At 55.2% G+C, this 57,671-nt stretch carries 47 protein-coding genes and 5 pseudogenes (1 of these 52 only partly in view); 29 read left to right on the forward strand and 23 right to left on the reverse strand.

The window, feature by feature from the left end:
• Both argE and ACZ1HE_RS22220 read left to right on the forward strand, forming a co-directional pair.
• Positions 1-999 carry the 3' portion of an acetylornithine deacetylase gene (argE, locus tag ACZ1HE_RS22215; protein WP_472624713.1) on the forward strand. It extends 150 nt beyond the left edge of the window, so the window shows 999 of its 1,149 coding nt (coding positions 151-1,149); the start codon falls outside the window, past its left edge; the stop codon is at positions 997-999.
• Between the two features lie 6 nt (positions 1,000-1,005).
• The gene (locus ACZ1HE_RS22220) at positions 1,006-1,299 is read left to right on the forward strand and encodes a CBU_0592 family membrane protein (RefSeq protein WP_472624715.1); all 294 of its coding nucleotides are present in this window, start codon (positions 1,006-1,008) and stop codon (positions 1,297-1,299) included.
• On the opposite strand, the gene ACZ1HE_RS22225 is transcribed toward ACZ1HE_RS22220, so the two are convergent.
• The 5 genes from ACZ1HE_RS22225 to ACZ1HE_RS22245 form a co-directional block, all read right to left on the reverse strand.
• On the reverse strand, positions 1,281-1,643 hold the full coding sequence (locus ACZ1HE_RS22225) for a cupin domain-containing protein (protein ID WP_472624717.1): 363 nt from the start codon (positions 1,641-1,643) through the stop codon (positions 1,281-1,283). The two genes, ACZ1HE_RS22220 and ACZ1HE_RS22225, sit on opposite strands and share 19 nt — an antisense overlap.
• 168 nt (positions 1,644-1,811) lie before the next feature.
• Entirely contained in the window at positions 1,812-2,849 is a 1,038-nt protein-coding gene (locus ACZ1HE_RS22230) for an extracellular solute-binding protein (RefSeq protein WP_472624719.1), read from the reverse strand.
• Positions 2,850-2,870: 21 nt separating this feature from the next.
• Positions 2,871-3,680 (reverse strand): ABC transporter permease, encoded by an 810-nt coding sequence (locus ACZ1HE_RS22235; protein ID WP_472624721.1) that lies wholly within the window; start codon positions 3,678-3,680, stop codon positions 2,871-2,873.
• A 2-nt stretch (positions 3,681-3,682) separates the two neighbouring features.
• Positions 3,683-4,612, reverse strand: coding sequence for an ABC transporter permease (locus ACZ1HE_RS22240; RefSeq protein ID WP_472624723.1), 930 nt, complete (start codon positions 4,610-4,612; stop codon positions 3,683-3,685).
• Positions 4,612-5,721: an ABC transporter ATP-binding protein gene (locus tag ACZ1HE_RS22245; RefSeq protein WP_472624725.1), complete on the reverse strand. Its 1,110-nt coding sequence runs from the start codon at positions 5,719-5,721 to the stop codon at positions 4,612-4,614. Before ACZ1HE_RS22245 ends, ACZ1HE_RS22240 begins: the two co-directional genes overlap by 1 nt.
• A gap of 130 nt (positions 5,722-5,851) precedes the next feature.
• Here ACZ1HE_RS22245 and ACZ1HE_RS22250 point away from each other — a divergent pair.
• The 4 genes and pseudogenes from ACZ1HE_RS22250 to ACZ1HE_RS22265 all read left to right on the forward strand — a co-directional run.
• A pseudogene (locus ACZ1HE_RS22250) lies at positions 5,852-6,310 on the forward strand (IS5 family transposase); the annotation flags it as partial.
• A gap of 326 nt (positions 6,311-6,636) precedes the next feature.
• Positions 6,637-6,990, forward strand: coding sequence for a TolB-like translocation protein (locus tag ACZ1HE_RS22255; protein WP_472624727.1), 354 nt, complete (start codon positions 6,637-6,639; stop codon positions 6,988-6,990).
• A gap of 28 nt (positions 6,991-7,018) precedes the next feature.
• On the forward strand, positions 7,019-8,308 hold the full coding sequence (locus ACZ1HE_RS22260; RefSeq protein ID WP_472624729.1) for a TolB family protein: 1,290 nt from the start codon (positions 7,019-7,021) through the stop codon (positions 8,306-8,308).
• Positions 8,309-8,364: 56 nt separating this feature from the next.
• Positions 8,365-8,802 carry a hypothetical protein gene (locus tag ACZ1HE_RS22265; RefSeq protein WP_472624731.1) on the forward strand — a complete coding sequence of 146 codons (438 nt, stop codon included), beginning with the start codon at positions 8,365-8,367 and terminating at the stop codon, positions 8,800-8,802.
• 160 nt (positions 8,803-8,962) lie between these two features.
• Here the strand turns inward: ACZ1HE_RS22265 and ACZ1HE_RS22270 are convergent, their stop codons facing one another.
• The 5 genes from ACZ1HE_RS22270 to pobA all read right to left on the reverse strand — a co-directional run bounded on the left by ACZ1HE_RS22270 (position 8,963) and on the right by pobA (position 12,876).
• Entirely contained in the window at positions 8,963-9,805 is an 843-nt protein-coding gene (locus tag ACZ1HE_RS22270; RefSeq protein ID WP_472624733.1) for a 3-oxoadipate:acetyl-CoA acetyltransferase, read from the reverse strand.
• Positions 9,806-9,870: 65 nt separating this feature from the next.
• Positions 9,871-10,491 carry a protocatechuate 3,4-dioxygenase subunit alpha gene (gene pcaG / locus ACZ1HE_RS22275; protein ID WP_472624735.1) on the reverse strand — a complete coding sequence of 207 codons (621 nt, stop codon included), beginning with the start codon at positions 10,489-10,491 and terminating at the stop codon, positions 9,871-9,873.
• A complete protein-coding gene (gene pcaH / locus ACZ1HE_RS22280; RefSeq protein ID WP_472624737.1) occupies positions 10,491-11,219 on the reverse strand; it encodes a protocatechuate 3,4-dioxygenase subunit beta in 729 nt (242 codons plus the stop codon). Before pcaH ends, pcaG begins: the two co-directional genes overlap by 1 nt.
• A 46-nt stretch (positions 11,220-11,265) precedes the next feature.
• Positions 11,266-11,643 (reverse strand): 4-carboxymuconolactone decarboxylase, encoded by a 378-nt coding sequence (gene pcaC / locus ACZ1HE_RS22285; protein ID WP_472624739.1) that lies wholly within the window; start codon positions 11,641-11,643, stop codon positions 11,266-11,268.
• Between the two features lie 63 nt (positions 11,644-11,706).
• Positions 11,707-12,876 (reverse strand): 4-hydroxybenzoate 3-monooxygenase, encoded by a 1,170-nt coding sequence (gene pobA / locus ACZ1HE_RS22290; protein WP_472624741.1) that lies wholly within the window; start codon positions 12,874-12,876, stop codon positions 11,707-11,709.
• 350 nt (positions 12,877-13,226) lie between these two features.
• Here pobA and ACZ1HE_RS22295 point away from each other — a divergent pair, with 350 nt between their 5' ends.
• The 14 genes and pseudogenes from ACZ1HE_RS22295 (at position 13,227) to ACZ1HE_RS22360 (ending at position 28,890) form a co-directional block, all read left to right on the forward strand.
• Positions 13,227-13,679 carry an Lrp/AsnC family transcriptional regulator gene (locus ACZ1HE_RS22295; RefSeq protein ID WP_472624743.1) on the forward strand — a complete coding sequence of 151 codons (453 nt, stop codon included), beginning with the start codon at positions 13,227-13,229 and terminating at the stop codon, positions 13,677-13,679.
• A 285-nt stretch (positions 13,680-13,964) separates the two neighbouring features.
• Positions 13,965-14,975, forward strand: coding sequence for a TRAP transporter substrate-binding protein DctP (dctP, locus tag ACZ1HE_RS22300; protein WP_472624745.1), 1,011 nt, complete (start codon positions 13,965-13,967; stop codon positions 14,973-14,975).
• Between the two features lie 7 nt (positions 14,976-14,982).
• Positions 14,983-15,525, forward strand: coding sequence for a TRAP transporter small permease (locus ACZ1HE_RS22305; protein ID WP_472624747.1), 543 nt, complete (start codon positions 14,983-14,985; stop codon positions 15,523-15,525).
• Entirely contained in the window at positions 15,525-16,817 is a 1,293-nt protein-coding gene (locus tag ACZ1HE_RS22310) for a TRAP transporter large permease (protein WP_472624749.1), read from the forward strand. The genes ACZ1HE_RS22305 and ACZ1HE_RS22310 overlap by 1 nt, the downstream gene beginning before the upstream one ends.
• Before the next feature lie 17 nt (positions 16,818-16,834).
• Positions 16,835-17,239: an OsmC family protein gene (locus ACZ1HE_RS22315; protein ID WP_472624751.1), complete on the forward strand. Its 405-nt coding sequence runs from the start codon at positions 16,835-16,837 to the stop codon at positions 17,237-17,239.
• A 240-nt stretch (positions 17,240-17,479) separates the two neighbouring features.
• Positions 17,480-18,917, forward strand: a pseudogene (locus ACZ1HE_RS22320) (aminotransferase class V-fold PLP-dependent enzyme).
• A 103-nt stretch (positions 18,918-19,020) separates the two neighbouring features.
• Entirely contained in the window at positions 19,021-20,733 is a 1,713-nt protein-coding gene (locus ACZ1HE_RS22325) for a tetratricopeptide repeat protein (protein WP_472624753.1), read from the forward strand.
• 130 nt (positions 20,734-20,863) lie between these two features.
• Positions 20,864-21,699, forward strand: a pseudogene (locus ACZ1HE_RS22330) (arsenate reductase/protein-tyrosine-phosphatase family protein).
• Positions 21,696-22,693, forward strand: a pseudogene (locus ACZ1HE_RS22335) (ArsJ-associated glyceraldehyde-3-phosphate dehydrogenase). The pseudogenes ACZ1HE_RS22330 and ACZ1HE_RS22335 overlap by 4 nt, the downstream one beginning before the upstream one ends.
• On the forward strand, positions 22,690-23,955 hold the full coding sequence (arsJ, locus tag ACZ1HE_RS22340; protein ID WP_472624755.1) for an organoarsenical effux MFS transporter ArsJ: 1,266 nt from the start codon (positions 22,690-22,692) through the stop codon (positions 23,953-23,955). Before ACZ1HE_RS22335 ends, arsJ begins: the two are co-directional and overlap by 4 nt.
• Positions 23,952-24,968: an ACR3 family arsenite efflux transporter gene (gene arsB, locus ACZ1HE_RS22345; RefSeq protein ID WP_472624757.1), complete on the forward strand. Its 1,017-nt coding sequence runs from the start codon at positions 23,952-23,954 to the stop codon at positions 24,966-24,968. The genes arsJ and arsB overlap by 4 nt, the downstream gene beginning before the upstream one ends.
• A 204-nt stretch (positions 24,969-25,172) precedes the next feature.
• Positions 25,173-27,008 carry a dihydroxy-acid dehydratase gene (gene ilvD, locus ACZ1HE_RS22350; RefSeq protein WP_472624759.1) on the forward strand — a complete coding sequence of 612 codons (1,836 nt, stop codon included), beginning with the start codon at positions 25,173-25,175 and terminating at the stop codon, positions 27,006-27,008.
• Between the two features lie 98 nt (positions 27,009-27,106).
• Positions 27,107-28,174: a hypothetical protein gene (locus ACZ1HE_RS22355; protein WP_472624761.1), complete on the forward strand. Its 1,068-nt coding sequence runs from the start codon at positions 27,107-27,109 to the stop codon at positions 28,172-28,174.
• A gap of 104 nt (positions 28,175-28,278) precedes the next feature.
• Positions 28,279-28,890, forward strand: coding sequence for a GntR family transcriptional regulator (locus tag ACZ1HE_RS22360; protein ID WP_472624763.1), 612 nt, complete (start codon positions 28,279-28,281; stop codon positions 28,888-28,890).
• On the opposite strand, the gene ACZ1HE_RS22365 is transcribed toward ACZ1HE_RS22360, so the two are convergent.
• The 11 genes from ACZ1HE_RS22365 to ACZ1HE_RS22415 all read right to left on the reverse strand — a co-directional run bounded on the left by ACZ1HE_RS22365 (position 28,887) and on the right by ACZ1HE_RS22415 (position 44,647).
• Positions 28,887-29,372 carry a methyltransferase domain-containing protein gene (locus tag ACZ1HE_RS22365; protein ID WP_472624765.1) on the reverse strand — a complete coding sequence of 162 codons (486 nt, stop codon included), beginning with the start codon at positions 29,370-29,372 and terminating at the stop codon, positions 28,887-28,889. The genes ACZ1HE_RS22360 and ACZ1HE_RS22365 overlap by 4 nt on opposite strands.
• Positions 29,356-29,652: a hypothetical protein gene (locus tag ACZ1HE_RS22370; protein ID WP_472624767.1), complete on the reverse strand. Its 297-nt coding sequence runs from the start codon at positions 29,650-29,652 to the stop codon at positions 29,356-29,358. The genes ACZ1HE_RS22365 and ACZ1HE_RS22370 overlap by 17 nt, the downstream gene beginning before the upstream one ends.
• Positions 29,649-30,278, reverse strand: coding sequence for a pimeloyl-ACP methyl esterase BioG family protein (locus ACZ1HE_RS22375; RefSeq protein WP_472624769.1), 630 nt, complete (start codon positions 30,276-30,278; stop codon positions 29,649-29,651). The genes ACZ1HE_RS22370 and ACZ1HE_RS22375 overlap by 4 nt, the downstream gene beginning before the upstream one ends.
• Positions 30,278-31,561: an adenosylmethionine--8-amino-7-oxononanoate transaminase gene (bioA, locus tag ACZ1HE_RS22380; protein ID WP_472624771.1), complete on the reverse strand. Its 1,284-nt coding sequence runs from the start codon at positions 31,559-31,561 to the stop codon at positions 30,278-30,280. Before bioA ends, ACZ1HE_RS22375 begins: the two co-directional genes overlap by 1 nt.
• A complete protein-coding gene (bioD, locus tag ACZ1HE_RS22385) occupies positions 31,558-32,187 on the reverse strand; it encodes a dethiobiotin synthase (RefSeq protein ID WP_472624773.1) in 630 nt (209 codons plus the stop codon). The genes bioA and bioD overlap by 4 nt, the downstream gene beginning before the upstream one ends.
• The gene (locus ACZ1HE_RS22390) at positions 32,184-33,323 is read right to left on the reverse strand and encodes an 8-amino-7-oxononanoate synthase (RefSeq protein ID WP_472624775.1); all 1,140 of its coding nucleotides are present in this window, start codon (positions 33,321-33,323) and stop codon (positions 32,184-32,186) included. The genes bioD and ACZ1HE_RS22390 overlap by 4 nt, the downstream gene beginning before the upstream one ends.
• Positions 33,320-34,294, reverse strand: coding sequence for a biotin synthase BioB (bioB, locus tag ACZ1HE_RS22395; protein WP_472625068.1), 975 nt, complete (start codon positions 34,292-34,294; stop codon positions 33,320-33,322). Before bioB ends, ACZ1HE_RS22390 begins: the two co-directional genes overlap by 4 nt.
• A gap of 397 nt (positions 34,295-34,691) precedes the next feature.
• Positions 34,692-38,003, reverse strand: coding sequence for a cadherin-like domain-containing protein (locus ACZ1HE_RS22400; RefSeq protein ID WP_472624777.1), 3,312 nt, complete (start codon positions 38,001-38,003; stop codon positions 34,692-34,694).
• A 5-nt stretch (positions 38,004-38,008) separates the two neighbouring features.
• Entirely contained in the window at positions 38,009-38,683 is a 675-nt protein-coding gene (locus ACZ1HE_RS22405) for a hypothetical protein (RefSeq protein WP_472624779.1), read from the reverse strand.
• Between the two features lie 43 nt (positions 38,684-38,726).
• A complete protein-coding gene (locus ACZ1HE_RS22410) occupies positions 38,727-39,281 on the reverse strand; it encodes a hypothetical protein (RefSeq protein ID WP_472624781.1) in 555 nt (184 codons plus the stop codon).
• Positions 39,278-44,647 (reverse strand): hypothetical protein, encoded by a 5,370-nt coding sequence (locus ACZ1HE_RS22415; RefSeq protein WP_472624783.1) that lies wholly within the window; start codon positions 44,645-44,647, stop codon positions 39,278-39,280. The genes ACZ1HE_RS22410 and ACZ1HE_RS22415 overlap by 4 nt, the downstream gene beginning before the upstream one ends.
• Positions 44,648-47,107: 2,460 nt before the next feature.
• Between ACZ1HE_RS22415 and ACZ1HE_RS22420 the strand changes: the two genes are divergently transcribed.
• Complete coding sequence (locus tag ACZ1HE_RS22420; RefSeq protein ID WP_472624785.1) at positions 47,108-47,260, forward strand: hypothetical protein; 153 nt, start codon at positions 47,108-47,110, stop codon at positions 47,258-47,260.
• Positions 47,261-47,338: 78 nt separating this feature from the next.
• On the opposite strand, the gene ACZ1HE_RS22425 is transcribed toward ACZ1HE_RS22420, so the two are convergent.
• Both ACZ1HE_RS22425 and ACZ1HE_RS22430 read right to left on the reverse strand, forming a co-directional pair.
• Complete coding sequence (locus ACZ1HE_RS22425) at positions 47,339-49,489, reverse strand: hypothetical protein (RefSeq protein WP_472624787.1); 2,151 nt, start codon at positions 49,487-49,489, stop codon at positions 47,339-47,341.
• Positions 49,490-49,749: 260 nt separating this feature from the next.
• Positions 49,750-50,445: a hypothetical protein gene (locus ACZ1HE_RS22430; protein WP_472624789.1), complete on the reverse strand. Its 696-nt coding sequence runs from the start codon at positions 50,443-50,445 to the stop codon at positions 49,750-49,752.
• 259 nt (positions 50,446-50,704) lie between these two features.
• Between ACZ1HE_RS22430 and ACZ1HE_RS22435 the strand changes: the two are divergent.
• The 8 genes and pseudogenes from ACZ1HE_RS22435 (at position 50,705) to ACZ1HE_RS22470 (ending at position 57,667) form a co-directional block, all read left to right on the forward strand.
• A pseudogene (locus tag ACZ1HE_RS22435) lies at positions 50,705-52,439 on the forward strand (ABC transporter substrate-binding protein).
• Between the two features lie 111 nt (positions 52,440-52,550).
• Complete coding sequence (locus ACZ1HE_RS22440) at positions 52,551-53,615, forward strand: ABC transporter ATP-binding protein (RefSeq protein ID WP_472624791.1); 1,065 nt, start codon at positions 52,551-52,553, stop codon at positions 53,613-53,615.
• Positions 53,615-54,688, forward strand: coding sequence for an ABC transporter ATP-binding protein (locus ACZ1HE_RS22445; RefSeq protein WP_472624793.1), 1,074 nt, complete (start codon positions 53,615-53,617; stop codon positions 54,686-54,688). The genes ACZ1HE_RS22440 and ACZ1HE_RS22445 overlap by 1 nt, the downstream gene beginning before the upstream one ends.
• Positions 54,685-55,548 carry a carbohydrate ABC transporter permease gene (locus ACZ1HE_RS22450; protein ID WP_472624795.1) on the forward strand — a complete coding sequence of 288 codons (864 nt, stop codon included), beginning with the start codon at positions 54,685-54,687 and terminating at the stop codon, positions 55,546-55,548. Before ACZ1HE_RS22445 ends, ACZ1HE_RS22450 begins: the two co-directional genes overlap by 4 nt.
• The gene (locus ACZ1HE_RS22455) at positions 55,545-56,342 is read left to right on the forward strand and encodes a carbohydrate ABC transporter permease (protein ID WP_472624797.1); all 798 of its coding nucleotides are present in this window, start codon (positions 55,545-55,547) and stop codon (positions 56,340-56,342) included. Before ACZ1HE_RS22450 ends, ACZ1HE_RS22455 begins: the two co-directional genes overlap by 4 nt.
• A complete protein-coding gene (locus tag ACZ1HE_RS22460) occupies positions 56,342-56,743 on the forward strand; it encodes a DUF2160 domain-containing protein (RefSeq protein WP_472624799.1) in 402 nt (133 codons plus the stop codon). Before ACZ1HE_RS22455 ends, ACZ1HE_RS22460 begins: the two co-directional genes overlap by 1 nt.
• Positions 56,744-56,823: 80 nt before the next feature.
• A complete protein-coding gene (locus ACZ1HE_RS22465) occupies positions 56,824-57,216 on the forward strand; it encodes a BlaI/MecI/CopY family transcriptional regulator (protein WP_472624801.1) in 393 nt (130 codons plus the stop codon).
• Positions 57,203-57,667, forward strand: coding sequence for a hypothetical protein (locus tag ACZ1HE_RS22470; protein ID WP_472624803.1), 465 nt, complete (start codon positions 57,203-57,205; stop codon positions 57,665-57,667). Before ACZ1HE_RS22465 ends, ACZ1HE_RS22470 begins: the two co-directional genes overlap by 14 nt.
• Positions 57,668-57,671 lie beyond the last annotated feature (4 nt).

Raw genomic sequence — 57,671 nt, forward strand, 5'->3', positions numbered from 1 at the left:
ACCGGGCTCTATGCCGAGAAAGGGCCATCCGGGGATGGGGTGCTTTTGTCTGCACATACCGATGTCGTGCCGGTCGACGGGCAAGACTGGAGCAAGGACCCGTTCCGCCTGACCCGCGAAGACGATCGGCTTTATGGGCGGGGTACAACGGATATGAAGGGTTATGTCGCCTCGATCCTGTCGCTGGCGGATCGGGCAGCAAAGGCTGATTTGCGCGAACCTCTGAAAATCGCGTTGTCCTATGACGAAGAGGTCGGCTGTGTCGGTATCCAGCGGATGCTGGATCGGCTTGCACCGATGTTGGGCCAGCCGCGCGCCTGTTTCGTGGGCGAGCCTACGGACATGCAGGTCGCCGTGGGGCACAAAGGCAAGGCGGCGTTGCGGGCGATCTGTCATGGTCAAGCCGGGCATTCGGCGCTGGCGCCCAAATTCGTCAACGCGCTGTATCTGGCCACCGATTTTGTCGGAGAACTGCGCGCGTTGCAGAACGAATATGCCATGCATGGTAGTCGTGATCTGGCCTATTCCGTGCCTTACACCACCTTTCACGTGGGCGTTCTATCGGGTGGCACTGCGTTGAACATCGTGCCGGACCGGGCCGAGATGACGTTTGAATACCGCCACCTGGCCGCAGACCGGGGGGCAGATATTCTGGCGCAGATCGAGACCGCAGCAGAGCGTGTTGGCGCCTCTCACCGCGCGCAGTTTGACGGTGCGCGGGTCGAGGTCGAGCAATACAACGCCTATCCCGGTCTGGACACGCCCCAAACGGATGCCGTGATCGGCTACGCCCAGAAACTGGCGCAAAGCAACGAGACGACCAAAGTTGCCTTTGGCACCGAGGCTGGCTTCTTTAGCGAGCTTGGCATTCCCACTGTCGTCTGCGGTCCCGGCTCGATGGAGGGGCAGGGGCACAAGCCGGATGAGTATCTGGAGATGAGCCAGCTCAATGCCTGCGATGCGATGATGGATCGCATCCTTGACGATCTGCGCGCGTAATCTGCGATGGAACTGCTGCAGGAGTTCTCGCTGGTTGACGGGATCGGGCTGGTTGGATCGGTGATCATCGTGGTGGCGTACTACCTGGCCACCCGAAACATTCTGCCCGCCGACAAGATCGCCTTTAACGCCTGCAACATCGTGGGCGGGACTTTTCATGATCTCTTTGATCTATCGACCCAATCTTGGCGCCATCGTGATCGAGGTCATGTTCCTGCTGATCGCGGTTTTGGCAATCTTGCGCAATCTGCGGGGCGCGACCTAGGCCGCGCCCAACCGGGTCATTCCGCAATCATATAAAACTTGCGCAGGGTCTGGGTGATCTCCCAGACGCAGGGCGTGCCTTTGGGTATGAAGAACGTGTCGCCCGCGACGAATTCCTGCGCTGTGCCGTCCGAGCCGGTCAGGGTCAGCGCGCCCGAAATCACGGTCATCATCTCGTCCACCGGATAGGCCTTGATCTCTTCCCGGCAAGGCGCGCATTCCCATACACCGACTGAGATTTTCTGATCCCGGCTTTCGAAAAAGCTGCTGATGGTTTCGGACTTATCATCGGTGGTGAAATCGCTGTCTGCCACGAGGTTAGACGGCACAAAGCCGTTATCGGGATGGCCGTTGGCCAGCAGACGGATGGGTTGGGTCATAATGCCCTCCTTTGGTGGGTTGGCGGTATGGGCGGGACGGGTGAAAGTACAGCCCGATCTTCGGCGCAGTTTAGCATTTTTTCGACGATCATAGCCAATGGCGGGCCATGGACGTGACAACTCCGGGCGGTCAGCCCGCCCGGAGTTCAAACCACACAACCAAGGTGCTTACTTCTTCACGTTGGTCCAGATCTGGTCATAGACCGCCTGCACCTCTTCCGAGCAAACCTCGATAAAGACGCCCGGGCCGACCTTGTCGTGGGGGTTCTTTTCGGGCTGAGTGGCCAGTTCGGGGTCCAGGAATTCTTCGACCCCATTCACACCCGCATTGTAGCGCGCATAGTTGGTGACAGCTGCGATGTTTTCAGGCTCCAGCAGGAAGTCCATAAACTTCAACGCGCTGTCGCGGTTGGGGGCGTCTTTGAGCAGAACGACGTTGTCCATCCACGCGATATAGCCCTGGGTCGGATAGGCGTATTCAACATTTGCACCTTCTTCTCGCGCCTTGGCTGAGAACCCGTCATAGATCTGGCCGACAGCTGCGTCGCCCGACACCAGAACCTCTTTGGCGGTGTCCGAGTTGAACGAGGCCCAATGCGCCTTGGCTTCGATCAGCATCGCGTTCAGCGCCTTGAGCTGCTCGCGGTCGCTGGAACATTGGGGAATGCCCATGTGCAGCGCGGCCATCGCCATCACTTCGCCCTGACTGTCCAGCATGTTGATACGACCCTGAAGTTCGGCTGGCGGGTTGAACAGGATGTCGGTGGTTTGAATATCGCCAGAATACACATCGCGGTTCACGGCAAAACTGGTGGAGCCCCACTGATAGGGGATCGAATGTTTGCGGCCCGGGTCAAAGCTGGGGTCGGCCCAATCGGGGGCAATGTTACCTTTGTTCTTCAGCTCGCCATCGGCGATGGTGTCCAGCATCCCTTCGCCTGCCATGATCGAAACCATGTAGTCGCCGGGAACGGACACGTCATAGGTGCCGATCCCGCCCGCTTTCAGCGAGGCCAGCATCGCTTCGTTGGAATCAAACGTGTCCATAGTCACATTGATGCCGGTCTCGGCTGTAAACTTCTCCAGCAATTCTTGCGGGATGTATTCGAACCAGTGGTAAACGACGAGGTTGCCCTCGGCAGCGGCAGCATTGGCCCCAATGATCAGAGCCATGGCAGCGGCGCTGTTCTTCATGAAGGTTTTCATCTCTCTCTCCATCTGTTGGTTTTACTTGGTGTTGTCTTTTTTGCTGACGAAATAACTGATCGTGACCATCACCACCGACACGCCCAACAACATGGTCGAGATTGCCATAATATTGGGTTTGATCCCCTGTTTGACCGAACCAAAGATCGCTGTGGGCAAGGTTTCAACACCTGCTCCTTTGACAAAATTGGTGATGATGAAATCGTCCAGGCTGACGATAAACGCCAATAGAAAACCTGAGATGATACCAGGCATCATCAGTGGCAGCAGGATCTTGGTGAAAGCCTGGCGCTTGGTGGCATACAGGTCCTGTGCGGCCTGCTCATAGCTGTCCTCAATCCCCTGCATCCGGGCCGAGATCGGCAGGTAGGCAAACGGAATGCAAAAGGCGATATGGGCCAGCAGGATGGTCAAAAGCCCACGTTCGAACCCGATCGAGTTGAAAAAGATCAGCGTGGCGACGGCCAGAACAATCTCGGGCACCATGAGCGGCAGGCTGATCAGGCCAAAAGACAAGGTGCGAAAGCGGAACTTACCGCCGCGCACCATGCCTGTTGCGGCAAGTGTGGCGATTGCAGTTGCTGTGGTCGCGGCGATGATCGCGATGACAAAGCTGTTTTTGGCCGCCTCTTTGAACTTGGCGCTTTCTGGTCCGGTAAAGACATCCGCATACCAACGCAGCGAGAGCCCTTCCCAGTTCGTGAGAGATTGCGAGGCATTGAAGCTGTAAATTGTGACTACGACCAGCGGGGCGTAAAGGACAATGAGACACAGCAGGGTGATGGCCTTGAAGCCAGGATAGGATTTTATGTCAAAGTTTGTCGTCGCCATGATCAACCTCCCGCTTTTTCGGCTTTGGCCTGTTGCCGGGCAAAGATCATCAGGATGATCAGAACCATTGTCAGCAGGATCATCGACGCCGCTGCGCCAAACGGCCAGTTTCCGGCATTGCCCTTGAACTGTTCCTCGATCAGCGAGCCGATCATGAAGTTCTTGGCGCCGCCCAACAGGTCAGGGGCCAGAAACGATCCCATTGAGGGCACAAACACCAGGATACAGCCAGCAATAACGCCCGGTTTGACAGCAGGAAGCAGGATACGCCGCAGGGTGGTCCATTTGCTGGCATAAAGGTCGGCTGCAGCCTCGGACAGGTTGAAATTGTAGCGTTCAACCGCGGCATAGATCGGCAGCACCATGAAGGGCAGGTAGGAATAGAACAGGCCCACTTGCACAGCAAAGTTTGTGTTGACGATATGCAGTGGGCTGTCGATCAGGCCGATGCCCTGCAGGAAGTCATTCAGCGGACCTTGGTCCCGTAGCAAGAATTTCATCGACACGGTGCGGATCAACAGGTTCACCCAATAGGGGATGGTGATCAGGAACACCCAAATCGGACGCATATTTTCAGATCGCGTTGCGATGAAATAGGCCGTTGGAAACCCGATCACGAGGCTCAGCAGTGTTGCCGCGCCAGCCTGCCAGATCGAACGCCAGAAGATGGCGATATAGGTCCATTCGATCTTGGGCGGATCATCTCCAAACAGGCCACGATCAAAAAAGAACTGATCATAGGCGGCGAGGCTGAAGTCCCAGATCACGCCTCCCCGGAACTCTTTCGTCAGGAAAGAGTAGACAAGCATCATCAGAACCGGGGCCAGAACCAGAATGGACAGGGTTACCCAGGCGGGCAGCAACAGCCATGTACGCGTCTCTTTATAGGTGTCGGTTGTTGCGCTGCCGCCGCTTGCTGCACCGGCTGCCATCAGTCGGCCAGGAGGCGCGCGGCCCCCTGCTCCATGTTAACGAACATCTCGGTGCCCGGCTCAAAGATGCGCTTGTTGCCCCGATCCGAGTTTGAGGTGCGCACCACGAAATCTGGACCTTCATCAAGTTGCACGATTGTGGTGATGTCGGTGCCGACAAAGATGTTGTCCGTGACCCGGCCATGCAGCCCTTCGGACGCGGTCGGTTCGGCCGACATGTACAGACGTTCGGGCCGGATCGACATGTGAACCTTGGAACCCACACCGATGCCCTCGACCGCGTTGCACGTCAGTTCATGCCCGCCGCCCAGATGACAGGTGGCACGACCCTCTGCGATGCCATCAACGGACACTTCAAGCAGGTTGGTTTCACCAATGAAATCGGCCACGAACATATTGTGTGGACGTTCATAGATATCGGTGGGCGATCCCAGTTGCTGCATCTCGCCCGCCGACATGACAGCGATGCGATCGGACATGGTCAGGGCCTCTTCCTGATCATGCGTCACAAAGATAAAGGTGATCCCGGTTTCGCGCTGCAAGTGCTTAAGCTCAAGCTGCATCGCCTTGCGCAGTTTCAGATCCAACGCCGACAGGGGTTCATCCAACAGAAGAACTTTAGGTTGTGGCGCCAGCGCACGCGCCAGCGCCACACGTTGTTGCTGCCCACCTGAGAGCTGTGATGGTTTGCGAGCAGCAAATTGCGACAGTTGAACCAGCTCGAGCATCTCACCCGCCTTGGTGCGTGCGTTCGCCTTGGATGCGCCGCGCATCTCAAGCCCGAAGGCGACGTTGTCCAGAACGGTCATATGCGGGAACAGCGCATAGTTCTGGAACACGGTGTTCACCGGGCGTTTGTTCGGCGGCAGGTTTTCGATCTCGTCGCCGTAAAGGAAGATTGCACCTTCGGTGACGTCCTCAAACCCCGCGATCATCCGCAACAAAGTGGTCTTGCCACATCCCGATGGCCCGAGAAGCGTAAAGAACTCATTGTCCATGATTGACAGAGAGATTTTCTTGAGCGCTGTGAAGTCGCCATAGCGCTTCACTGCATCCCGCACGTCAATCGCGATATTTTCCTTGTCAGACAAATGCGCCTCCCTGAGCATCGCGAAATTTCCCAAAGGTATATACGGCGCACAGGTTCCTCTGAATAATTGTGTTCCTCACCTCACCTTAGGCTGATCCTAAGCAATCAGGATTTTGCATTTTGAGTTGGATCTTTACGGGCGACCTGCAGTTGGAAAAGGGGGGCGCCGCAGGCTGATCGGGCGCACCAAGGGTGGCATGAACACGAAACTGCACGCCGCTACTGACAGTCTGGGACGCCCGATCCGCTTCTTCATATCCGCTGGGCAGGTGAGCGATTACACGGGCGCCAGGGCTCTGGTGAACAGTCTGCCACCGGCTGACTGGCTGCTGGGAGATCGAGGTTATGACTTAGATTGGTTCCGCCAAGCCCTTAATGACTGGGGAATAAGGCCCTGTCTCCCAGGTCGAAAGTCACACGACAAGCCTGTCCGATGCGACAAGCGCCACTACAAACGACGCAACCGCATTGAGATCATATTCGGACGCCTGAAGGATTGGCGGCGCGTCGCCACCCGACATGACAGATGCCCAACGGTATTCTTCTCGGCCATCGCTCTCGCTGCTACAGTCCCATTCTGGCTGCAAATCAATGCGTCTGGAGCCTAGCACTGTGGCCATAGCCGATAACCAAAAAAGATGGATTCGATCAAAGCGATTGGCGAAGCCGCAATGAGCGGAAAGAAGCGTGCCAGGGCTGAGAATCCTCAACCACCTTGAAATCGAAACCGGCACCGGTCAGCCTAAGGGGTACGAAAGTTCACTTGGGAATTTTCGACTACAGCATTTTTCACAGTCGACAGATTCCAACGAGCCTATTTGCCTCGCATTTTGAACTTATGTTTCATTTTTAACCATTGGACTGTCTCATGCCCTCATTTTCACATTTATCATTCGTTGTCTTATCCTTCCCCACCTTCCTGTTCGCTGACGACTTGTCCCGGGTTAGCGTCGATGTCGATGGCGTCCAAGCCGATCAACTCAACATCAATGCTGAACTCAGTGCAGATGGTCGACTTGCCGTATTTTCTTCCCGCGCCGCCAACCTCGTGCCTGACGACACCAACGACGCTGAGGACGTTTTCGTAAAAGACCGCCTGACAGGAGAAGTCTTTCGTGTTTCCGTTGCCTCTGACGGAACCGAAGGTAACGGCGACAGTTCGGGGGGAATGGGCTCGGTCCTCGTGGTGGGCGGCATGTTTATCAATCGCCCTGATATCACGCCCGACGGGCGCTTTGTGGTATTTGCGTCAGAGGCCAGCAACCTCGTCGTCGAGCGACACAAATGACAGCCGTGACATCTTTGTTCATGACAGGGTGACAGGCATTACTGAACGTGTCAGCGTCGCCTCTGACGGGGCAGAAGCGAATGGAAACGCAAACCCGATCGTATCGATCAGCGACGACGGCAACCTCGTCGCTTTTGCGTCAGTTGCCAGTCACGATGGCAGTGACACGCAGGACGACGATCAGATCTACTTGCATGACCGTGCTGCCGGTACAACCACCCGCATCACCTTTCCCGATCCAGATGATTTGGTGCAGGACAGCGCATACCCCGATGTCAGCGGCGATGGCAGTCGTGTGGTCTTTGCCAGCGCAGGCCGAGGATTGACGGATGATGATCCGGAATTTGTCGGAGTCTACCTTTATGATGTGCTGAGCGCTGATATCACGCTGCTATCGACCCAGACTGACGGTACAGCAGCGGACCGTACCAGCAGCTACCCTCGCATCTCCCGCAACGGCGAGTTTGTGACCTATTACAGCTTCTCGGACGAAATCGTGGATGACGATGACAATACTCTGGTTGACCTCTTTCGGCACGAGATCGCAACTGGTGAAAACATTCGCATCAGCGAGGCGGTTGATGGCACTCAAGCTGACGATGAAAGCTATTTTGCCGCCATCGGGCCAACAGGTAACCGCGTTGTGATGATCAGCCGCGCAAGCAACCTGCTTGATGCGCCGATCGTCAACGAACAGCGGACGCAAGTCTATTTGCGCGACCTCGCAGCAGGCACGATGACCCTCGTCTCTCATGGGCTTGGCGGTGAACCGGCCGACTTCTCCTCAGTTGGTCCCGCGATTTCCGGTGATGGGGCTGTTGTTGCGTTTACCACCCGCGCAGCGAACCTCGTCAACAACGACACCAATCGCACCAGTGATGTCTTCGCCACAGGAAACTTCTCGCCAGAACCCGAGTTACAGCGGTTCGAATACGCGGCCAAGGTGGTCTGCGGTGTCAGCCGCCCGGACGATGCGCCTCGAATGGCGCCAGGCTTCTACGCCACGTCAATCAATATCCACAATCCGGACGTTGCCGACGTTTCGTTCTTCAAAAAGCTGGCGCGTGCGATCCCCCCGGCGGTCAAGTGCCCGGCGGCATCTTTCCCATTGGGACTGATACGTTGGCTTATGACGAAGCACTTAACAGTGATTGTGTCGATCTGCGCACTCGGCTCTTTCCCGCTTCTGACCCGTCTGATTTCTTTGAAGGATTCCTTGTGGTGCAAAGCCCGGAAGCCCTTGACGTTACCGCCGTCTATTCGACCGCCGGGGTGGATCGTAGTGGGCAAGTCACAGGACACAGTTCCATCGATGTAGAGGTGATCCCTGCCCGAGATCGTGCCGAAGGCTGTGATGTAGAGCTAACAAAAGAAGTGAGTGAACCACTGCCCCCTTACGAGTTCGGAGGCCTCCAGATCCGAGGTTTGCGCTACGATATCAGTATTTCACATACATGCGATTTCAGCCTGACAGATGTAGAGATCGTTGATGTCATAGAAACGGAGATAGCCGAAGACGCGTTGCTTGCTGTTCCAATTATTCCGCTGATTGAGCCCGTGATTGTCGAGCCAGGTGGGACCTTTGAACTTGTCGATCATCAGGTGATGCCGGATAGCACAACCGAGGCGACCATGCGGGCAGAGATCGACGACATTGCACCCGGGGAAGACGGACTTCTGGCTTATTGGGTCGTTGGTGTGAAATACGGCGATTACTATGGTGGAGTAGTGCGCAACACTGCAACGGTTTCCAGTGCTGCGTTCGAATTGAGTTTTGAAAATAACACTGCAAGCACCGAAACTCCATTCTGAGCACATTCTTAGATCGGGGTTAGCGGAAACCTGCAGCATTGGTGCCCATTTTGGGTGCACTCTGGGCGTGCGTAAACCGCTCTACATGTTGCAACTCCAGGGGCTAAGGCGCCGAGCCAAACCTGGAGAGTTGTGTCCGCTTTGGACTGTCAGGTCGAGGTTATTGCTGCGCGTGAGGCATCGGTACTTGTAAGGTTTCCCGAGCCTGCTGCCAGGTTGCTACCGGGCGATTGTGATTATGGCAGATTTCTACGGCGCGCTTGACCAGGGCGGCGTTGGACGGTGCCAGTGTGGATTTGTCGAGCCGAACATTGTCTTCAAGGCCGGTTCTGGTGTGCCCCCCGGCGGCGATTGCCCACTCGTTGACGATGATCTGGTTCGGGCCAATTCCAGCCGCACACCATTGTGCATTGGGTGCTCGTGACTTCATAATTTCAACATAAAAGTCGAACACTGCTTTATCAGCGGGCATTGCGTTTTTGACACCCATGACAAATTGAACATAGAGGTTCCCAAACAGCTGCCCCTGCTCATGCAAGTGAATCGCCCGCAGGATGTGACTCAGGTCGAAGGCTTCGATCTCGGGAGTGACGTGATACTGGCGCATCTCACTGGCCAGCCAGTCAATCAACTGCGGCGGGTTTTCATAAACACGGGTTGGAAAGTTGTTTGACCCAACCGACAAAGAGGCCATCTCTGGCCTTAGTGGCAACATGCCACCGCGTTCTTGTCCAGCACCCGACCGACCGCCAGTCGAAAACTGAATGATCATTCCCGGGCAGTGTTTCTTGAGACCTTCCATCAATTGTGCAAACCGATCGGGATCGCTTGTTGGCGTTCCATCGTTGTTGCGGACATGACAATGCGCAATCGAGGCACCGGCTTCAAAGGCTTCGTGGGTGCTTTCAATCTGCTCATCAACCGAAATGGGAACGGCAGGATTGTCCTTCTTCGTCGGTACAGAGCCGGTTATGGCGACGCAAATGATGCAAGGCTTGGTCATGATGAATGTCCTTCCACTGTGTCAGTCAACCCGGAGGTATTGGCAGTACAGCTTGATCTAACAGGTCAGATGTCAAAGAATACGGTCTCGTTCTCGCCCTGAAGGCGAATATCAAAGCGATAGACGACTTGCCCGTCGCGTTCGGACCGCCGCGCGATGAGAGTTTGGCGGCGGTTTTCCCATTCAACCAAGTTTATCACGGGATCCGCAGCATTGGCCTCGGCCTCATCATCGAAATAGAGTCGTGTGTTAAGGCCGATGTTGATGCCGCGTGCGACGATCCAAAGGTTGATATGTGGCGCCATCATTGATCCTGAGCGCCCTGGAACGGAGCCTGGCTTGACGGTATCGAACCCCCATTCCCCCGTCTCAAAATCAGTGATCACGCGGCCCCAGCCACGAAACCCTTCTTCAACTTCTCCGGCATGTTCCGGATGGGCATAGATCCCCGCAGCATTGGCCTGCCAAGCTTCGAGCAACACATCCTTGACGGGGCTACCAGTACCATCGATGACCATCCCTTCGACGCGGATACGCTCACCTGTGGCGTTGGGCCCGGCAATATCCCACCCAAGTTCTTGTTTGTAGATATCAAAGCCTGCCGCTCCCGGTGCCAAGCCGATGTGAACGTAGGGACCGGCCGTTTGTGAAGGGGTTTCTTTCAGGTATTCCAGTTCCTGAGGCATCAGTTCCCCTCCAAACGGTTTTCGAACAAGGTTGAACGACGGCCCCGTAGAACGATGTCAAATTTATATGCGATCGTATCGAGTGGGATCGTCGAGTTGAGATCAAGCGGAGCGATCAGGCGTTCGATGGCGGCAGGGTCGGGTATGGTGTTTACGATGGGGCATTTGGGGATCAGCGGGTCGCCCTCAAAATAACACTGAGTAATCAGGCGCTGCGCAAAGCCGGTGCCGAAAACCGATATGTGGATGTGGGCGGGCCGCCAGTTGTTGACCCAGTTGCGCCAAGGATAAGCACCTGGCTTGACGGTACGAAAATAGTAGTATCCGTTCTCGTCGGTGATCGTGCGCCCACAGCCGCCAAAATTCGGATCGATCGGGGCCAGATAGGTATCTTTCTTGTGACGGTATCGCCCACCTGCATTCGCCTGCCAGATTTCGACCAGAGTGTTAGGAACAGGACGTGCATTTTCGTCCATAACCCGACCATGCAGGATGATACGCTCGCCGATGGGACTTTCCCCAGATTGCGCGTAGTTGGACAAAAGGTCTTTGTCGATTGGATCGATATCGTCGTGACCGAATACCGGACCCGTGATTTCGCTAATTGAGTTCTGCAGGCTGATCAATGCAAGCTTTGGCGACCGTGCAACGGATGTCTTGTAGTCATGCGAATAGGCCGGTGGCTGCCATTCGCGATCTCTCTGGTAAAATTCGCCAGGATTGCTCATTTTGGCTTCCTCCGTTCAGATGTCAGGGTTTTGCGCGTTTCCCGGATCATTCGTTTTCCATTTCACTGTACGTCTGCTTGGCAAGTTTCAGCGCGTGATTGGCCCGTGGAACGCCCGCATATATGGCGACGTGCTGAAAAGCTTCTAGAACATCCTGCTTGCTGGCCCCGGTGTTTAAGGTGGCGCGAATGTGCATCGGGATTTCTTCGAAATTTCCAAGCGCGGCCAGCAGAGCCAGCGTTAACATTGACCGTTCTCGGTCTGATATTCCGTCCGAGGCCCAGACGGTGCCCCAGGCCCCTTCGGTGATCAATGTCTGAAACGGTTTGTCAAATGCAGTTTGCGCCGCTTCTGCACGATCCACGTGGGTGTCGCCCAGGACCGATCGACGTACCTTCAATCCTTCTTTGTAGCGGTCAGTCATTCAACCTCTCCTTGATGAATGTGCCGATCAAGGCAACGATAGGATTCAGTTCTGCAGTTTGCATCAATATGGCAGTCCGACATAATTCTGGGCAAAAACTGATTGTGCCTCGCGATTGTCCCTAAGGAAGTTTACATCCGCCTGCTGCATTTTCAGGTCGAACTCGTTTTGTTTGGGGAACCGATGCAAAAGATTGGTGGTGGCCCAGCTGAACCGTTCGGCTTTCCAGATCCGGGCCAGTGCCTTTTCGGAATACCGGTCAATTCCATCACTGTCGCCGTTCTCGTAGAATTGTACCAACCCATTATAGAGATAGTGGATATCACTGGCAGCGGTGTTCAACCCCTTCGCACCGGTTGGCGGTACGATATGCGCAGCGTCCCCGCACAGAAACAGCCGCCCCCATCGCATCGGCTCCGTCACAAAAGACCGTAGCGGGGCGATGGATTTTTCAATCGATGGTCCAGTGACAAGCTTTTCTGCAAATGCTTGGGGAATTCTGCGCTTCAGCTCTTGCCAGAATGCATCATCGGTCCAATCGTCGGGTGAATCCGACAAGGAGCATTGGATATAGTATCGGCTCAAGTTGTCGTTACGCATCGAACATAGGGCGAAGCCTCGGTCCGAGCCCGAATAGATCAATTCGTGGTTAACCGGGGGCGTCTCGGAAAGAATGCCTAGCCAGCCAAAGGGGTAGAGCTTCTCGTATTCCTTGCGGACGGTGAGCGGGATAGTCTGGCGGCTTACACCATGAAATCCGTCGCAGCCAGCAATGTAATCACATTCGATCCGGTGCTCGGTGCCATCTACCGAAAAGGTGACACTTGGCGCATCGCCGTCGGCGCCAAGAATTGTGACATCTTCAGTATTGAAGATGATCTTTCCATCCATGACTTCACGGGCTTCGTAAAGATCTCTGGTGACTTCGGTCTGCCCATAGACCACCACATGGCTGCCAGTGAGTTCCTTGAAGTTAATGCCAAATTGCGTTTCGCCATACGAAATGATCGTCCCATCATGGACAAAGCACTCCTTGTCCATTCGCGCAGAGACACCGGCCTCGCGCATCAAATCGACAAATCCTGTCTCAAGAATGCCGGCCCGAATGCGACCAAGCACATAGTCTTTGGTCTTACGTTCCAACACCACAGTATCGATGCCCTTGCGGTGAAGAAGTTGGCTCAGCAACAAACCCGAAGGGCCACCACCAACGATTAGAACCTGAGTACGCATCCGTCCCTCCGTCGAATGTGTTGGGCACATATTGATTGCCCGAAAACGAGAAGTAAAATGAGAAAACTGCCACGATCGTTTTCAAAGCTTATTATCGTATGATCGACCGTGGCATCAAATTCTGGCACATCCAATGCTTCCTCAAGGTATTCATAGAGTGAAGCCTCAAGATTGCGGCAAGAAAGCTCTTCCTAGCTTTACTGGCAATTTGCGAAACAAGGTTGGCTTGGAACGCGTCAATGCAGTGCGTGCGTTACCAATACAGATTGTCATAGGTGCCGGGCTTTGGCGCTGGAGCGAGTACGGATTCCCCGCTAGATTGAAGTCAGACACACGGAGACTAGCGACCAGTGGACGAAAAAGACCAGAAAATCATCGCAGAACTACAAAAAAACAGCTCATTGTCGCAGCGCGAGTTGGCTGACAAGGTTCACCTTTCTCAGAACGCCTGCTGGCGAAGGTTGCAAAAGCTAAACGAAACCGGAGTAATTGTTGGCTCAACTGTGCGCCTGAATCGGGAAAAGCTGGGGCTGGGCTTGGTTGTTTTCATGATGGTCAAAACGCGCCATCATTCTGCTGATTGGTTGGAGTCGTTTCGGAAGGCGGTTTTAAAAATTCCCGATGTCATCGACTTCTTCCGGATCGGAGGTGAATACGACTACATGATCAAGGTTATCACAGAGGATATGAACTCCTACGATTTAGTGTACCAGCGTTTGATCACTGCGGTGGAGCTTGATTCCGTGACATCCTATTTTTCTATGGAAGCTATCGCAGAGCAAAGGCCGCTCAAAATTTCCTGATAGGCCAAGTCAGGACACAGTTTGTTTGGTGCTGACCGGTTCAAGCCAGGGCAAGTCAAACCATCTCTCTGACTGCTGACTTTGTGTGACATTGAATCGCGTACTTGGCCATGGGTTGAGAAAGCCGTGGGAGTACATGATAGCGAAAGTCAAAAAGTATGGCGGCTTTCATCTAAGAACTATTACTGTGCGTGGTCGTAGCCATCTCCTTTTGCAAAACTGGTTGCCATTTTGGTGAATTTCTCTGTGACGGCGTCTATAGTCTCCTCATAAGGAGGACTTGATATGAACAGATTATTTCACGCGATCGCGGCAAGTATTGTGGGTTTTAGTGCAGGTGTTTCATCAGCCACTGCAGATGAATGGCGATTTAACAATTTTCTCCCGGAGACCCGTCCGGAAACAGCGGAGTTGGAGCAGTTCGTCAAGGATGTGAACGCAGCACTTCCAGATGGCTCTGAGATCAAAATCTACAGCGGTGGTTCGCTAGGCCTGCCCAATACCGACACCCTTCGTTTCCTGCCAAAAGGGGCTGTGGAGATGAGCTTGATGTGGGCGAATTATTTAGGTCGCGACGCACCGGCTCTGAGCTCTGTGGTTGTTCAGGGCACTATCGGATCTATCGAAGAATTCGAGAAGGCAATCCCGACCGTTCGCGAAATTTACGAAGAAGAATTCTCGGAATGGGGAGTGTCTTCGGTCGGATATGTTGCAATCCCGATGTTGTCAGTTTCGGTTTTCTGCCGGGACGAGCCGGTGCGAACAATTGAAGATCTCAAGTCCAAGAAACTAAGGGTTTGGGCACGTGACCAGGTCGAAACGTTCACACGTCTTGGAGTCGCCGCACAAATCATCCCACAAGAAGAAATGTACGTTGCACTAAAAACAGGTGTTGTGGACTGCGCGCTGTATCCTGCTCTTTATGCTCATACTGTATCTTTGCAGGAAGTCGCAAAGCACGCCTCTTTCCTCTATCCGATGGCTTCCGGCCCATATGTAATCGGAGTTTCGTCTGAGAAATGGGAGGCTACTGACGATGCAGTCAAGGCAGCCATAACTTCGGCCGCCAGCGATTTGTGGGACCGCACCAATCAATATGATGATGATTTCGAGCGCGAATTGGCTGCGCGCGAAAAACTGACCGGAGATGGTGTAACTTGGGCCGATGACTTTTCTAAGGAAGATCGTGATTTGTTCGTGTCCTCGGTGACAGAGACGTGGAAGATGCTCGCAGAAGAAGCCGGTGGCAATGCTCCGGGCTATCGAGAGCGAGTTTTGACCGCACTGGGCCGCTGAGCAAAAGATGTCACGGACTGTTAAGCACTACTTCGCGCAAGGGCTGGATCGCCTGGCCCTTGCCTGTGCGGGGGCCTCTGCTCTGTGCATGGTCGCTATTGTCGGTATCATTCTCACGAGCGTCCTTATGCGTAAGTTTGCAAATACCCCCTTACATATCACGGAAGAAGTTGTCGGCCTCCTGCTTAGCGTATCGTTGTTTTTGGGACTGCCGATGGTGACGCTTCGGGCCAAACATGTCCGTGTATCTTTGCTGGCCGACTTCGTGAAAGGTCGACTGCACGTGGTCATGCAAATCGCGGCGCTGCTCGTTGGAACGGCCTTTTTCTTATGGCTGATTGTAGAAACAATCCCCTGGTTTGAGTTTGCATTCAAACGCAATCTCAAGACCGAAACATCCAGGATACTGCTGTATCCATGGATGGCTGTCATGCCAATCTCGCTTTCGCTTACCCTTTGCATATTTGTTGCGCGGCTGATTGGTATTATCGACCGCGCGGACGATGCCGAACTCGAAGCCGATCGCAGCTTTACCGGCGAGGCGTCTTGATGTCATTTTGGCTTACTCTTATTGGCGGCATCATCGCGACCGCGGGCACAGGTGTGGCTCTTGGTGCTGCGTTGGGGCTCACTGGCCTTTTGATCCTGCATTTCTTCTCCAACGGGGCAACGTCGCTGGCTGTCGATGCGATCTGGAGCGTATTCAACTCGTTCACTCTAAGCGCCGTTCCGATGTTTATCTTGCTTGGGGAAGTTCTCTTGCGGAGCGGTATCAGCGAAAAAGCATACTCGGCCTTTTCACCTCTATTCCGAAAAATTCCAGGGGGTTTGCTACACACAAACATCGCGGTTTGTACGCTTTTTGGGGCGGTCAGCGGGTCCAGCCTGTCGACTGCGGCGGCTGTGGGGTCTGTTGCATATCCTGAAATGACGAAACGTGGATACGACAAGGACACCGTTGTAGGCAGTTTGGCCGGAGGCGGCACACTGGGTCTTTTGATCCCGCCCAGCTTGTCGTTTTTGATCTATGGAGCGCTGACAGAAACCTCGATTGGCCGGTTGTTTGCTGCTGGAATAGTTCCCGGCATTCTGGTCGGCGCGATGTTTATGGCCTATTTGCTGGTCAAGAGCAGCCGCAATCCTTCTATCGCCCCGCGCGATGACACCCCGGTTACGCTGTGGCAAGCTCTTGCTGGCTTCAAGCAGATTTGGCCGCTTCTGGCACTGATCATTGCAGTAATAGGTAGTATTGTCGGGGGCCTTGCCACACCGACCGAGGCTGCAGGTGTTGGTGTTGTTCTGGCAGTGATCATCTCGTCAATCTGGGGTGACCTGACCTGGAAAAAGCTTGTCGAGGCGGTGTACCAGTCAGTTCTATTGTTTGCATCCGTTGGTTTTCTGGTGCTGGGAGCGACAATCCTGGCAAAATCGACCAGCATTCTGGGTATTCCGCAACAGATCCTTTCCGTTGTCGCGGATAGTGGCATGGGCACCTACAGCGTATTGTTGATCGTGGTGTTGATCTATCTTGTGCTGGGTTGCTTCTTTGACGGCCTTTCCTTGATGATCATGACCTTACCGGTGGTTTTCCCGCTTTTAACTGGTTTGGGGTTCGATCCAATCTGGATTGGTGTGATCATCACCATAGTAATTGAAATTGGCCAGGTGACGCCGCCTGTTGGATTGAATTTATCGGTCCTCACGGCCCTTACCAACAACGAAGTAAGCCTGGGGCGCGTTGCGGTTGCCACAATCCCTTACTGGCTGATCCACCTTTTTGCGATCTTGGTCCTGACCATGTTCCCGGTTCTGGCCCTTTTTCTGCCCAACCTTCTGTTCTGAACAAGGAGCCCGCATTCATGGTGTTGAAAGTGAAGCCCAAGAGTTTTGGACCGGTTTTCGTGTCATTCAATGGTGAGGCTGACTTGCTTTACGCTTATGGTGACCCGTCTGATATCAGCCCCCACCCGCCTGCGGGATCACCGGTTGATACAATGATTGCCTCCTTAGGCTCGTGTATTGTGCGTTCGGTGGAATGGGTCGCAGGTCAGCACAAGGCACAGCTTAATCCATTTCAGGTTAAGATCGTGGGAACCAAGTCACCGGAACTTCCGGGACGGGTGGACAAAGCCGAAATCACCATCATCGGCAAATTGGTTGACGATGAGGTCCTTGCGCAGAACATCCTGAAACAGGCTAAGACGATTTGTACAGTTTCCAACTCGTTGAACACCCAAGTTGAAATCAACGTTCAGTCGTCCTGATCGCCCTGCCGGTGCGTCTAACCTGAAACGTCCCATGGAAATGCACCTATTCCCTTTGAGGGCGACCTTCTCTCGCCGAACTCGACTGGTGAAGCGATCGAAACCATCAAGGGCTGTGGTAATGACCCAAGAAATTCTACTTTTTGAGGTGAACTTCATCGTATGAAGCTAAGAGCGTAGAAACTTTGGGTCACATTTTTGCCTCAACGCAAATAAATTAACCACAAAGGAGTTTTCTACATGTCTCTCGATGCTTTTCGCACCACTCTAAAATCTGATGACTTGGTACGAGGCCTGCGCGAAGGTGTAATTGGCGATGGTGTTTCCATCCCCGGCCTCTTCGGTGATGTCTCTCTGGTTTATGCGGACTATGTAGCCTCTGGTCGCGCACTGACCCAGGTCGAAGATTACATTCGCGACTCTGTCCTGCCGTTTTATGCAAACAGTCACACAGAGGCTTCGTTTTGCGGGTCATTCATGACGCGTTTGCGGGCGGATGCACGTGCAGAGATTTCGCGCCTGACCAACGCCGCCGGATGCAGTGTCGTTTTTACTGGCTCTGGAGCCACCGTCAGCCTGAACCGTTTGGTGTCTCTGTTTGGCGTTAACGAGGCAAGAAAAGCGGTGGTTTTTGTCGGCCCCTATGAACATCATTCCAACCTGTTGCCGTGGCGTGAATCCAATGCAGAGGTTGTGGAAATTCCTGAGGCGACCAAAGGGGGGCCTGATTTGGCTGTGCTGGAAGCGGCTCTGAACGAGCACGCAGATGCAGATGTCAAGATCGGCAGCTTCTCGGCCGCTTCAAATGTCACGGGTATTATCACCCCATCAGAAGACATCACTCGTTTGCTCAAGGCTCACAACGCGCGTTCAGTCTGGGACTATGCGGGTGGTGGCCCCTATTTGCCGATTGATATGAACCCGGCTGTCGATTGCCAGAAAGACGCGGTTGTTGTTTCCCCGCACAAATTTCCTGGCGGACCAGGCGGCAGCGGCGTTCTGATTGTTCGCGATGATGCAGTTTGCCGGGACACCCCTTCCTGGCCAGGCGGTGGCACAGTGACCTTTGTCTCTCCGTGGGATCATAGCTACACCTCAGATATTGCTGCACGCGAAGAGGCCGGTACTCCCAATGTCGTGGGTGACATCCGTGCTGCGCTTGCGTTCATTGTCAAAGATGAAATCGGTCAGGCATTCATTTCGGCCCGCGAGGCGGAAATGAATAAGATGGCGTTAGAGGGCTGGTCCGGCAATCCCCAACTGACTCTGCTTGGCACGGACCATCCGCATCGATTGCCGATCTTTTCGTTTCGTGTGACTCGTGCCGACGGTTCGCGTTTTCATCATCAACTGTTCACCCGCATGCTCAGCGATGTTTATGGTATCCAGACCCGAGGTGGCTGCGCCTGTGCGGGTTCTTATGCACACCGGTTGCTGGGTATTGATCAGGTCGAATCCGAGCAGTTGTTTGCTGACCTTCGAGCTAAGCAAGGAGATGCTGAAACCGGGTTGGGTCCGTCTGAATTTCAGCTATCTTATGGATGACAACAAAGTCCGCTATATCATCGATTGCGTGAATGAGCTGACCACCCGCCTGGACGAGCTGGAAGCCCACTACAAGTCGGATCCGGCAACCGCGCGCTTCACGATCAAGTCCGACGATCTCGAGGTTGCCTGACGTGACCTGATGATTGACTCTCAACAACCTTGGCAACTTGTGTAGCAGGGCCCAAAGTATTCGTGAGCCATAGCAGTAGCGGAAGCGGCCAAGTGAGTTTTAGATGGATCATTTTGATCTGGGGACCCATAAAAAACAAATTTCAACCGTCTCGGCGGAAGCTCAACGCTGGTTCAACATCGGCTTAAACTGGTGTTTTGGGTTCAATCACGAAGAAGGGGTGAAGTGTTTCGAAAGAGCGCTTCAGCATGACCCAGAGTGCGTGATGGCGCATTGGGGCGCAGCCTATGCGGCGGGTCCTTTCTACAATAATGTTTGGCGGCAGTTCAGCAAGGAAGAGGCAGGGCACAGTACCAAATACTGCTATCATCACATCCAGCAGGCCAAGGCACTGTCACACATAGCGAGTGATCTTGAAAATCGCCTTGTTCAGGCGCTGGCCAAGCGATTTCAGAAACCAACTTTTGTGTCCGGAGATGAGTTTGATCGATGGGACGATGATTATGCCAATGAAATGCGTCGGGTATTTTATGCGTACAAGGACGATCACGATGTTATGGCCCTTTTGGTCGAGGCGCTGATAACCAGAACCCCGTGGAAACTTTGGGATGTAAAAGAGGGTGTTCCTGCCACCAACGCGGATACGCTGGAGGCACTAGAGATTACGGAACGATCTATCGCTATGCATGACGCCGCAGGCACACCTCAACATCCGGCCATTTTGCACCTGCACATTCATGTCACTGAAATGTCCAACGAACCGGAACGGGCCATGCGGTCGGCCGACGTCCTTAGTGTGCTTTGCCCTGATGCGGGTCACATGAATCACATGCCGGGGCATATTTATGTTCTGTGCGGAGAGTATGAGAAGGCCAAGACCGTCAGTGAAAAGGCAATTCGCGCGGACAATATGTATGTAGACTATGCCGGACCGTTCAATTTCTACACTACGGCCCGATGTCATGATCTGCATCTGATGATGTATACCTGCATGCATTTGGGGCAATTCGAGCCTGCAATGGATGCCGCCAATCAAATGTGTGAGACTTTGACCAAAGAAGTCCTTTCCGTAAAAGGCCGTCCGCAATTGGCCGTGACTATGGAAGGGTACTATTCCATGAAAATGCACGTCCTTGTGCGTTTTGGCCGATGGCAGGAAATAATCGAAGAGCCAATGCCAGACGACCCGCTGCTTTATTGCGTTTCGACGGCCATGCATCACTATGCCAAAGGCGTAGCCCACGCGGCGTTGAAGAACTTTGACTCCGCTGAGAAAGAGCAGCAACTATTTTTCATTGCTGCCGATCGCGTGCCCAAAGATCGCAAATTTTTCAACAATGCTGCGCGCTCGACTTTGGCCGTGGGTGAAAAAATGCTTGAAGGAGAGTTGGAGTACCACAAGGGCAATTTTGATGTAGCCTTTGCGGCATTGCGTGAAAGCGTGCGTCGCGACGATAATCTGGAATATACTGAGCCTTGGGCCTGGATGCATCCGCCACGCCATGCGTTGGCGGCTCTTCTGGCCGAGCAGGGGCATTTTGAGGAAGCCGAAGATGTCTACCGTACCGACCTTGGCCTGAACGAAAAGCTTCAACGATGTGCACAACACCCAAACAATGTTTGGGCTTTGCACGGGTTGGTCGAATGCCTGAAGTCGCGTGGTGAAACACGGGAGTTGCCAGCGCTCGAGCAACAATTAGCAATCGCTTTGACCAAAGCCGACGTACCGATTTCATCCTCTTGCATGTGCCGCGCAGAGACCACCGCAACGACGACAAGCGGATGCCGCCCGGGAGGGGTTAAAATACCAGAGTAGTTTCGCGTCTGCCGGGCTTCGGTTTGATGAGCGAATTTGACCTGTACGGCCTGCTTCGATCGCCAATCAGGACCTAATTAGACATCGGTTTCAATTGACGGTCCGCCTGTATTTCGATAATCCATGAATTATGGAAAGCACTATATCGAATCAACTCGCCACACTCGGCCATGAACACCGGCTTTCGGTCTTCAGAATGCTCATGCGGCGCATCCCCGACCGTGTGCTTAAGCCGGTGATTTGGCGACGGCTCTCGACATCAAACCCAGCACGCTCTCGAATTATCTGAACGCTCTACAGCGGTCTGGACTTGTAACGCAGGAGCGGTCTGGAACGTCTTTGTTGTATTCGGTTGAACTATCCAACGTGCAGCAAATGCTGGGATATCTTCTCAACGATTGTTGTCGTGGCCGCCCTGATATCTGCATGCCTCCACAGCACGGAAATGGCAAAACGATGGATCGGAAATTCAATGTCCTGTTTATCTGTGTGGGAAATTCCGCGCGTTCGATTTTTGCAGAGACGCTGCTACGAGATATCGCAGGAGATCGCTTCAACGTTTTCTCAGCCGGAACAGAACCTTATTCGGAATTAAACCCGATCGCGTTGCAGGTCCTTAAAGACAAGGGGCACGACACTGATGTGTTGCGGGCCAAGAACGTTTCCGAATTCTCAGGCGAGGATGCGCCGAAACTGGATTTCGTGTTTACCGTTTGCAACAAAGCCGCAAACGAGGAATGCCCCGCTTGGGAAGGTCAACCAATCAGTGGCCATTGGGGTTTGACCGATCCGGTTAAGGTCAAGGGTACGGACGCAGAAAAAAGCCTGGCGTTCCAAAACGCCTATGGTGCACTCAAGCGCCGCCTCCAGTCCTTTGCTGCCCTACCAGTTAAAAGCCTCGACCGGATCGCGTTGCAATCTGCTGTCGATGACATTGGCAGACATCCATTTGAGGATCAAAAATGACGACATATGCATTAAATGGCCTTGGCCGTATGGGCAAATTGGCCCTGAAACCGCTCTTGGATAGGGGTGCCAAGATTGCATGGATCAACGACGGCGTCGGTGACCCAGAAATGCAGGCACACCTGCTGGAATTCGATACGGTACATGGACGCTGGGATGCCAAATTTGAACATGATGATGATAGTGTAACAATCAACGGCACGCGTCTTCCATTCATCGGTACCAAGGACCTGAAAGCCTTGCCTTTGGACGGCGTCGATGTGGTGATCGATTGCACTGGAGCGTTCAAAACCGAGGCAAAACTGGCCCCGTACTTTGAAGCCGGAGTAAAAAGGTTGTTGTCTCTGCACCGGTCAAGGACGGGCCAACAGCCAACATAGTGGTCGGCGTCAACGATGACACTTATGATCCCGTTCAGCACAAGATCGTGACAGCAGCATCTTGCACCACCAACTGCTTGGCGCCAGTGGTCAAGGTAATCCATGAAAACTTGGGCATTCGACATGGGTCTATGACAACCATCCACGATGTGACGAATACGCAGACCATCGTAGATCGCCCGGCCAAGGATTTGCGTCGCGCCCGCTCGGCTCTGAACTCGTTGATCCCGACAACTACCGGGTCGGCCACGGCCATTACACTAATCTACCCGGAGCTGAAGGGCCGGTTGAACGGTCATGCTGTGCGGGTTCCGCTACTGAACGCGTCTTTGACTGATTGTGTTTTCGAAGTCGAACGTGAAACGACAGTGGATGAGGTTAATGCCCTGTTCGAGGCTGCTGCCGAAGGCGAACTTAAGGGTATTCTGGGTTACGAAACGCGCCCGCTTGTGTCGACCGATTATACCAACGACGAGCGGTCTTCGATCGTGGATGCCCCTTCGACAATGGTGGTGAACGGAACGCAGGTAAAGATCTACGCCTGGTACGACAACGAGATGGGTTATGCGCACCGTCTTGTGGACGTTGCGCTGAAGGTTGGGGAATCGCTGTGAGCACAAAGCCCGAAGGGCTATCGGCCTACGTCACGGTAACTGCCGCTTATTGGGCTTTTATGTTGACCGATGGGGCCCTTCGAATGCTGGTGCTCTTGCATTTCCATACGTTGGGCTTCTCGCCAGTACAGTTGGCGTATCTTTTTGTTCTCTACGAGATCGCAGGGATGGTGACAAACCTGACAGCGGGTTGGATCGCCGCGCGGTTCGGCCTGACATCAACGCTATACGCAGGTTTGGGTTTGCAAGTTGTTGCCTTGTTGGCGCTGACCCAGCTTGATCCAACCTGGGCGATTGGTGCGTCAGTTGCTTTTGTTATGATTGTGCAGGGGGCCAGTGGGGTGGCCAAGGACCTTGCAAAGATGTCGTCGAAGTCAGCTGTAAAACTGCTGGCACCTACCGAAGGCGGAGGGCTATTCCGCTGGGTTGCCGTTCTGACCGGATCCAAAAACGCGGTCAAAGGGCTTGGGTTTCTCCTCGGAGCCGTTCTTTTGGCGACGTTGGGGTTCATTTGGGCCGTTTTGATCATGGCGGTCGTATTGGCAGGAATCCTTGTCGCCGTTGCTCTGTTCATGCCGCCTGGTCTGCCCCAGGGACGCAAAGGCGCAAAGTTTTCCGAGGTATTTTCCAAGTCCGCGAATGTGAACTGGTTGTCAGCCGCCCGCGTCTTCTTGTTCGGCGCGCGCGATGTGTGGTTTGTGGTCGGCGTCCCGATCTACTTCTACGCGGTTCTGTCCGACGGCACCGAAGAGGGCAATCGAGCAGCGTTCTTTATGATTGGCACCTTTATGGCTGTTTGGGTGATCCTGTATGGGGTGGTTCAGGCGAATGCGCCCAAAATCCTTCACGCGTCAGATCGCAGCGAAAGTGACTTGATCGGAGCTGCTCGAACTTGGGCTGCAGCCCTGTTTTGTGTTCTTGCCGCGCTAACGATTGCCGTGCTTGTGTCGCCAGAACCTGAGACATGGCTGACAGTTACGCTGATTTTTGGCCTTTTGGTCTTTGGCGCGATCTTTGCGATCAACTCCTCGCTGCATTCCTATCTGATCTTGGCTTTCACCAAATCGGAACGAGTCACTATGGATGTGGGTTTTTATTACATGGCCAACGCGACGGGGCGTCTTGTCGGTACCGTTCTGTCGGGGCTTACCTATCAGGTTGGTGGGCTGCCGCTGGTTCTGGGAACCGCTGCTGCAATGGTTGCAATGGCTGCACTGATTTCTGGCAAACTGAACAATCAAGAAACCGAGGCTTACTCATGAGCATTTTTGAACGCTATCTTACTGTTTGGGTCGCGCTTGCAATGATCGCTGGCGTTCTGATTGGGCTGGCCTCTCCGGAGCTGGTGGGGCTGATTGCGTCCGCCGAGATCGCAAGTGTCAATCTGGTTGTCGCTGTCTTGATCTGGGCCATGGTTTACCCAATGATGGTCAGCGTTGACTTCGGTGCGGTAGCGGGTGTGGCGCGCCAACCAAAAGGGTTGATCGTCACGCTGGTGGTCAATTGGCTTATCAAGCCGTTCACCATGGCACTCCTGGCGGTTCTATTCTTTGACTACGTTTTTGCTCCGTGGATTCAGCCCGAAGATGCGGCGCAGTACACTGCCGGCTTGATCCTGCTGGGTGCTGCGCCTTGCACTGCAATGGTCTTTGTCTGGTCTCAACTGACCAAAGGAGACGCCACCTACACATTGGTTCAGGTCTCTGTGAATGACTTAATCATGGTTGTTGCATTTGCCCCCATTGTGGCTTTTTTGCTTGGCGTTACCGAGATTTCGGTGCCATGGCAAACCTTGGTAACAGCCACGGTACTCTATGTAGTGCTGCCGTTGATCGCCGGGCTTGTTACTCGCCGTTATTTGGGATCGCAGGATTCGATTGACGCGTTCTCGGCCCGTGTAAAACCTTGGTCCGTTGTGGGTTTGATCACGACTGTCGTGATCCTATTCGGGTTGCAGGGTGAAACGATTATCGCCAAGCCTTTGGTCATCGTTCTGATTGCTGTGCCCATTATCATTCAAAGTTACGGCATCTTTGCCTTGGCCTATGGAGCAGCATGGGCAATGAAAGTTCCGCACCGTATCGCAGCGCCGTGTGCAATGATCGGAACATCGAACTTCTTCGAACTGGCAGTTGCCGTTGCAATCAGTTTGTTCGGTCTGCATTCAGGGGCTGCTTTGGCAACGGTTGTCGGCGTTTTGGTCGAAGTCCCCGTGATGCTCACATTAGTGGCCTTCGCGAACCGGACACGAAGGCATTTTCTCAATCCGCAGTAACCAAAAAGTAAGCTCCCTAACGGGTACCTTGGGTCCTCCGGCAGCGAGATCCTTGCCCCTTGGAACATCTGGGAACACGGGTTGAACCCGTTAACCATTGGAATCTAGCTGTCCTGACCCGAATTCGCTTGGTTATGACTTGGAACAAGGCGTTTCGATCTTTAAGAGTTTTCCGAACGCGATACTTAATAAGGGGCTCAGACTGTGCCGCAATACCGCTCTCGTAGATCTACCCACGGCCGCAATATGGCAGGCGCTCGCAGCCTGTGGCGTGCAACAGGCGTCGGCGAAGGGGATTTTGGAAAACCGATCATTGCTGTCGTGAACTCTTTCACACAGTTCGTGCCCGGCCACGTCCATCTCAAAGACCTCGGCCAGATGGTCGCGCGCGAGATCGAATCCGCTGGTGGCATCGCCAAAGAATTCAACACCATTGCCGTCGATGATGGCATCGCCATGGGCCACGACGGGATGCTGTATTCGCTGCCATCGCGCGAGCTGATTGCGGACTCGGTGGAATACATGGTCAACGCCCATTGCGCGGATGCGATGGTCTGCATTTCGAACTGTGACAAGATCACGCCCGGCATGTTGATGGCCGCCATGCGCCTGAACATTCCGGTTATCTTTGTCTCAGGCGGCCCGATGGAGGCTGGCAAGATCGACATCGCTGATCTGGACATGAACAAGGTGGACCTTGTTGATGCCATGGTCGCGGCGGCGGATGAAAAGTTCACAGATGAACAAGTTAAGCACATTGAAGAGAATGCGTGCCCAACCTGTGGGTCGTGCTCGGGGATGTTCACCGCAAACTCGATGAACTGTCTGGCCGAAGCTCTGGGTTTGGCGCTGCCGGGCAATGGCTCGACACTGGCCACACACTCGGATCGTAAGAACTTGTTCCTGGAAGCCGGGCGCAAGATCGTCGACATTACCAAGCGCCACTACGAGGGTGACGAGACAGGTCTGCTCCCCCGTGAGGTTGCGTCCTTTGCTGCCTTTGAAAACGCCATGAGCCTGGACATCGCCATGGGTGGCTCGACCAACACCGTTCTTCATCTGCTTGCCATCGCGCAAGAAGGTGAAATCGAGTTCACAATGGACGACATCGATCGGCTTAGCCGCAAGGTGCCGTGCCTGTGCAAGGTCGCGCCCAACATCCACAACGTCCACATGGAAGACGTGCACCGGGCTAGCGGCATCTTTTCGATCCTGGGTGAGTTGCATCGCGGTGGGTTGATCAACTCGGATGTGCCAACCGTGCACACCGCGTCCATGGGCGAGGCCATCGCCAAATGGGACATCAAGGTTGCCAACAACCCACAAGCCGAAGAATTGTTCAAAGCCGCACCGGGTGGCGTTCGCACCACGCAAGCGTTCAGCCAATCGAACCGGTTCAAGGAGCTGGATACCGACCGTGAAGGCGGGGTGATCCGTTCGGTCGAAGCGGCATTTTCGAAAGACGGCGGTCTGGCCGTCTTGTTTGGCAACATCGCGCTTGAGGGCTGCATCGTCAAAACTGCCGGTGTCGATGAAAGCATCCTGAAGTTCTCGGGGCCTGCGCGCGTGTTTGAAAGCCAGGACGCGGCGGTCGAGGGCATTCTGACTCGCAAGGTTCAGCCGGGTGAGGTGGTGATCATTCGCTACGAGGGCCCGCAGGGAGGGCCGGGGATGCAAGAAATGCTCTACCCGACCTCGTATCTGAAATCCAAAGGTCTGGGTAAGAAATGCGCCTTGCTGACCGATGGCCGTTTCTCGGGTGGCACGTCGGGCCTGTCGATTGGTCACGCCAGCCCTGAAGCGGCTGAAGGTGGCGCTATTGGCCTCGTGGAAACCGGAGATCTGATCGAGATTGATATTCCGAACCGCACGATAAACCTGGCGGTAACTGACGATGTCTTGGAGCAGCGCCGTAAGGAGATGGGTCCATTGCCCTGGGGTCCGGCCGAGCCGCGTCAGCGCGCGGTGTCTACCGCGCTCAAGGCCTATGCGGCGCTGACAACTAGTGCCGCCAAAGGTGCCGTGCGCCGATTGAAGTGAACCTACGCATTTATGTGTTTGCGGCCCCGCCAATTGGCGGGGCCGCTTGTTTTTGTTACCTAAGAAGAGTGATCTGACTTTTCGGGGGGTGCAACACTTTGAAGTCAATCTACGATCCGGATGAAACCAAGGAAGAGGAATTATGGTTCATTCCCGCACCACCTGATGGGAACGGTGCAGAGGATGTGCCGTGGCCTGTGGCTGCGCAAGAAGCCAGCCTGAGTCCGGCGGTCTGGTTGGCGGCAGAGAAAAACAGGTATCGCGAATTGCTGGACGCCGCCGTTGTGGTGGAAAGGTTTGCCGAGCGCTTGCGACATTTTCCCGAGCAAGTGAAAGAACGGTTTGCACTATCTTCGGTTTCTGCAGTTCTGCGCAGTGAAGGGATCTGGCTTGGACCTGAGCAGATCGCGCTTTACAGGTCGTTGAGATTGACAAGCGATGACACCGCACAGGATTTGTCACGTGCAAGTTGGGCTGTCCGGCGCCTAATTGCCCGCCAAGTCTCGGGTTCGGCACCAACACAGGGACTTCATCATTTTCTCGGACGTAATCAGCATTCAGACCCGTCTGAGGTGCTTGGAGAAGGTCGTGCAACCGGAACCGAATTAGATGCTATAGGGCAAAGTTGGGCGCGCAGCGTAGAGGCGATGTCAGAAGCTCATTCATTGACACAAGCGGCTTATGCATTTGCACAATGGCGGTCCCACGACATTACCCCGTGGGATGAACTGCTTGAGCCGACGATTGCAGCAATGATTTTGGGTCGCGGCGGAACCGATCACGTCGCGACTTTCCTTCCGATATCGGAAAGCCATCGGTTTGACAGGCACAGCCTTGAGCAACGCTCAAGTAGCGCCGAAGCGCGTTTAACCGTCTTCTTTGAAGCAATCAGACAAGGTGCGCTGAATGCCAATATGGAGTTGGATCGATTGGCTACCTGGAAATCGAGAGCAGATGAAGTCACCAGGAACTTGTCTGGTCGGACACCAACCCAATTGCTACTTACGATGATGAAGTTCCCGATCGTTTCAGCGGAACTGGTTTCCCAGGACACCGGGTGTTCGCGCCCATCTGCGCGCAGAAACCTCAACTTGTTTGCCGAAATGAAATTGATCCAAGAGGTTACAGGACAAGACCGATACCGCTTTTGGGCGATCAGATTATGATTTGAGAAATGACCCTCGCGCCAACGCCTTGTGATTTGGAACAATGCGTTCTCTCGGGGCAAAGCCGCTTGCCTCTTTGCTCGCCCGTTCCTATCAGTATCGACATGACATCAAGCACGAAACAGACCATCTCGGATCAGATAGTTCAGTCTTTAACTGATCAGATCGTTCGTGGTGAGTTGCAGGCGGACACCAAGCTCAGACAGGATCACATCGCTCGATCCTTCGAAACAAGTCACGTTCCTGTCCGTGAGGCTCTGTTACGGCTTGAGGCGAGGGGGTTGGCCGTCAGTCAATCCCGTCGCGGGGTGAGAGTCGCGCCATTTGACCCTGCCGACATGCGCGAAATTCGCGAGATGAGGTTGGCGCTTGAGCCTCTCGCACTGGGCCACTCGGTTGCTCACCTGACGCTGGAACAACGACAAGAGGCCGAGTCCGCCCGTGTGGCCTGTGACGAGGCCCATGATCTGTTTACATGGGAAGAGCAGAACCGTCGTTTTCATCTGGCCATCATTGCCGGATGCACGATGCCACGCCTGAAGGCCGAGATACTAGACTTGCAGATGCTCAGTGCGCGTCACCTGTTGGCGACCTATTCCAACGCTTGGTCGCAACGCGAGGACCGTGATCACCGGGCAATCATGACGGCGATAAACCGGCGCGATGTTGAAACAGCCGTGGCAGTGCTGCGCCGCCATCTGTCAAGATTAGGCTAACGTTTCCGGGCGATCATCCAAACGGGGTCGTACGTCAGGGGCAGCTTGCCATCCCGCCCAAATTTCTCGGCATAGAGACGCTCAAATTCGGTCAGTTTTGCGCGTGACCATTGCTCGCGCGACTGACCGTTGACTCCGGTCTTGCGCAAGTGCTTGAGCAAGGGCAGGGCACCTTCGAACCACATGACAATTGGTTTTTGCGCAAGGTGGAGGATATCCATCGTGGTAAGCGCTTTGGCCGCCCAATCCTGGGCATTGCAGTATCCGGGCGCGGCTGCGGAGGAGCCCAATGCCAGCAGCTCACGAAACTGCATCGTTCCAAAACCGCTGAGCGCCAACAGACCACCAGGGGCCAGGTGATCGCTGAGTCTTTGTAACAGCTGGTTCTGGTCGGGAATCCACTGCACTGTCGAGGCCGAGCAGATCAGGTTCAGATCGGTGGGAATGGACAGCGTTTCAATCGGGCTAGGCGACAAACGCATCGGCGGTGCCCCGCACAGCGGCGCCGCATTCTGGAACCAGATCGTTTGCCATCATCCAGTCGATGGGTACCTGCTGTCGCAACGTATGCGTCAGGTGGCCAGTGCCGCAACCAAACTCGAACGCACGGGCTATGTGCCCAGAAACATGAGGCATCAGCCTGTCCACCAGATCGCTGGCGATCTTTGCCTGCGCTTCGGCACTGTCGTGATAGCTTGCAAGACCCCGACGAAAGCTTTGTCGTACACGGCGTTGATCACGGTCGAGGACGATGGTCTTCATGCCTGTGTCACCTCATCCCATGTGGACCATCGCGCAAAGGGAACATGTGGGCTGTCGATCTGGATCACACGATCAGTTTGCCCCTGCCAGGCGCGCAACTGGTTGGCGGCGGGTATGATTTTGTCAGCGGTCGATATCCAGATGTGATCGAATTTCAAAGTCGGTGCGACGCCTCGCTCGCCTATGGCGATCAGTTCCGCTTTGCGTGCATCAACGTCGATTTCCGTGCTTTCCTGTTTGGCGCCAAAACAGCGCATAAGGAAAAGCTGATAGCCCTGAAGCGACAGAGTTTCGATGGTTTTTGTCATTGTCACCGGAGGGATGCCGGTCGCCCGATTGACCGGGGACAACGTACCATTCACGGCAATCTTGGCGTCAAACAGATCAGGGTTGTTGGCCTGCCAATGCGCGTAAGAGGCAACACCAAAGGAATACGCGATCAACGTGACCCGAGCATATCCGCTCAGGTCGGGCAGCGTGGTTGAAAGGTCACGATAGTCCTGAACAAACAGCACGTCTTGAGGCCCTTGCAGATGCGCAAATGGCGCAGCCCCCAAGGCCCAGCCGCCAAAGACCACAATCACCTCATCCGCCGTGCCGGAATGCTGTAGCCAGTCAACCTGCATTAAAGTTCTCGCGCCAAACGCAACATGCCGCCACAAATCGAGGTCAGTTCGTCGTCCGAGGTGATAAAAGGCGGCATGCAATAGATGTTGTGCCCAAATGGGCGCAGGAACACACCCATGTCACGCGCCAAGTCGTGGGCCTGATCAGCGCTGACGCGGTGATCCATTTCGATCACACCAATCGCACCCAGCACGCGCACGTCTGCCACGTTTGTCAGGTCGCGAGCCGGGGCCAGCTGTTCTTTCAACCCAGCCTCGATCCGGCTGACATTGGCGTGCCAGTCCGATTGCTCCAGCAAGTCGAGGCTGGCTTTAGCTGCGACACAGGCCAGTGGGTTTGCCATAAACGTCGGGCCATGCATGAACACGCCCGGATCACCGTTTCCAATCCCAGTCGCTACGCGGTTGTTGGTCATGGTAGTGGCAAAGCTGATGTGACCACCGGTCAGTGCCTTGCCCAAGCACAGGATGTCCGGCTCAATCGTGGTAAAATCGGTGGCAAACAGGCGGCCAGTGCGTCCAAATCCGGTGGCAATCTCATCGAAGATCAGCAGCACGCCGAACTCGTCGCACAGTGCCCGCGCCTGATTAAGGTATTCGGGATGGTAGAAATACATGCCACCGGTGCCTTGCACGACCGGTTCCAGGATAAAGGCGGCGATTTGCGTGTGATGTGCTTCCACGACGGACCGCAACTCGGCGATGCCGTTCACGGCTGGATCTTCTGGCCAGCCTTGATCAATCGCGATTGGGGGTTGCGGGACAAAATGCTGGATGCTGAGAGCGCCCTGAAACAGATGGTGCATGCCGGTGACCGGGTCACAGACGCTCATCGCCTTCCATGTGTCGCCATGATAGCCCGAGCGGGTGGTGACAAACTGATTACGGCCCGGATGACCCACGGCGTGCTGATACTGCACTGCCATTTTCATCGCCACTTCGACTGAAACCGAACCGCTGTCGCAATAAAAGATCCGCTGCAGCGAAGGCGGTGTGATTTCGAGCAGCTTTTGCCCCAGCTCAATCGCCGGATCATGGGTCATGCCGCCGAACATCACATGGGGCAACCGGTCGAGTTGGTCATGGATCGCTCGCGTGATCGCAGGGTTGCGATGGCCGTGCAACATGCACCACCACGACGACATCGCATCAATCAGGCGGGTGCCGTCGTCGAGCGTAATCCAAACCCCTTCCGCCTCCTTCGCGACAAAGGTTGGTCCTGGTTTTTCAACGTTGGTGTAGGGGTGCCACAGGTGTTTCTGATCGAACTCAAGCGGGGTCATGCGGTCAGTCCTTGACGGATGGTGTCCATGTCGATGTGGGTGAATGCCTGGTCCAAGGCTTCGGGCGTAACCTGATCCATCACAGGCAAACGACCCAAAGGAGCGCAGTTGCCAAAGTCGATGATGGTCTGCTCCACCAGCGGTTCCGGTTCTCCGATGAAAGCTACGCCCAGAATGGGACAGTTGCGTTCGCGCAATGCGGCGAGAGACAGCAGGCTATGGTTGATCGTGCCCAGTTTGGTACGCGCGCACAGGATCACCGGGGCGCCCCAATCCGCGATCAGATCGGCATAGAGCACGCGCCGGTTCAATGGCACGAGCAGCCCGCCGGCACCCTCGATGACCAGTGGCCCATCGACTTTGGGCACGGGCAGGGCAGCGGGATCAATTTCGACCCCTTCAGCCTCGGCCGACAGATGGGGTGAGGCGGGCAGGTTCAGCAGATACCCCTCAGGCAAAACAGGCTGACCGGATAGGCGGGCGACGATCTGGCTGTCGGTCTCGGCCTCGATGCCCGACTGCACCGGTTTCCAGTAGGTGGCTTTCAGTGCGCGTGTGAGGCCGGCTGAAAACACGGTCTTACCGATTTCAGTGTCGGTTCCGGTAACGACAACGGGTTGGGTCATTTGGCGGTGACCTCCTTCACTTCGGCCAGATCGCGGAACATCTCCGAGATCACCGGGGCAGGGGTGTTGAGTGTGATGGAAATCCGTAGGCGCGAGGTGCCGCGCGGCACTGTGGGCGGGCGGATGCCGCGGATGTCATAGCCGAGGTCTTGCATCATTTGTGCAAGCTCCATCGTTGATTTGTCTGCGCCGATGACGATCGGCATGATTTGGCTTTGGAACCCGTTCAATCCTAGATGTTGCTCGGCTTCCGCGTGGGCGTGTTTCATCAATTGTTGTGCCGCGTTTTGCCGGGCAGGATTGTCGCGCAGCTCGGTCAGGGCTGCACGCACCAAAGCCGCGTTGAGCGGCGAGGGGGCGGTGGCAAAGATGAACCCGCGCGCCTTGTTGATCAGCGTATCAATCAGCGTCTTTGCCCCGCAGATCAGGGCGCCTGAAACGCCAAGCCCCTTGCCGCAGGTGTGCAGTGTCAACAGGTTTTCCCGATCGGCAAAGGCATGGCTCAGCCCACGCCCTCTGTCGCCAAAAAACCCAGTGGCATGTGCCTCGTCGACCACCAACACGGCGTCGTTTATATCCGCCAGTGCCATCAAGTCGGGCAGGGGGGCCAGATCGCCGTCCATGGAGTAAAGGCTCTCGACCGCGATCCAGATCTGACCGGTGTTTCCTGCAGCACGCCAATCGCGAATGGCGTGTTCAGCAGCCGTCATATCGTTGTGGGCAAAGGGCTGGGTTTCGGCGCGACCCAACCGCATTCCGTCATGGGTGCTGGCGTGGATCAGCTCGTCATAGAGCACCAGATCTTCATGTCCCGGCAGGGTCGAAAAGATCGCGGCGTTGGCCTGAAACCCGCCGCCCATGAACAGGGCGGCTTGGGTGCCAAAAAATTCCGCCGCATCCTGCTCCAGCAGTACATGCTCATCTGCATTGCCGCGCAATAAGCGCGAGCCGCTAGCGCCAACCGGAACCCCACGATCCAGAGCCGCGCGGGCTGCCGCCTGCAACACATCGGACCCGGCCAACCCCAGATAGTCGTTTGACGCAAAGTCATGCCCGGCCCGCGCGATCAACGTGCGGTAACGGCCCCTTGTCTGCAACGCAGTCAGGGCGCGGTCTTGCCGGGCGAACATCGTCATTTCGAGGCGTCACACCCAACGGCCATGGCCTGGATACCCAGCTTGGCAAACAGTTGACCGTCCTTGTCTTCTTCGGGGTTGTCAGCGGTCAGCAGCGTGTCGCCTACAAAGATCGAATTGGCACCAACAAAGAAACACATCGCTTGCATTTCCTCGGTCATGTCGGTGCGGCCTGCGGACAGGCGCACATGCGATTTCGGCATCAGGATCCGGGCCAGGGCGCAGGTGCGGACAAATTCAATCGGGTCGAGTTTTTCCACGTTCGCCAGCGGCGTGTCCGCAATCGGGATCAGCATGTTAACTGGTACGGAATCCGGGTGCTCTTCCAATGTGGCGAGCGACACCAACATGTCGATGCGGTCCATTTGTTGTTCACCCATGCCGACGATGCCACCGGCGCAGACCTTCATGCCGGCCTCGCGCACGCGGTTCAGCGTGTCGATCCGGTCAGCAAATGTGCGAGTAGTGATGATCTCCGAATAATAGCGCTCGGACGTGTCGATGTTGTGGTTGTAGTAATCCAGACCGGCGTCACGTAGGCGGAACACCTGATTGTCGTCCAGCATGCCCAAAGTCATGCAAGTTTCCATTCCCAGGTCTTTTACGCCCTGGATCATCGCCTCAAGTGCAGCCATGTCGCGGTCCTTGGGTGAACGCCAGGCGGCACCCATGCAATAGCGGGTCGCGCCGCCTTCCTTGGCTTTGCGGGCTTCGGCGATCACGCGCTCGACCTCGATCAGTTTTGAGGCGGATAGCTTGGCGCCATTGCGAGCCGATTGACTGCAATAGGCACAATCCTCGGCGCAACCGCCGGTTTTTATCGACAGGAGTTTTGAACGCTGGACCTGATTTGGGTCAAAGTGGGTTCGGTGTACCGTATGGGCCTGATAGAGCAGATCCATGAACGGTTGGTTATAGATCTTCTCGGCCTCTTCACGGGTCCAATCTGTGCGAACCGAAGTCGTATCCAGCACGTCGGTACTCCTTTTATAGATAAAAATTTCCTGCCTGACGCATGAGGTAGTTTTTTATCTACAAAGATAGATCACGCAAGTAGAAATGCTGCCGCGCAGCAAATTGGTCAAATTTTCGCGACGTCCTTTGACAATGCTGACAAAAATTAAATCGTTCTCGCAGAGCAAAAGTTCTTACGTTCAAGTGCTTGAGCGCTTATCGCACCTCGGGCCCGGATAACGCATCTAGCCACAAAACTCTGGAATAGAAATTGCTCAATCAAACGATGCACTCAGCGATTCTTGATTTCCATGCAAGCGACAACGACTACAATCTGAAGCGGATTACTCAAGCCGAGCCGAGTCGGTGACAAGACCACTGCGGAGAGGCAGGGTCTTGTCATCCCATGACTTGCTAGATAACGGCCGTCTCCTGGTTGCCGCTGGCGTTGGTAAAGATGACTTCAACTTCGTCTGCGAACCCGCCTCCATCAACGCCGACTGTCGCAGCCAAAGATCCATCAACACTTAGTGCTCCGGAAATGTTGTTGTACCCAACGTGATCATCCAATGTCTCACCCAAGTTGAGGGCAACAACGGCCGTAAGATCAATTTGATCGACGCCGGTTGGCAAGATCAACCCGATGGGTTCGTCGAAATCAAGAATGACGTCTGCAGAGCCCAAGTCGGTGATTGTGAAGACATCCTGCCCTCCGCCACCTTCCAGAGTATCTGAGCCAGAACCGCCAGTCAGGACGTCGTTGCCGTCGCCGCCTACGCCCCAATCATCGCCAGCACCGAGATCAATTGAAAAGTCCCGTGCCGAGCTGCTCAGATCGACATAATCCGAGCCACCCTGCAATGAGAATCCTTCGATCTCAGCATATGGGGTCGCCAGATCCAGAATGACGGCATCGTCACCATCAGTTCCGCGTGCGATGTCAGACCCACCTGCGGCTCCGGTGACATCGTCCATGAGATCACGCACGCGCCCGTCCGGGCCTGTGTGTGTACCGTCTGCTTCCATCTGCAATGTGTCGATGTCCAGGTTGGCCGTTGCTGTGCTGCGCGCAGGCCCTGGTCCGCTATCAACCACATCATAGGTCAATGTAGGCGTCCCGACATAAGCATCAGGCACCGTCACGATCACATTGGAGCCGACGACGTTCAATCCGACCAATGCGTCGTCGGCTGTGATGTTTTCTACCGTCAATGGCTGATCCGGATCTGCAGAGTTCGCCAGAAGTTCGGTGAACGAAACCGTAAATGTCGGATCGGTCGATACGATGTCGACCGGGCCACTGATATCGGGTTGGTCATTGATGGCAACCACGAATGCATCTGGCGCTCCGCTGCCATGATTGGTCGAAACTGTTATGGTGCCGGTCAATGTGCCAGCGAAGTCGCCCGGCAAAGTAATCGACAAGGCAGCAACAAGGGTTGCGAAATCAGCCGGAGATGTTGATCCGCGCGTCAGCGTCAGGCGATCACCGTTGATTGTACCCGAAGATGACGTCGTTCCCGGTGGTAGGGGATCTGAGAACTGGACAATCACTTCTTCTAATGTCTCTGACGGATTGGCCTGAACATCTGTAACCATCGCATCGATGCCAAAATCGACAACAATGGGGGCGCCGGTTTGCGGGGCTGTGGGGGGTTGAACGTCGACGTCAACGGTCAAGTCAAGCTCGCCGTCTAGGTCAACTGTGAAAGTCCCGTTTTCATTTCCGCCTTCGTTGGTTGTAACGGTAATTGATCCATCGAGAGGTGTTCCGTTGGTGGAATAGTCCTGCGGGAATATCAGCGTCAGTTGTTGGAAGTCAGCCAGACTGCCCGAGAACACCAGATCGCCGGTTACTGGGACAATCGCCCCTGCGCCGACCTGATATGCCATTCCGTCGGGTACACCAGTGATGGTGTAGGTCACATTATCCACAAACTCTGAGCCATCGGTGTCGCTGACCTGAATGTCAAAATCACCCGCGGGGTCATGCGTGACTGCGGCATCCGTTTCGTCGAGTTCGATGTCTGGATCGAGAACGCTGAACACAAGGTCTGGGGCTACAGCAATATCCAGATCGAGGGTCTGAGTTGGCGTCCGTTCGGTGTCGGTAAAGATTCCGTCGGCATCCGTGGTAATTGCGGTAACACCCAAAGAGGTCATGCCACCAAAATCGGGCGGTGCGAGGAAGGTCACCACACCATCGGGAGCAAATCCAAGATTAACCGAGGGGTTAACCGTCGGGCTAGGCGTCGCGCTCAGTGTGACAATGCCTCCCACAACCGGCTGTTCGACGCCGTCGACAAAGATTTTGCCACCGGCAGGTACTTCGATCTCAAAGCTCATCGTTTCGTGGGGATCAGGTGTTTCGCCTGCTATCGTCAATGTAAATAGATCGCCCGAGTCTTCGACGCCGGTGGTGGGATCTATGCTTGCCGTCAGCGTGGGCGTATCTGCATCCGGACGCACCCGCAGAATGAAGTTCTGTGTTCCTGTTGCCTGATCGGAATTGTCGAGTTCCAGGGTATTCACGGTTAGTGTCAGTGGAATCTCACTGGGCAAGTCTGAATCCAGTGAATCCGGGGTTCGTGCGTGCAGCCCGTTCAACTTTGCCGACACAAGTGGGAAAGCCGATTCAGAGATCGTGAAACTACCGTCCCCATTGTCGATAAATCCGTTGTTTGAAGGTCCGGTTACATCAAGGTAATCCGGCACTCCGGCAAGTACGATCGTGATCGTTTCCGAACCATCCTGATCAGGTGTGTTTGCTTCGATGAATTGGCTGAAATTGAGCGAGATGTCTTCGATTGCGGTTATGATCGGGACAGGTCCACTCTCATCTACAAATGGTTGTCCGGTGTCTGGATCCAGGATTGTGTCGTCAAAATTGAAGAACGGATCATCCGCAACCGGGATGACCTGAAGTGTTTGGTTCAAAGTAGAGGATGTAGTATCCCCGTTTATGTCCTCGCTACTCGCAACGATCCGGATGTTCAGTGGGCCGCTGTAATGCTCGGCCGCTTTCAGGCTGAGATTGGCGATGTCGTCAAAGTCAACGTTGTACCGGGTAAGCCCTCCGCCAATTTCCGTACCGGTCAGCGGATCACCGTTTTCGTCGAGCAATTGCGCCCCCGACGAAGTTTCCAATTCGATCTGTACAGTGTCTCCGGGACGTTCGCCGCCATCCGGGCTGGTGATTGAAAGACCCAGATCAAAGAGAGTGTCTTCATCGAACGAGCGTCCGCCGGTCAAGCGGATTACGGGCGGATCCACAACCGGGTTGATGGTCAGACTGAACGTACTGTTGCCTGAAGTAGTTGTACCACAGGTAAAGTTGTTCAAGATCATAGAGTAGTTAAGTGTATCCAGCCCATCATAGGGATCGTCCGGTCCGAAGGTTTCGTTCGGATCGAATGAGTTCGTTGGGCTTGATTCATGCTCTGGAGGTGTGAAGAGCAGCGAGCCTTCGGTTTGTGTTGGGTCGTCAGGATCGACGCCCAAAACGGAGAGGTCAATCACCCAAAACCCTGTCACGGGATCGAATAAAGCACCACCCGGCGGATCTGTCGCCAAAGAGGACCCTGGCGGCAACTCTATTCCGATACCAAAATCCCCGGTTACGCCGTTGGGCAGATTCACCAAGTCGTCGATGGAATCATAGAATGGTGGCTGTGGTGTGATTTTGACCTTTAGCTCGATAACGGTGTCTTCGTCGCCGCTGCCCACAAGTTCTAGAATTGGAAGAGGTAGTATTTGCTCCGGCTCACATGGATCAGGTCCCCCCCCGTTGCAGGAACAACGACGACGGTAAAGTCCATTGGTACGACAGATCCACCCGGCAATGAGTCAATCAATGCCAAGACCTCTTCAGGGGTGCCAATCAGGCCGTCCAAGGGTTGATCATCTTCAACGACAATCGCGTGAATTGTCATGTCGTAATACGTTACTTCCGAGACATTGGTTGGAACAAATTCCAACGTGGCCAGTTGATCCGCAGTTACAATGTAAGATTCGCCGGTCGTATCTACTGGTGTTGCACCTAGGAAAGATACGCTCGGGTCTACGCCCGTGATTAGATAGTAAAGTGTTTCGGATCCATCGAATTGACCACCAACAAAGGTGATTTCTGTCATGCGACCCTCGATTGGATCAGCCGGTCGGAACAGAGCGTCCGGCGAAATCGGACCGGTCTGAATAAAGATATCCCGAATCCGCGAATCCAACTCGAAAGGTGAATTGTCCCGACCCGCATAGCCATAAACCCGATCTGCGTTTGGGATACCGTCTACAATTTCGGTCGGCCGAAATGCGTCATCGATATCATCATCGGTAATTCCTGAGTTCGGATCATCGGTAGGATCCGGGTTTTGCAGCTCCAGGATCGGGTCATCGGCAATACCCGTCACGTCAACCGTGACGGTGCCAGTCGCCAGCTGGAACTGGCTGACATCAATCGTCTCGTAGTAAACAACTGAAACATTGAATTGGATGTTTTCGTTGCTGTCTTGCCCAGTGCAAAATCCAAAGCTCAGCAGCTTGCGTCGGGGTCAAACGCAATTCACCATCCGCGTTGACCGGCAAAGCATTGTAGTAAGCGTCGGGGACTAAGGGATCTGCTTGCGGAGGGCCTTGGAAGAAAGTCGGGAAGCGGCCAAAGGAATCCGGAACGACATTGGTGATTACAACTTCGCCCAAGATCGCCTCGGGTGATCCAGGCGAATTGTTGAGATTGTCGATTATGTTCCCGTCGATAGGAGTTGCAAGTGCCGTATCTTCCAGCCCGTCAAAGCTTTCGGATGGATCACCGCCGTCAACGATTGGATCAATGTGTAACACTTCACTTAACGTCGTCACACGTGTGTTTCCGCCATCGGCCTCGGTGGTTACAACGTCAATATTTAGAGGATAGTCGCCAGCGTAGTGGGTCGGAATTCCGCGAAGTTCAGCTGTAAGCCAGCTACCGTTTTCGAGGCTCCAGGAGTTAAAGCCGGGTGGTTGGTTCACATCTGTGAGCAACGCCGGGATTTTTCCCCACCGGGATCTGCGGGATTTTCGACATAAACTGTGACACCATTGGGTACTTCGCGCATTACCACAGCAGTCACTGTTTCCGATCCGTCCGTGTCCTGAATAATAGGCTCAAAGGGAATCTGCCAAACACCTCCGGCGTCGTCGATAACCTGTTCATTTCCAACGGGAAGGGTCAGAATGACTGCGATGTTGTTGACCGGTTCCACATCTACGTCATAAGTCGCATCGGCGGTCTCGGTCCGTACTTCGTCCGTGTTGTCGTCAGACACGACGAGTTCGATATTCAGATCATCACCGAAGAAATCACCGAGCGACATAAATGGATCTCCATCCTGTCGATCGACGTCATAGTCTTCATAAAGGGACGGACGCAATTGCACCGAAGCCGCAAAGCTGGTGACGTCCGCAACAAGGGTAATCGTCAGCGTTCCGGTTGTGTCGTCATACGTCGCGCTATCGATCAGATCGAATTGCGATTGTTCCAGCGGTCGGGCCCCATCCGGGGTGTAGAATGCCGATTGCAAGACGACGTTGCCATTGAGGTGATCGGCAATCCAATCCGTCGGAATGTTGGTAATGAAGATCGTATCGATTTCTTCAGAACCGTCTGTGTCCAGGGTTCTGGCGTCCAGCCCGACGAACATCTCCACCTGTCCCGGACCACTTCCATCTGCCGTGCTTTCGAGCAGCGTCAGTATTTCGTCTCCGCTGACGGAGCCGTTTTTGATCTCCGCCTGCACAATTTGCGGGCTTTCATCCGTAACCTGATCCACATCTCGAACAAAAACAGCGGCTGCCAACTCTGCTTCTGCTCGTGGTCGGACAGTTTGAACAATCTGGAAGTCAGAGGTCGCAAAGTTGTCGCCCAGATCAACCTCAACATCGCCCGTGGTGGTTTCGTTCCATGCAAGTTGCCCATCAAGCGTTAGAACACCGCTAAAGTGTTGCGGCAACTCGATGCGTAGCGCTTCTAGTGCTTCGGCGTAGTCCTCATTACTGACACCGGGTTTCGGCGTGATCGAATAAGTCACGCTGTCCGCGGTGAAACTGACCTGACTGATATCGACGTTCCTTGCCAGATTGTTTCCACGTACTTCCAACAACAGATCATCCGAATTGGATGGGTCAAATTGGTCGCTTTCAGTTTCTACCGAGATGGTCAGTGTCAGGCTTTGCAGCGTTTCGGACCCATCTTTGTCCTGAAGCGCAATGTCGGCCAGAGGAATGTTCAAGCGCCTCAGTCCACTCGTATTCTCTGAAGTACGGGAATTGCTGACGGAATAGTCCAGCGTGTCGACAATTGCATCGACATCAATGTCCAACTCATCCCGCGCAGTCAGTGTATCCGAAGGTAACCCTGCTGCTGTGTCGACGGATGTGACGGTGGCAACAAGATCAGATCCCACGATGGTCTCGGCGTCGCGGTCATCGTCGGCCAAGGGCGTGACCCTGAGAGCTCCAATGAATTCTTGCACGCCGTTGTTCAGCACAATTTCTAACGTTGTCCCGGAGACAGTTGCTGAAGAAACCTGAGCGGCCCCTTGTTCAAACAGCGCCAAGTCAACAACACCATTTGTATTCGGAACCCATCCGGCCGGTAGGTTTTCAACTACAATTGTAGTCAGCCGCTCCGACCCGTCTCTGTCGGGTGTTTGAGCGTCAAACGTCAAAAGGAACGATGTATCCTCGTCCACAATGAAGTTGCCATCATCAATCATGTCGACGCTCGACGGGGTATCATCGACGGATATGACAAGTGTCGGTTCTGCCACTGGGGTGACGTTCAGGTCAAAACTCTCGGAGGTGCCAGCCGCAATACCTTCGTTGGTTTGTACCGTGACCGTGACGCCAACAATGCCTGAGAAATGTTCGGGGAATGATACAACTCCCAATGCTCGCAATTCGGCAAGGCTGCCGCTCCAGGACGCAGTCGGTCCATTGACGATGACGCCTCCGGTCAGCTCGGTGTCACCTGAAGGAAGTCCATCAAAGTCGACTGTTATGCTCGTTATACTTTCTGACCCGTCAATGTCAGTGACTGCCGCATCCAGATTGAAGGGGATGAAGGTTCCCAAGTCTTCGATTACGGTGACGTCTTGTGCAGTAATGACGACATCCTGCTCAGATGCGACCGTAATGACAAAATCGCGGGTTTCTATTCCATCAAATGGTGTTGTGTCGGTTTCGTTGGCAATAATTGCCTCGTCCGTCGTGAACGTCACTGACCCAGAAATCGTAGAGGTTGAGGAAAAGTCGTCCGGGAACCTGAATATCAAGTCTTCGTATTGATCGTTGGTCAGCCCGTTCAGGGTGAACGACGGCCCGGCGGGCACGTCCTGGAACGTTTGACCATCGTCGGTGGAATAGCGAGTTCCTGACGGAAGGCCATTTATGCGGACATCTACCTCGGCAACGCTTTCCGATCCGTCCTGATCCGATCCAGTTGCAGCCAGTGCATCCGCCAGACGTGCGTCAATGGGGTCCTGCGTGGTCTGGTCTTCATCAATGTCCCCGGGTGCATCGTTTTCAACAAGGTCAAGACGGCCTGGACCGGTGACTTCGACGTCTCCTTCGGCATCCACCGTTATCGTCAGATCACCGCGACCCAATCCCCCTTCATCGGTGATCGCAAATACCGCTCCTGTCAGACTGGTTGCCGGGTTTTCGGTGGAGAAATCTGTCGGCAATTCGATGATTAGGTCGTTGTATTCGGCCAGGGTTCCCACGAACTGCAGGGTCGGCACCGCATCCGTGAAACTGCTGCCACCATCTATCGAGAACCGGGTTCCGGTGGGTAGTGCGTTGAACAGGACAGCAACACGGGAAACTGACTCCGAACCATCGATATCCGTCGCCATGGGCATGATTTCATCCGCAGGACGGAATTGAAGCGGCGCGTCGGTCTCGACCAGAGCAAAGCTACCATCCCCAATTGCCAGATCGCCTTCCTCGCGAACAGTGACAGGAATATCTTCGGATACTGTTCCTTCGTTTGTTGTGACCGACATCCGTGCAAACAGGTCTTGCAAGGGCGATGTTGTTGAATAGTCCCGCGGTAAAAGGATCGTCGCATCTGTTGCGATGGTCCCTGTTCCGTTGAACACGTAGAGGAAATCGACAGTGCCATCGCCATTGTCGCTGAAGCTGCCGATGGGGTTGCCGCTTCCATCAACCACCTCGGTTCCCGCAGGAAGACCGTCGAGGTCAAAGGTCAGGTTTTCGATGGTTTCGCTCGGGTCGACAATTACATCGATGAAGTCGGACAACATGACTGATACGACAGCATCCGTTTCATCGACTGTGACGTCACCTTCGATGATCACATCCGGGGTAGGGGCAACAATGACCCCCTGAACGGTATTTTCCAATCCTTCCGGCGTCGTAACCGTAATCAGATTGAGGATTTCGCCATTGTAGTTAGGAGGCAACGACAGGATCAGATCGTTCGCCTCGGCTACGGTTCCGGTCCAGCGATTCCCGACGAGTACGCCACCATTCACGGTTGTTCCGTCCGGCAAGCCGAACATGGTGACGGTGACAGTAGCGGCAAATCGCGCATCCGACGGGTCCGCTGTTTCAGATCCATCCTGATCGGTAATGTCAATCTGGATCCCAAGATCGACGTCGACACCCAAATCCGGATCCCCAGTGTCGCCATCGTCCTCTTCTGCATCGACGCGGAATGGCGCCGACAATGAGATGTCGGCTTCGAACCCGATCTCGACAACACGTGTTGCGGTCGCCGTGCCATCCGTCGGAGTATCCGTATTCGGGTCCTGATCCTCGTCCGTTTGTACATTCAGAGTGAATGTCAGTGGAAACGTGGTCGCGTCGGCAGATAGATCCGCACGATTGGCCGTCGAAAAGTCTGCAGGCAAAGTAAGATCAAACGATTGGTAGGCTGCAAGTACATCGCCAACGTCTGCGACATCCATCTCCAGGGTCAGAGTGCTTGTCCCCCAATCGGGATCCGTCGCAAAACTGACGGTGGCACCGGGTGGTATGGTAACCTGCAGTGATGTTTCGTCCGATCCCGCTGGCAACCCTTCGATGACCAGTTCCAAGGATTGCAGGGCCTCGGACCCGTCCAGGTCTGTTGCCTCTGGCAGCAACAATTCGGATGGTGTCACCAGCGTGCTGGCGTCTGTTTCGTCTGGAATGGTGTCCGGCAGCGTATCGTCGATTTCGACGTCACCCTCAGGCGAAATGCGCAATGTAACCGCGGTGCTTGAGCCACGTGGATTTTCTGACGAAGTTGCCGAAAGGGTACCCGTTAGAACAATTCCATTTGACGAAGGGCTTTCGGTTGAAAAATCCGTTGGAAAACTCAGTTGCAAAGCCAGGTACTGCGCTTCGGTTCCAGTAAAGGAAAATTCGCCGCCAACGGCGGGATCATAACTGTAGCTAGAGGCGGGCACTCCCGAAATCAGCACATTCGCAGGCAAATCGACCAAAACAAGCGAAAGAGTTTCAAGTGTTTCGACCGGTGGGTTCCCGTCGGTGTCGTCGACTGAAACCGTCCAAGCCGTTGATGGGGACACGACGACACGGCTGTCTGTTTCTGCGGCCTGCAATTCTTCAACATCGAACACGATGTCTCCGGTCGGCAAAACAATAATCGTCTGATTGGTGCTCACTTGCCCTTCGGGACTCAAAGCGATGATCGTGGATGTTATTGTGCCGGAGTAGTCTTCTGGCAGGCGCACGTTCAACGCATTAGCTGCGGCCATGCTGCCTGTCCAAATTCCGGTGCTTGGATCGAACTGGCCGGATGAGAAACTGGAACCATCCGGAAGACCAACAAAGCGTATTTCCACAATTGTGCTGTTTTCGGATCCATCAATATCCGTGGCGGCGACCGAAATGCCAAGGTCTAGAAAAACGCCGGGGCTGCTGACGTCCTCTGTTCTGATCAACGTTGCGGGTGCACTTAGTGTTACGTCCAGCTCGAACCCGATTTCGACGATTCTTGACGCGGTTGCGGTTCCGTCTGTGGGGGTGTCGGAGTTGGGGTCGCGGTCTTCGTCGGTCTGCACCTCCACCGTCAACTCGATCGGCAGCGTGGTGGCATTGCCCAGCAGGTCCGAGCGGTTCTCGGTCGAGAAGTCCGCGGGCAAGGTCAGGGAAAGGCTCTCATAGGCTGCCTGCACATCCCCCACATCCGCCGCCAACAGTGTGATCACCAGCGTCGCAGCACCCGTCGCCGGATCGTCCCCGATCGTCGCCTGCGCGCCCGTAGGCAATACAATCCCCAGACTGTTCAGCGTCGAACCGCCGGGAAGGCCCGTGATCGTCAGAACCAGGCTTTCCAGCGCCTCGGACCCATCCGTATCCGTCACCGTGCGGCAACAGCAACTCCGACGGAACCAAAGGCGTCGGGTCATCCGTCTCGTCCGGAACCATGTCAACCAGACTGTCGTCTATCTCAACATCACCTTCGGGCGTGATCCTCAGGGTGACCGGCGTTGACTGTCCAACAGCGTCCTCGGTCGAGGTTGCACTCAGCGTGCCTGTCAGCACGACACCATCACTGGCCGGGCTTTCGGTCGAGTAGTCTAAGGGAAAACTCAACTCCAGAGCCTGATATTGCGCCGCCGTTCCAGTGAAGACAAAGCTGCCCCCGGCGCCGGAGTTATAGCTGATCGTGCTTGCCGGAACCCCCAGGACCAGAACGTCCGGCGGCAGGTTGCCAAGGCTCAGTGTGACGGTCTCGAGCTCCTCGAACGGAAGATTGGGATCGTTGTCCGAGATCGAGACCTCCCAGGCTTCCGACGGCTTCACCACCACACGCGCATCGGTTTCGACCGCAACCAGTTCCTCGATGTCGAAGTCGATATCGCTCGTCGGGGTGACCTGGATCACCTGATTGGTGCTGATCTGCCCCTCGGGGCTGAGCGCCGTGATCGTTGCATTGATCGTGCCGGAATAATCGCCGGGCAGATGCAGTGTCAGCGCCCGGGCCTGCACCATCGAACCGGTCCATACCCCGCTGCCCGCATCCAGTGTGCCGCCGTTCACTGTCGTCCCCGATGGCAGGTCAGCAAAGGCGATCTCGACTGTTGTGGTATCTTCGGACCCGTCCTGGTCGGTTGCGTCAACCGCGATCTGCAAAGCAACCGTCACACCACCGCCATCGACCCCGTCGCCGTCTTCGACAGCGGTGACCTCGCCCGGTGCTGCCAGGGTCACATCCAACTCGTAAGCCACCGTCACATCCAGCCGCGCAAGGCCAAAGCCACCCTCGTCTGACACCGCCGCGATCTCGGCGTAAAGCTCAGTCGCGGGGTTCTGCGTCGAATAGTCGGTGGGCAGTTCCAGCACCAGGTTCTGATACTCGGCCAGTGTTCCGATGAAGTTCAGCCCGGGGTTGCCCACCAGCGTGAATGTCGCCCCGCCGTCTGTTGATACCCGCGTGCCGTCAGGCAGTTCATTGAACACAACCGCAACCAGCGTGATGTTTTCCGAACCATCGGCGTCCGTCACCTGCGGCACCAGACTGTCGCTTGGCCGGAACAACACCGGCGCGTCCGTCTCGGTCAGCGCCAGGGATGCGTCCTCGAGCAGCACGTCGCCCTCTTCGGTGATCAGCACCGGGATATCTCCCGTCGCCATGCCGTCGCTCGTTGTCACCTCGAGCGACGCCTCAAGCATCACTTCGGGGCTGGTTGTCGAGTAATCGGTCGGGAACACCAACCGTACATCCGCCGGGTCCAGAGCATCCCCGGACGCGATCGTCAGGTCAAAGGTGAATGTCCCGTCGCCATTGTCGGTGAAGCTGCCCACATCATTGCCTGCTCCATCCACCGCCCTCATCCCCGGCGGCAGCCCCGGTAGGGTGAAGCTCAGGCTTTCGATTGTCTCATCGGGATCGCTGACCAGCACCGAGATGAAGTCCGACAGCAGGACCTCGACCGGTGCATCCGTCTCATTCGTAAGGATCGCGCCGTCAATCACGATGTCCGGGGTCGGCGTCACCACGATCGCCTGCGGCACGCTTCTGCTCCCCTCGGGTGTCGTCACCGTGATCACCGACAGGATCGAGCCGTTGTAGTTCCCGGGCAAACTCAGAACCAGCCCCTCGGCCTGCGCTACCGTGCCGTTCCAGACACCCGCCGCGGCATCCAGCGTGCCGCCGTTGACGACGGTTCCGGCAGGCAGGCCGCCAAAACGGATCTCGACCATAGCCGCAAAACGGGGATCGCTGGGATCCTCGGTCTCGGATCCGTCCTGATCGGTAATCGCGATCTCGATCCCAAGCGCCACATCCACGCCCTGATCACTGACAGGAACACCGCCGTCCTCGGAGGCAATCCGCAAACGCGGTGCATCCAGTGTGATGTCCGGGGTCGCCTCGATTTCGACGATTCTTGACGCGGTTGCGGTTCCGTCGGTTGGGGTGTCGGAGTTGGGGTCGCGGTCTTCGTCGGTCTGCACCTCCACCGTCAACTCGATCGGCAGCGTGGTGGCATTGCCCAGCAGGTCCGAGCGGTTCTCGGTCGAGAAGTCCGCGGGCAAGGTCAGGGAAAGGCTCTCATAGGCTGCCTGCACATCCCCCACATCCGCCGCCAACAGTGTGATCACCAGCGTCGCAGCACCCGTCGCCGGATCGTCCCCGATCGTCGCCTGCGCGCCCGTAGGCAATACAATCCCCAGACTGTTCAGCGTCGAACCGCCGGGAAGGCCCGTGATCGTCAGAACCAGGCTTTCCAGCGCCTCGGACCCATCCGTATCCGTCACCGTCGAGCAACAGCAACTCCGACGGAACCAAAGGCGTCGGGTCATCCGTCTCGTCCGGAACCATGTCAACCAGACTGTCGTCTATCTCAACATCACCTTCGGGCGTGATCCTCAGGGTGACCGGCGTTGACTGTCCAACAGCGTCCTCGGTCGAGGTTGCACTCAGCGTGCCTGTCAGCACGACACCATCACTGGCCGGGCTTTCGGTCGAGTAGTCTAAGGGAAAACTCAACTCCAGAGCCTGATATTGCGCCGCCGTTCCAGTGAAGACAAAGCTGCCCCCGGCGCCGGAGTTATAGCTGATCGTGCTTGCCGGAACCCCCAGGACCAGAACGTCCGGCGGCAGGTTGCCAAGGCTCAGTGTGACGGTCTCGAGCTCCTCGAACGGAAGATTGGGATCGTTGTCCGAGATCGAGACCTCCCAGTGCTTCCGACGGCTTCACCACCACACGCGCATCGGTTTCGACCGCAACCAGTTCCTCGATGTCGAAGTCGATATCGCTCGTCGGGGTGACCTGGATCACCTGATTGGTGCTGATCTGCCCCTCGGGGCTGAGCGCCGTGATCGTTGCATTGATCGTGCCGGAATAATCGCCGGGCAGATGCAGTGTCAGCGCCCGGGCCTGCACCATCGAACCGGTCCATACCCCGCTGCCCGCATCCAGTGTGCCGCCGTTCACTGTCGTCCCCGATGGCAGGTCAGCAAAGGCGATCTCGACTGTTGTGGTATCTTCGGACCCGTCCTGGTCGGTTGCGTCAACCGCGATCTGCAAAGCAACCGTCACACCACCGCCATCGACCCCGTCGCCGTCTTCGACAGCGGTGACCTCGCCCGGTGCTGCCAGGGTCACATCCAACTCGTAAGCCACCGTCACATCCAGCCGCGCAAGGCCAAAGCCACCCTCGTCTGACACCGCCGCGATCTCGGCGTAAAGCTCAGTCGCGGGGTTCTGCGTCGAATAGTCGGTGGGCAGTTCCAGCACCAGGTTCTGATACTCGGCCAGTGTTCCGATGAAGTTCAGCCCGGGGTTGCCCACCAGCGTGAATGTCGCCCCGCCGTCTGTTGATACCCGCGTGCCGTCAGGCAGTTCATTGAACACAACCGCAACCAGCGTGATGTTTTCCGAACCATCGGCGTCCGTCACCTGCGGCACCAGACTGTCGCTTGGCCGGAACAACACCGGCGCGTCCGTCTCGGTCAGCGCCAGGGATGCGTCCTCGAGCAGCACGTCGCCCTCTTCGGTGATCAGCACCGGGATATCTCCCGTCGCCATGCCGTCGCTCGTTGTCACCTCGAGCGACGCCTCAAGCATCACTTCGGGGCTGGTTGTCGAGTAATCGGTCGGGAACACCAACCGTACATCCGCCGGGTCCAGAGCATCCCCGGACGCGATCGTCAGGTCAAAGGTGAATGTCCCGTCGCCATTGTCGGTGAAGCTGCCCACATCATTGCCTGCTCCATCCACCGCCCTCATCCCCGGCGGCAGCCCCGGTAGGGTGAAGCTCAGGCTTTCGATTGTCTCATCGGGATCGCTGACCAGCACCGAGATGAAGTCCGACAGCAGGACCTCGACCGGTGCATCCGTCTCATTCGTAAGGATCGCGCCGTCAATCACGATGTCCGGGGTCGGCGTCACCACGATCGCCTGCGGCACGCTTCTGCTCCCCTCGGGTGTCGTCACCGTGATCACCGACAGGATCGAGCCGTTGTAGTTCCCGGGCAAACTCAGAACCAGCCCCTCGGCCTGCGCTACCGTGCCGTTCCAGACACCCGCCGCGGCATCCAGCGTGCCGCCGTTGACGACGGTTCCGGCAGGCAGGCCGCCAAAACGGATCTCGACCATAGCCGCAAAACGGGGATCGCTGGGATCCTCGGTCTCGGATCCGTCCTGATCGGTAATCGCGATCTCGATCCCAAGCGCCACATCCACGCCCTGATCACTGACAGGAACACCGCCGTCCTCGGAGGCAATCCGCAAACGCGGTGCATCCAGTGTGATGTCCGGGGTCGCCTCGATTTCGACGATTCTTGACGCGGTTGCGGTTCCGTCGGTTGGGGTGTCGGAGTTGGGGTCGCGGTCTTCGTCGGTCTGCACCTCCACCGTCAACTCGATCGGCAGCGTGGTGGCATTGCCCAGCAGGTCCGAGCGGTTCTCGGTCGAGAAGTCCGCGGGCAAGGTCAGGGAAAGGCTCTCATAGGCTGCCTGCACATCCCCCACATCCGCCGCCAACAGTGTGATCACCAGCGTCGCAGCACCCGTCGCCGGATCGTCCCCGATCGTCGCCTGCGCGCCCGTAGGCAATACAATCCCCAGACTGTTCAGCGTCGAACCGCCGGGAAGGCCCGTGATCGTCAGAACCAGGCTTTCCAGCGCCTCGGACCCATCCGTATCCGTCACCATGCGGCAACAGCAACTCCGACGGAACCAAAGGCGTCGGGTCATCCGTCTCGTCCGGAACCATGTCAACCAGACTGTCGTCTATCTCAACATCACCTTCGGCAACCAGCCGGAGCGCAAAAACGTGGAGATCGCTTTCCCCAGTATTGGTGAATGCTTCCAACCTGCCCACAAGGGGTCCAGATTGAATATCTGAACGGGATGCAGTTGAAAAATCCGTCGGGAACGTCAACACCAAAGCTTCGAAATCAGCTCGTGACCCGACAAAGTGTAGCTGGAGGCTCCCGTCAGCTTGCGCGATCAAATCACCATGACTTGTGGTCGTTCCGGCTAAGCAACCCATTCAATTGAAGGCGGGTTTCGGTGACAACGATATTCGGGCTCTCCAATTCGAACTCGAAGCTGATCTTGTCAGAGATGCGAACCTGTACCGGCCCATCGGTCTCTGCAAAAATCAAAGGCCCATCCTGAACGATTTCAAAGCCCGTGTTTGAGTTCCCATTGTTTTGACCAAAATACAGGCGATCTTCTCGGGTTCCAAAATGATAGCCGGTCGGTGGCAGCAGCGGATTGATTTCCAGACCGATCAGCGGTTCTCCGACAAAGAGCTCAAGATCATTGGCTGAACCTTGGAGTGGTGTGCCCTGACTGGCGATAAAGTGAAGTGGAATTCTGGAAACGTCTGCCAGCGTATCCCATGCGTCATCCGTGGTGGACACGGTGATGAGCCGGGTAATGGGAATGAATGCACTGCCTGTATCAAGAAGAACAGAAGCCTCTGCCGCATTGGGGAAGACAATCAGCGTTCCGTCGGGTTGTAGCAGAAGCAGGTGGCCATCAAGCAGGAAAGGATACTCGACCACAGCCCCCTCGGGCAACCGGACCGTGGTCAGGAGGTCGGTTTCTACGGTCAGAACGCTTTGAGATTCAGCATCAAGCAGAGCGAGAATGTCCGCTTTCGTGCTTGACAGCGAGATGGTTTCATCCTGCACAGTTGCCATACTTGATACCCCGAGAACACGAAATTTTAGTCAAAAGTTAATTTAGTCTTAACATTAGTATTGCGTGACAATTTTGCGATGCCAACTGCCATGCGTACTGACAGCGCGAAAAGGTTTGTTTCGTGGCACGTTTCACTTGATGTGTCCTTACCGCCGACACACATCTACTAATATTTTAGTTGACAGCTAGGTTGACCTCAAAATATTCATTCATAAGCTGGCTTGGCCCGGCTCAAATAAATCTTTGGGAGGAGAAAAGATGCGCAAGTATCTGCTCTCCGCGACTGCGGCGCTTGCCGTCATCGCGGGGTCTGGAACTGCTTTTGCCGATGCAGCAGCAGCCAAGAAATGGATTGAACAGGAATTTCAACCCTCGTCATTGTCGAAAGACGAGCAAATGGCCGAGATGGATTGGTTCATCACGGCCTCTGAGCCGTTCAAGGGCATGGAAGTCAACGTCCTGTCCGAAGGCATTCCAACTCACGGATACGAATCCGAAGTTTTGACGAAAGCCTTCGAAGAAATCACCGGGATCAAGGTAAACCACCAAATCCTAGGCGAGGGTGAAGTTGTCCAGGCCGTTCAGACGCAAATGCAAACGCAGCGAAACCTGTACGACGGCTACGTTAACGACAGTGACCTGATCGGTACACACTCGCGCTTGCAACTGGCCTACAACCTGACCGAACAGATGTCCGGAGATTGGTCTGCGACAACCTCGCCGACATTGGATCTGGATGACTTCATGGGCATCCAGTTCACGACCGGTCCGGATGGCAACCTGTATCAGCTGCCGGATCAGCAATTTGCGAACCTTTATTGGTTCCGTAAAGACTGGTTTGACCGCGAAGATTTGCAAGCAGCGTTCAAAGATAAATACGGCTACGACCTGGGCGTTCCGGTCAACTGGTCGGCGTATGAAGACATCGCTGAGTTCTTTTCAGAAGACGTAAAAGAAGTCGACGGCGTCGCCATCTATGGCCACATGGATTACGGCAAACGCGCACCTGACCTTGGCTGGCGCATGACGGATGCCTGGTTGTCGATGGCCGGAGCTAAGCTCGATCGGCGAACCAAATGGTGTTCCGATCGACGAATGGGGCATCCGCATGGAGGCGGGCACCTGTAATCCGGTGGGCGCTTCAGTGTCGCGCGGTGGCGCAGCAAATGGACCGGCAGCGGTTTATGCGATCCGAAAATGGGATGAATGGCTGCGCAAATATGCCCCTCCAGGGGCGGCAAGCTTTGACTTTTACCAGTCGCTGCTGGCGCTGAGCCAGGGTAATGTTGCCCAGCAGATCTTCTGGTACACGGCCTTTACAGCTGACATGGTCAAGCCGCAATCCGAGGGCAACAACACTGTTGACGGTGATGGCAATCCGCTTTGGCGCATGGCTCCCAGCCCCCATGGCCCATACTGGGAAGAAGGTCAAAAGGTTGGCTATCAGGACGTGGGTTCTTGGACTTTCCTCAAATCCACGCCTTCGGATCGGGCCCAGGCAGCATGGCTTTATGCACAGTTTGTGACCTCGAAAACCGTGGACGTAAAAAAATCCCATGTTGGTTTGACGTTCACCCGTGACAGCTCGGTTAATCACGAGTCGTTCACGGAACGCGCACCGAAACTGGGTGGTTTGGTAGAATTCTACCGCTCGCCTGATCGCGTGGCATGGTCGCCGACCGGCATCAACGTTCCCGACTACCCCAAGCTGGCCCAGATCTGGTGGCAGCAGATCGGTGACGTGAACTCGGGTGCCTTTACCCCGCAAGAAGCGATGGATCGCCTAGCCGAGGAAATGGACATCACCATGGCGCGGATGCAAGCCGCGGACGAAGGTGCAAATGTTTATGGTGGCTGCGGCCCGCGCCTGAACGAGCCCAAGGATCCGTCCGAATGGCTGGGCAAAGGCGGTGCAAAAGCCAAGCTGGACAACGAAAAACCGCAAGGCGAGACCGTCAACTACGACGAGCTGGTCGCGCGCTGGAACCAGTAAGGAAATCACGGTGGCCCCTCCCGAAGGGGGCCGTCGACAAGGCCGGGCTCTCCCAGTGAGTCCGGCCGTTTGTGACCCTGACAGGGTGGCAGAACCAAAGGCAAAATATCCATGACAGTTGTGCTTAGACAGGCCAGCAAAGTGATCCGGGGGATCACTCATATCAAACCCACGTCACTGAAGTTGAAACCCGGTCATTTTAACGTCCTTCTGGGGCAAACTGGTTCCGGCAAGACGTCTTTGATCAAACTTATGGCTGGGTTGGATCCATTGGCATCGGGCCAAATCCTGATGGATGGGGAAGATGTGTCGAAGCTGTCGACGCAAAAGCGAAACATCAGCCTGGTGCACCAGTTTTTTGTGAACTACCCGCATATGACGGTGTATGAGAATATCGCCTCCCCGTTGCGGGTCGCAGGCATGGCCAAATCCGAAATCGACGGGCGCGTGCAGGATGCTGCCGACATTCTGCAATTGGGTCCGATGCTGAACAGACGGCCGCAGGAGTTGTCCGGTGGGCAGCAGCAACGTTGCGCACTGGCTCGCGCTATTGCCAAGGAAAGCCGAGCAGTATTTTTGGACGAACCGCTGGCCAACCTCGACTACAAGTTGCGCGAGGAGCTGCGCGAACAGTTGCCAGAGCTGTTTGCCGGGCGCGGAGCAGTTGTCGTGTATGCGACGTCGGAACCCGAAGAAGCTCTGTTGCTTGGCGGTGAAACAGCCTTGATGGACAACGGTCACGTGTCACAGTTCGGCCCCACGGCCGAAATCTTCCGAAAACCTGCTACATTGACGGCGGCCCGCGTGTTTTCAGACCCACCAATAAATGCAGCCGAAATCACAAAATCCGGGACTGAAGCCAAACTTAAGACTGGTGTGAGTTGGACGTTGCAGGGAGCTGCTGTGGACTTGCCGGATGGACAATACACTGTCGCGATCCGGCCGCATCACGTGTCGCCCGTTAAAAAATCAGCCGGTGAAATCTCGTTGCGTGGGATCGTCCAGGTCACCGAATTGTCCGGTTCAGAGTCCAGCGCACATTTCCAGATGGGATCTGATGGTTGGGTGTCGTTGGCTTCTGGGGTGCATCCCTACCGGGTTGGCGAAGAGCATCAGTTTTTTATGGACCCGAAACACGCATTCTATTTTGCGCAAGACGGGAGGCTCGTCGCTTGATGGCCAAGATCACGCTTTCCAATCTGCGGCACAGTTACTTCCCCAATCCAAAAGGGTCCGAAGATTACGCGCTCAAAGAGATCGATCTTGATTGGCAGGATGGGGGCGCCTATGCGCTTTTAGGGCCGTCGGGTTGCGGCAAGTCCACTCTGCTCAACATCATTTCAGGTCTTTTGGCACCGTCGGAGGGGCGCATTCTCTTTGACGGGAAGGACGTCACGGATCTGCCACCTGATCAGCGCAACATAGCACAAGTTTTTCAGTTTCCGGTGATCTACGACACGATGACTGTGCGCGAAAACCTGGCCTTTCCCTTGCGCAATCGTGGAGTGGCCGAAGCCAAGATCACCCAGCGTGTGGCTGAAATTGCCGAAATGCTTGAGGTTGAGGACATGCTCGACACGCGCGCGGCGCATCTGTCACCAGACAACAAGCAAAAGATATCAATGGGGCGGGGTCTGGTCCGCGACGACGTGAATGTGGTCATGTTCGACGAACCGCTGACAGTGATCGACCCGCATCTAAAGTGGAAACTGCGTTCAAAGCTCAAGGAGCTGCATCAGCGGGTCAAGGCGACCATGATCTACGTGACCCACGACCAGACCGAGGCGCTGACGTTTGCCGATCAGGTGGTCGTGATGGAGTTGGGAGAAATCGTTCAGATTGGCACTCCGGTCGAGTTGTTTGACCGTCCACAACACACCTTTGTCGGTCATTTCATCGGCTCACCCGGCATGAACATTCTGCCTGTTGAAGTGAACGATGGGCAAGTTTTCTTCAATGGGCACAACGTGGCTGTTGAGGGGCAGGTAACAGGGCAGGGGGGACAAACCGAATTGGGCGTTCGACCCGAATTCGTTTCTGTCGCTGATGCAGGTATCCCGGCGCGTGTGCGCAAAGTGTCCGACGTCGGACGGCACGCGGTGCTGGAAGTCATGGTCGGCGAGGCTTCTGTAAAAGCCGTAGTTGAAACCACCGGATTCGAGCAAGGAGCCGAGGTGCATCTGAACTTTCGACAAGACCAGACCAGACTGTATCGGGATGGCTGGATTGCAACCGAGGTGGCGTCATGAAAACCGAAAATCAACGTGCCTGGTTCTTTGTGTTGCCGGTTCTGTTGTTGGTCGCATTCAACGCACTTGTGCCAATCATGACCGTGGTGAACTATTCGGTCCAAGAGACGTTTGGGAACAACCTGTTCTTCTGGCAAGGCTTGGATTGGTTCGAACAGATTTTGCGGTCTGAACGCTTTCACGCCGCTCTTGGACGACAGTTTCTGTTCACTTTTCTGATCCTGATTATCGAGGTTCCTCTTGGTATTATCGTGGCCCTATCCATGCCACGTAAGGGGTTCTGGGTGCCGGTTTGTCTGGTAACGATGGCTTTGCCCATGTTGATCCCGTGGAACGTGGTGGGTTCGATGTGGAACATCTTTACTCTGCCCAACATCGGCTTGCTTGGGTACTTCATGAACGACGTGCTCGGCGTGAACTATGACATGACCCAACAGCCGGTGTCGGCCTGGATCACGATCATTATCATGGACGTCTGGCATTGGACGTCACTGGTTGTGCTACTCAGCTATGCAGGTTTGGTGTCGATCCCGGATGCCTATTACCAAGCAGCCAAAATCGACGGTGCCAGCCCTTGGAAAGTGTTTCGCTACATTCAACTTCCAAAGATGAAAACCGTGCTGACCATAGCCGTGTTGTTGCGGTTCATGGACAGTTTCAACATTTATACGGAACCTTTCGTTCTGACCGGCGGCGGGCCCGGAAATTCGACCACATTACTGTCGATTGATCTGGTTAAGATTGCGCTTGGACAGTTCGACCTTGGACCGGCCGCGGCCATGAGCTTGATCTATTTCGCGATCACATTGCTGGTTTCGTGGCTTTTCTACACCCTGATGACAAAGGATGACGCGCAATGAGAAAACGCTCCCTCATTCCGATCCTGTATATCCTGTTCCTGCTTTTACCGATCTACTGGCTTGTCGCGATGAGCTTTAAAACAACGCAGGAAATCCTTGGCGGGTTCAGCTTGTTTCCCCAGACATTCACGCTTGAGAATTACAAGGTGATCTTCACCGATCCTACGTGGTACTGGGGCTATATCAATTCGATCATCTATGTGTCGTTGAACACGGTAATCTCGGTCAGCGTTGCGTTGCCAGCGGCTTATGCGTTTTCACGGTATCGGTTCCTGGGCGACAAGCAGCTGTTCTTTTGGCTGCTGACGAACAGGATGGCTCCGGCAGCTGTTTTTGCTCTGCCTTTCTTTCAACTCTATTCGTCGGTTGGCCTCTTCGACACGCATCTCGCAGTCGCATTGGCGCATTGCCTATTCAACATCCCGCTGGCGGTTTGGATCCTCGAAGGGTTCATGGGCGGCGTACCCAAGGAGCTGGATGAAACCGCTTATGTAGATGGTTATTCCTTTCCGCGCTTCTTCGTGACGATCTTCTTGCCAACGATCAAGGCAGGCGTCGGCGTTGCCGCCTTTTTCTGCTTCATGTTTTCGTGGGTGGAACTGCTGCTAGCCAAGACACTGACCGCGGTTGCTGCCAAGCCGATCGCAGCCACGATGACAAAAACTGCATCTTCCGCCGGGTACGAGCTGGGGCTTTTGGCGGCAGCAGGAACGTTAACCATCATCCCCGGAGCGATCGTCATCTACTTTGTTCGTAACTACATCGCCAAGGGTTTCGCCCTGGGGAGGGTCTGATGAAACACGCGCTTACCCTGATCATCTTTGCGCTCGCCAACCCTGCCTTTGCACAGGGGTGGGGTAGCGTTGCCAAGAAGGAAGAAGAAACCGGGTTTTCTTGGACCGCGCCGCTTTGGCCGTCGTTCTGGATGGCATGGACACCAGCGACCTTTGCGCTGTTTTGCGGGATTTTTGGCGCTATTGCGATCATTGGCGTGCTCGAAGTTTTCAAATTTCGAGACGGGCTTGAACGCAAGGGTATCCTTGGACTGACCACGACACTCGGCGACCGGCTGTTCATATCCCTTCTGGGAACGGCTTATATCTTCTTGGCTTGGCTTGGAATTTTTGGTCAACCGGTATGGTGGCCGATGGTCATAAGTATCGCTTGGGGCATCTTCTGTTTTCGCAAAGTGTGACTTTTTACTTTGTCCAACGAAAACCTTAGTATCTAATCACGACAAATGACGCCTGAGTAGGCGCGTGGGATGAGGCGGCAATGAAAAAGAAGAAGAGCGAACTTTTGACCGAAGTTGAGCTGGAGTTCATGAACGAGCTTTGGGCTTTGGGCGAAGGCACTGTGCGGGACGTGTTGGCGCGCCTGTCAGCAGACCGCAACCTTGCTTATACTTCCGCAGCAACGATCCTGCGCATTCTTGAACAAAAAGAGTTCGTGACCAGCCGGAAAGAGGGAAAAAGCCACGTCTATATTCCCAGCTTGGCAAAGGACACGTATCAATCCCGCTCGCTCAGGGATCTGTCGATGAAACTTTTTGACGACACCCCCGCCTCTCTGGTGGCGCGGCTCGTCAATGACGACGCGTTGACAGAAGAAGCATTGGGGCAAATCCGGGCACTTGTGGATCGGAGGTTGAAAGATGATTCCGGGTGAAGCACTGCTGGACGCATTCATCAATGCCAACATTCTCATTTGCGTTGCGTACCCCTTATGGGTTTGCGTACGCGAAGGTATGAATCGCCTTGGGTTAAAGCAAGCGCACGGGGTTCAGTTGCAATTGCTGAACAGTGTATTTCTTTTGATCCTCTGCGCGCCATTTCTGGCGCTTGGCTTTCGCACTCTGCAAAGCTCAGGCATTGCAAGTGGCGTGAACATCAACCTGTCGGACGTGGTGGTTTCTTATTACCTGAACGGCGGATTTGAAATGAAGGCCGCTGATCTCGAAGGGCTTGTTCACTTGCGAGACACGTTTTTGCTGAATGTTCTGAATGGGGCGGGTTGGTTAGCCCAAGCGGCTATTTTTGCTTTCGCCGCAGGTTTTCTGGTGGGCACTGTCCGGTTGATCTATTCTGTGGCCTGCCTTTATCGAGATTGTGGCTCATAGCTAT

Source organism: Falsiruegeria sp. JB4-1, assembly GCF_055693495.1.

Bases quoted from the DNA above. Each gene is read 5' to 3' on its own strand.
- ACZ1HE_RS22220 (WP_472624715.1), top strand. From the start codon at position 1,006: ATGGAACTGCTGCAGGAGTTCTCGCTGGTTGACGGGATCGGGCTGGTT.
- ACZ1HE_RS22225 (WP_472624717.1), bottom strand. From the start codon at position 1,643: ATGACCCAACCCATCCGTCTGCTGGCCAACGGCCATCCCGATAACGGC.
- ACZ1HE_RS22230 (WP_472624719.1), bottom strand. From the start codon at position 2,849: ATGAAAACCTTCATGAAGAACAGCGCCGCTGCCATGGCTCTGATCATT.
- ACZ1HE_RS22235 (WP_472624721.1), bottom strand. From the start codon at position 3,680: ATGGCGACGACAAACTTTGACATAAAATCCTATCCTGGCTTCAAGGCC.
- ACZ1HE_RS22240 (WP_472624723.1), bottom strand. From the start codon at position 4,612: ATGGCAGCCGGTGCAGCAAGCGGCGGCAGCGCAACAACCGACACCTAT.
- ACZ1HE_RS22245 (WP_472624725.1), bottom strand. From the start codon at position 5,721: ATGCTCAGGGAGGCGCATTTGTCTGACAAGGAAAATATCGCGATTGAC.
- ACZ1HE_RS22270 (WP_472624733.1), bottom strand. From the start codon at position 9,805: ATGACCAAGCCTTGCATCATTTGCGTCGCCATAACCGGCTCTGTACCG.
- pcaG (WP_472624735.1), bottom strand. From the start codon at position 10,491: ATGCCTCAGGAACTGGAATACCTGAAAGAAACCCCTTCACAAACGGCC.
- pcaH (WP_472624737.1), bottom strand. From the start codon at position 11,219: ATGAGCAATCCTGGCGAATTTTACCAGAGAGATCGCGAATGGCAGCCA.
- pcaC (WP_472624739.1), bottom strand. From the start codon at position 11,643: ATGACTGACCGCTACAAAGAAGGATTGAAGGTACGTCGATCGGTCCTG.
- pobA (WP_472624741.1), bottom strand. From the start codon at position 12,876: ATGCGTACTCAGGTTCTAATCGTTGGTGGTGGCCCTTCGGGTTTGTTG.
- dctP (WP_472624745.1), top strand. From the start codon at position 13,965: ATGAACAGATTATTTCACGCGATCGCGGCAAGTATTGTGGGTTTTAGT.
- ACZ1HE_RS22305 (WP_472624747.1), top strand. From the start codon at position 14,983: ATGTCACGGACTGTTAAGCACTACTTCGCGCAAGGGCTGGATCGCCTG.
- ACZ1HE_RS22310 (WP_472624749.1), top strand. From the start codon at position 15,525: ATGTCATTTTGGCTTACTCTTATTGGCGGCATCATCGCGACCGCGGGC.
- ACZ1HE_RS22315 (WP_472624751.1), top strand. From the start codon at position 16,835: ATGGTGTTGAAAGTGAAGCCCAAGAGTTTTGGACCGGTTTTCGTGTCA.
- ACZ1HE_RS22325 (WP_472624753.1), top strand. From the start codon at position 19,021: ATGGATCATTTTGATCTGGGGACCCATAAAAAACAAATTTCAACCGTC.
- arsB (WP_472624757.1), top strand. From the start codon at position 23,952: ATGAGCATTTTTGAACGCTATCTTACTGTTTGGGTCGCGCTTGCAATG.
- ACZ1HE_RS22360 (WP_472624763.1), top strand. From the start codon at position 28,279: ATGACATCAAGCACGAAACAGACCATCTCGGATCAGATAGTTCAGTCT.
- ACZ1HE_RS22365 (WP_472624765.1), bottom strand. From the start codon at position 29,372: ATGCGTTTGTCGCCTAGCCCGATTGAAACGCTGTCCATTCCCACCGAT.
- ACZ1HE_RS22370 (WP_472624767.1), bottom strand. From the start codon at position 29,652: ATGAAGACCATCGTCCTCGACCGTGATCAACGCCGTGTACGACAAAGC.
- ACZ1HE_RS22375 (WP_472624769.1), bottom strand. From the start codon at position 30,278: ATGCAGGTTGACTGGCTACAGCATTCCGGCACGGCGGATGAGGTGATT.
- bioA (WP_472624771.1), bottom strand. From the start codon at position 31,561: ATGACCCCGCTTGAGTTCGATCAGAAACACCTGTGGCACCCCTACACC.
- bioD (WP_472624773.1), bottom strand. From the start codon at position 32,187: ATGACCCAACCCGTTGTCGTTACCGGAACCGACACTGAAATCGGTAAG.
- ACZ1HE_RS22390 (WP_472624775.1), bottom strand. From the start codon at position 33,323: ATGACGATGTTCGCCCGGCAAGACCGCGCCCTGACTGCGTTGCAGACA.
- ACZ1HE_RS22420 (WP_472624785.1), top strand. From the start codon at position 47,108: ATGTCAACCAGACTGTCGTCTATCTCAACATCACCTTCGGGCGTGATC.
- ACZ1HE_RS22425 (WP_472624787.1), bottom strand. From the start codon at position 49,489: ATGACCCGACGCCTTTGGTTCCGTCGGAGTTGCTGTTGCCGCATGGTG.
- ACZ1HE_RS22430 (WP_472624789.1), bottom strand. From the start codon at position 50,445: ATGGCAACTGTGCAGGATGAAACCATCTCGCTGTCAAGCACGAAAGCG.
- ACZ1HE_RS22440 (WP_472624791.1), top strand. From the start codon at position 52,551: ATGACAGTTGTGCTTAGACAGGCCAGCAAAGTGATCCGGGGGATCACT.
- ACZ1HE_RS22445 (WP_472624793.1), top strand. From the start codon at position 53,615: ATGGCCAAGATCACGCTTTCCAATCTGCGGCACAGTTACTTCCCCAAT.
- ACZ1HE_RS22450 (WP_472624795.1), top strand. From the start codon at position 54,685: ATGAAAACCGAAAATCAACGTGCCTGGTTCTTTGTGTTGCCGGTTCTG.
- ACZ1HE_RS22455 (WP_472624797.1), top strand. From the start codon at position 55,545: ATGAGAAAACGCTCCCTCATTCCGATCCTGTATATCCTGTTCCTGCTT.
- ACZ1HE_RS22460 (WP_472624799.1), top strand. From the start codon at position 56,342: ATGAAACACGCGCTTACCCTGATCATCTTTGCGCTCGCCAACCCTGCC.
- ACZ1HE_RS22465 (WP_472624801.1), top strand. From the start codon at position 56,824: ATGAAAAAGAAGAAGAGCGAACTTTTGACCGAAGTTGAGCTGGAGTTC.
- ACZ1HE_RS22470 (WP_472624803.1), top strand. From the start codon at position 57,203: ATGATTCCGGGTGAAGCACTGCTGGACGCATTCATCAATGCCAACATT.